Origin of the sequence: Alloprevotella sp. oral taxon 473 str. F0040 (assembly GCF_000318095.2) — a bacterium.
Classification (GTDB): Bacteria; Bacteroidota; Bacteroidia; order Bacteroidales; family Bacteroidaceae; genus Alloprevotella.
On sequence record NZ_KB290716.1, the window covers coordinates 204,679 to 262,349 of the forward strand.

The window sequence follows — 57,671 nt, forward strand, 5'->3', positions numbered from 1 at the left end:
AAACACGCGTAACTTATTGACATGCACGATATTGTATCACTTTGTAACAAAAACACCAGCAAAGCCCACAAAAAGCACTCCTAAACACGCGTAACTTATTGACATGCACGATATTGCATCACTTTTCAGTAAAAACACCAGCAAAACTCACAAAAAGCACTCCTAAACCCGCGTAACTTATTGACATGCACGATATTGCAGCACTTTGGAGCAAAAACACCAGCAAAACCTACAAAAAGCACTCCAAAACACACGTAACTTATTGACATGCACGATATTGCAGCACTTTGCAGCAAAAATATCAGCAAAGCCCACAAAAAGCACTCCAAAACATGTGCAAGTTCCTGCAAATGAAGATATTGCAGCAAGTTGCACAAAACGCTAAAAAGTCCTGTTTTTGAATCTGCAAGAAACGCACTTGCAAGTTCTTCATTTGCAGGAACTTGCAACACTTTCCCTCGCGTACGTACGCGCGCGATAACAAACAAACAAACGAACAAACAAACGAACGAACAAACGAAAATAGAAAAAGAGAATAAAAAGAAAAGATGGAACATTACCCAAGACATCCTTTCTCCTTCTTCAACTCTCACTCACCGCTCGAGAGATAAACACAAACAAATCTTAATTCGTCTAATTCCCCGAAACATGGGTTTCAAGGAGGAAGTAGAGAACAAAGTCTGTCGGAGAGGCAGTGCCTGAACCCATGGTAAGAGCATTCTTGCTAAAATAGCCAAGAAATAGCGAGATATCGCAGAAAAATGTAGCCTACTTACTGAATTATTTGTAACTTTGTCGCAGCGACCCTCTGTGAAGCAAATCTAGAAAAAGGCAGGAGATACGGCCAAAAACACAACCTTTTGCTATCATATATCGCGCAGCACCTATCAGAATCATCTAAATCATCCATAAATGAAACGAATACTGCTACTCTTTGTCGCCCTCTTTGCATTGGGGGCATCGGCTTGTACCAACCTACTCGTGGGCAAGAAGGCTTCCAAGAATGGTGAAGCCTACCTCACCTATAGTGCCGACTCCTACGGCATGTATGGCCGCTTGCTCCACTTCCCTGCTGGCACGCATGCTCCTGGCACGATGCGCCGTATTGTCGATGGCGACACACAAAAATATCTAGGTGAAATCCCCGAAGCTCCTGTGACCTACAACGTGGTGGGTAACATCAACGAACACCAAGTGGCCATCACCGAAACCACCTTCGGCGGACGTCATGAACTTGCTCCCAAGAACCCGATGGGAGGCATCGACTATGTGTCGCTCATGGCACTCGGTTTGCAGCGTGCTAAGACCGCTCGCGAAGCCATCAAGGTGATGACCGATCTCGTGGCTCGTCATGGCTATTCATCTGAAGGCGAATCTTTCTCCATCGCTGACCCCAATGAGGTGTGGATCATGGAGATGATCGGTAAAGGCGACGAAAAGAAAGGTGCAGTGTGGGTGGCAGTACGCATCCCCGACGACTGCATCAGTGCACACGCCAACCAAAGCCGCATCCACAAGTTTGACTTGAAAGACAAGAAGAATGTGATGTACGCCAAAGACGTGATCAAGTTTGCTCGCGAAAAGGGATATTTCTCTGGCAAAGATGCTGACTTCTCCTTCTCTGCAGCCTACTCTCCTGCCGACTTCGGTAGCCAGCGTTTCTGCGATGCTCGTGCTTGGTCGCTCTTCAACCGCTTCGTGGACGGTATGGACAAATATGTGGACTTCGTAGACGGTAAACACATCGGCACCAGCGAAGTGATGCCCCTTTATTTCAAGCCCAAAGCTCCTTTGGCACTCACGGATGTGATGGAAGCTATGCGCGACCACTACGAAGGTACGCCTTTCGACATCACCACCAACGCGGGTGCTGGCACCAATGGAGCACCTTATCGCCCTTCTCCTTTGACTTGGGAATACCAAGGCAAGAAGTATTTCAACGAACGTCCTGTCTCTACCCACCAAGCTAGTTTCGTGATTGTAGCACAGCTGCGTGGCCATCTGCCCAACCCCGTGGGTGGTGTGCTGTGGTTTGCCAACGACGAAGCCAACACCACTCCATTTGTGCCCATCTACTGCTCATTGACCAAGGTGCCTGAATGCTTCGATGATGCCACAGCCAACGACCACACCTTCTCGTGGAAGAGTGCTTTCTGGCTCTGCAACTGGGTGTCTAACATGGTGTATCCACGCTACGACCAACTCTACCCTACCGTGGCAAAGCGACGCGACAACATGGAAGAATATATGCTCAATGCTCAGAAGGCAGCGGATGCTTCTTTGCTCCGCACCTTCCAGCAAAATCCTAGCGATTTCTCGGCTGAAGTGAATGGCTATGCACAAGAATGGGCCAATATCCTGATGACCGACTGGAAGGCCTTGGGAGAATATCTCGTGATGAAATTCAACGACCAAGTGGTGAAAAAAGAAACACGTGATGGCAAATGGGAGCTTACGCCCGATGGCATCTGCGTGTCGCCCGAACGTCCTGGTTATCCCGAACAATATCGTGGCATCCTCATTCGCGAAACGGGAGATAAATACCTCGTTCCCGAAAAGAATTAGTCGCTCTATGCAGCAGGAATATCGGGATATTCCCTGCTGCATGTAGACCAACAATGAGGGGGGTATGTCAAAAGCCGAAAGGTGATTTCCTAACGAATGTTTTGGCATAGCCCCCTATTGTTCCACCTCATCATCCACAAGAACTTATGAATGCTTTTGCTCCACACCATTTTACCGACAAAAGACTCATCGCAGAGTTTGGATTTGATGCACAAGAAATCGCACAAGCTACGCTCGATTTGGCAGCCAACGAGATTGGTCTGAAAGACTGGACTCCCTCGGCCGAAGACATTATGGCCTTTGAACGCGTGCACGAACTGGAATCGCTCAACGAAGAGATGTTGAAGACGGACAACTTTCGCAACTTGCTCGTTTCGCAGGCGGCGGATATGCGCGTGGTGCTGTTGCTCATAGCAGGATGTGTGGTGATGATGCGCCGCGTCAAAGACACGGAAGCTAAAGCGGCACAACGCAGACTCGCCATAGAAGCCGCTCATATCTATGCACCTTTGGCGCACAAACTCGGACTCTACAAACTGAAGTCGGAGCTGGAAGACCTTTCGCTCAAATATCTGGAGACGGAAGCCTACTACATGATCAAAGAGGCACTCAATGCCACCAAGAAATCGCGCGATGCCTACATTGAAAACTTCCTCGCACCTATCCATACCATGCTGCAAGAAGCTGGACTGCGCTACCACATGAAAGGGCGCACGAAGAGCATCCACTCCATTTGGCAGAAGATGAAGAAGCAGAAGTGCGGATTTGAGAAAGTGTATGACCTCTTTGCCATCCGCATCATCTTAGACTCAGCTCCCAACAAAGAGGTGGCGGAGTGCTGGAAGGTCTTTTCGCTCATCACCAACAAATATGAGTCGAACCTCAAACGCCTGCGCGACTGGGTGACCGTGCCCAAGAGCAATGGGTATGAGAGTTTGCACGTCACAGTACTAGGCCCTGAAAATAAGTGGGTGGAAGTGCAGATCCGCACGGAGCGCATGGACGAAGTGGCAGAGCGTGGTCTTGCCGCACACTGGAGATACAAGGGCGTGAAGAGCAGCGAAGGTGGTGTGGACTCGTGGTTGGCTGGCATCCGCACAGCTCTCGAGGAAGGGCGCGACCCACACGTGGACGACAATGAGGGATTGAAAGAAAACTCCATCTATGTGTTCACCCCTAAAGGCGACTTATTCAAACTGCCCGTGGGCAGCACCGTACTTGACTTTGCCTACCTCATCCACTCTAAAGTGGGCAACCGTTGCGTGGGAGGCATCGTAGACGGCAAGAACGTGTCTCTTCGCCAAGTGTTGGCCAGTGGACAGCGCGTGGAGGTGCTCGTGTCGAACAATCAACAACCGCGCCTCGAATGGCTCAACCTTGTGGTGTCGGGGCATGCAAAGTCGAAGATTCGCCAATCGCTCCGCGAAATCAAGAGCCGCGATAGTGCGATGGGCAAGGAGGTGCTGGAGCGCAAACTGAAGAATCGCAAGTTGGAATGGGATGAAAGCATACTCAACCAGCTCATCAAGAAATTGAACTACAAGGAAGCGGGCGATTTCTTTGCAGACATCCTGGACAATAAGATTGACCTCAACGCAACGCTCGACACGTATGTGGAATTGCAGAAGCGCGATGCGGGTGTGGGTGAACGGGCTGAGGTGAAGAGTGCCGAAGAGTTCAACTTCCGCGAGGTGGTAGAACCCATATCTGGAGCTTCAGACGATGTGCTCGTGATCGACCGCAACCTCAAAGGTGTGGAATTTCAAATGGCACGCTGCTGTCACCCTGTCTACGGAGACGACGTCTTTGGCTTTGTGTCGGTGTCGGGCGGGATTAAGATTCACCGCGAAACGTGTCCCAATGCGCACGACATGCGTACCCGCTTCCCCTATCGCATCGTCAAGGCACGATGGGCAGGCAAAGGGGGCAGCACGTATCCCATCACTCTGCACGTGGTGGGGCAAGATGACTTGGGCATCGTGAACAATATCACCTCCATCATCGCTAAAGAAGAACACATCATGCTCCGCAACATCTCGATAGAAAGCAATGAGGGATTGTTCTATGGCGAACTGACGGTGATGGTAGACGACACCACTCAGCTCAATGGACTCATCAAAAAAATCCGCACCGTGCGGGGAGTGAAAGCAGTGAGCCGATGATTCGCTCAGTCTTCAACTATAAAGAAAAAGAGCGTTCTCTGCTCTAAAAGGCTTTCAAGCTTTGTCTTATGCGATATTTTCGAGGTAGAATGACTGATTCTTCCTCGAAATTTCGTATCTTCGCAAGCACGTTTTTCAAGCCCAAATGAAATACTTATAAAATCATCAACTCAACATAGCAAAAACGACCAAAAAAGTTTGGAGAATTGCTGAAGTTGAGTTATATTTGCAGCAACGAAATATAATTAAATATCACAAGCAATATGGAACAAGTAAAAAGAGTGTACACTTTCGGTAACGGACAGGCTGAAGGTGATGCTACTATGCGAGATCTCCTCGGTGGTAAAGGTGCCAACCTTGCAGAAATGAACAAGATTGGTGTGCCTGTACCTCCTGGATTCACCATCACCACCGACACCTGTAACGACTATTATAAAGTAGGTCAAGAAGAGATTATCCGTCAGCTCACCGACCAAGTGAATGCGGCTATCGCTACAACTGAACAAAGCATGAACAGCAAGTTTGGCGATCCCACCAATCCTCTCTTGCTTTCTGTACGTTCGGGTGCTCGTGCTTCAATGCCTGGTATGATGGACACCATCCTCAACCTCGGTTTGAACGACACTGTAGCCGAAGGTCTTGTGGCTAAAACTGGTAATCCTCACTTCGTTTACGACTCTTATCGTCGTTTCGTGCAAATGTACGGTGACGTCGTGCTTGGCATGAAGCCCGAAAACAAGGAAGATATCGACCCATTTGAAGCTATCATCGAAGAGGTGAAGGCTATCCGTAGCATCCACCTCGACAAGGATCTCACCGTAGAAGAACTCAAAGATCTCGTAGAGCGCTTCAAGAAGGCTATTAAAGACAACACTGGTCACGACTTCCCCACAGATCCTAAAGAACAACTTTGGGGTGCTGTGTGCGCTGTGTTCCGCAGCTGGATGAACGAACGCGCTATCCTCTATCGTAAGATGGAAAGCATCCCCGACGAATGGGGTACGGCTGTGAACGTGCAAGCCATGGTGTTCGGTAACATGGGCGAAACTTCAGCTACTGGTGTTTGCTTCAGCCGCGATGCTGGTAATGGTGAAAACCTCTTCAATGGTGAATACCTCGTTAATGCACAAGGTGAAGACGTGGTGGCTGGTATCCGCACTCCACAACAAATCACCAAGATTGGTGCTCAACGCTGGGCTGAACGCGCTGGTATTAGCGAAGAAGAACGCGTAGCTAAGTATCCTTCTATGGAAGAAGCTATGCCCGAAATCTACGCTGAACTCGATGCCCTCCAAAACAAGCTCGAACAGCACTACCGCGACATGCAAGACATGGAATTTACCGTACAAGAAGGTAAACTTTGGTTCTTGCAAACTCGTAACGGTAAGCGCACGGGTACGGCTATGGTGAAGATCGCTATAGACCTCCTCCACGAAGGTATGATCGATGAGAAGACGGTCATCAAGCGTTGCGAACCCAACAAGCTCGATGAGCTCCTCCACCCTGTCTTCAACAAGAAGGCACTCGCTGGTGCACACGAGATCACTCGCGGTCTTCCCGCTTCTCCTGGTGCAGCTTGCGGTCAAATCGTCTTCCACGCTGACGATGCTGAAGCTTGGCACGAAGCTGGTAAGAAGGTGATCATGGTGCGCATCGAAACTTCTCCCGAAGACCTCGCTGGTATGGCAGCCGCAGAAGGTATCCTCACCGCTCGTGGTGGTATGACTTCGCACGCAGCTGTTGTGGCACGCGGTATGGGTAAGTGCTGCGTGTCTGGTGCTGGCGGCATCGTGGTAGACTACAAGGCTCGCACGATGACCGTTGATGGTCTTACTTTGAAAGAAGGTGACTTCATCTCATTGAACGGTACCACTGGTTGCGTATACGCTGGTGAAATCCAAACTGAAGCTGCTGAACTCAGCGGTGACTTCGCAGAATTGATGGAACTCTGCAGCAAGTATGCTAAGCTCCAAGTGCGCACAAACGCTGACACTCCTCAAGATGCGAAAGTGGCTCGTGACTTCGGTGCTGTAGGGATCGGTCTTTGCCGCACAGAGCACATGTTCTTCGAAGCAGAGAAGATCGTGGCTATGCGCGAAATGATTTTGAGCGAAACTGCAGAAGGTCGCGAAAAGGCTTTGGCGAAGATTCTTCCTTACCAAAAGGCTGACTTCCTCGGCATCTTCCGCGCTATGGATGGTTGCCCCGTGAATGTTCGTCTCCTCGATCCTCCTCTCCATGAATTTGTGCCTCACAACCAAGCAGGTCAAGAAGAAATGGCGAAAGCAATGGGTGTGACTGTGGAATACATCCACCAACGCGTGAACAGTCTTGTTGAAGCGAATCCAATGCTCGGTCACCGTGGTTGCCGTTTGGGTAACACTTACCCCGAAATCACCGCTATGCAGACTCGCGCTATCCTCGGTGCAGCTGTGGAATTGAAGAAGGAAGGTCTTGATCCTCACCCCGAAATCATGGTGCCTCTCACGGGTATCCTCTATGAGTTTGAAAACCAAGAGAAGGTGATTCGCGACACTGCTGCTGCTCTCTTCGCAGAAGAAGGTGTGAGCGTAGACTTCAAGGTGGGTACGATGATCGAAATCCCCCGTGCTGCTTTGACTGCTAACCGCATTGCAACTCGCGCTGAATACTTCTCATTCGGTACCAACGACCTCACGCAGATGACCTTCGGTTACTCTCGTGACGACATCGCTAGCTTCCTCCCCGTATATCTCGAGAAGAAGATTTTGAAGGTAGACCCCTTCCAAGTGCTCGACCAAAACGGCGTAGGTCAGCTCGTAGAGATGGCAGTAGAGAAGGGTCGCGCTGTACGTCCCGAACTCAAGTGCGGTATCTGCGGTGAACATGGTGGTGAACCAAGCTCTGTGAAGTTCTGCCACCGCGTAGGCCTCAACTATGTGAGCTGCTCACCTTTCCGTGTGCCTATCGCTCGCCTCGCTGCTGCCCAAGCTGCTGTCGAAGAACTCTAGTCGAAAAAGGCTAGACAAAGAAGGCTAGTCCAAAATGTCTAGAAGACCGTCTTACCTCAAAGCATTCCCTCGAATGTCTTTGATTAAGACCATAACATCACTTCATCCACCTCTTTCGAGGTGGATGAAGTTTTTTGTTGCTGTCAAGAAATCGGATGAAGAGGATTGTGTCTACCAAGAAAAAGTAGATGAAGACTTCTTTGTCTGTATGGAGAGCTAGTGTATAATAGAAAGAGATACAACATAACCCATCATAACTATCCGAGCATCACTGCATTATATTCAGCAACGGAGCATGCTACAAAGCGGCTTTGAGAGAAAATATAGCTTTGTAGCTACTGACCAATCAGTATATTCCTGTTTTTGACTCCAAACACACTGAATCCTACTACTGAATACCACAAATTCTTTCCAATATTTGCAAGATTGGAAAGAATAGGATAACTTTGTACTAAACTCATAAGTTATGGTAATAGAACAACCTCCTCATATCGAAGACAAGGATTTACTTTCTGCAATGATTCTGCCTGAAAATTCTCAAGTTAGTGAGATAATAGACAAAATCAATGAAACCTTTGAATACTGGGATTCTATAAAATATAGGAAGTGTCCATTAGGTTGCACTTCACATCAGTTGTGGACTCTAGTTAAGGCTTCAAGAATAAAAAACTCAATAAGAATATGGAATAAATATGGTGTAAAATTGAGTTTGACAAATTCAATGCAGAGAATATGCCATCTTTTTGATATGAGTTGGGGCGGTAGCTGGGGGCATAGTTCAACTATTGACTCTAACAACAAAGAACAATACTTGATTAGTTCTTTGATGGAAGAGGCCATTTATTCTAGCCAAATGGAAGGTGCAGCAACCACAAGAAAAGTGGCAAAAGACATGCTCCGAAAAAAGATGACTCCCAAGGACAAGTCTCAACAAATGATTCATAATAACTTTCAAACCATACAATATATTGTAGAACATAAGAATGAACCTTTGTCTGAAGAGTTATTGCTACAAGTGCACTGGCTTATGACCGATAAAACGATGCAGCATCCAGAAGATGCTGGGCGCATCAGAAACAATAATGATGTTGTTGTAGAGAATGGCATTACTCACGAAACCGTACATGTCCTACCTTCTTATGAAGAGATTCCGCAATTCATAGAAGAACTCTGCAGTTTTTTCAACGAACAAAACCCTCGCCAATTCATACACCCAATCATTCGTGGTATAGTAATCCACTTCATGATTTCATATATTCACCCTTTTGTTGATGGTAATGGTCGAACAGCCAGAGCTATGTTCTATTGGTATATGCTAAAACAAGGATATTGGCTCACTGAATACCTATCAATTTCACGAGTCATAGCTAAGTCAAAAAAAGCATACGAAAAAGCCTTCCTATCTACAGAGGCTGACGAGATGGATATAGGCTACTTCGTCGCATACAACTTGAAAGTTTTGGAACAGTCTTTTCAGCAACTACAAAATTATATCAAAAGAAAGCAGGAAGAGAAAAAGGCAGCAAGCATAATTTTGCGTATGGGAAACTTCAATGAGCGTCAGGCACAAATCATTAAAATGTTTGATGATGATCCTAATACATTAGTTACCATCAAAGACTTGCAGGTGAAATTTGGCATAAGCCCAACAACTGCAAAGACAGATATCATCGGCTTATTGGAAAAAGAGCTGATTTCAGAAATTGCATTGAACAGAGTCAAGAGAGCCTATATTAAAGGCAATAAGCTAGACGAACTGCTATCCTCAAAGTAAAAACTACAATACAATTCTTTCCAATCTTGCCAATATTGGAAAGAATTCTCAGAATACAAGAGAAAAAACTGACCTATGGAATCCTAGAATTGTAGGACTTACAGCCTATTATTTGTCGTTCTGTGGGGAGGGTAATAACTGTATGTTCGAGCGATTAGATAGAAGTTATATCGCTATCATCAAGCCGCTAAATTAAAATCTAGATAACTAAAATGATGGCTGACAAAGGTTCAGCTCAGAAAAGAAAGCAAGCCTCAAGGTTCTTGTTGTGGTCAATCGCACACAAACAAGAACAATGGGGCTTACTGTGAAACATAGTATAGAAAGTATAGAGATGACGCTCATGGCCTACCTCCAAAAAGGCAGAGAGGAGCGTTGAGAGAATGGTATTACACGGAAGTCTTAGTCCGGCTGCGCAACATAGAGTAAGAAAGTGCCCTTGGCATGCACGGCAATGTCGGGACGAGTCGCCACATTCAGCGTGCCTTGCCAGAGTTTGGTGAAGTCATAGAGCGGATACTGCAATCCCTCGGCTGAAAAATAGCTTGCGCCAAAATTCCAGATGGAGATTTCTTGCCCCACCCCCACCGTCAAACGCTTCGTATCGCGGCAAGGATAGAAGGTGCCAAAGTCACTCACCATGATTACCTCGCGGTGCTCCTCGGCATAGTCCATGAGTAACGCCAGATTCGCCAAGGCATGATCTTCACGCCTACCCGTAGCACCGAGAATCACATACTCATCGCGACGCCCCAACTTGAGACAGTGGTGAAAAGTCTTGGAGAGATCATTAGTTTCTTGTTCGGAGATGCGCACGATGCGATCGGCAAAAGTAGCGGCCACCTCGGGAGCTATCGAATCGCCGTCGCCCACGATGACATCAGGATGGAAGCCCGCAGCCACACAAGCATTGGCCGCTCCATCGCAACAAGCGATGAAGTCTGCCTCACGCAAGTATTGCAAGGCATGCAAAGTCGTAGGGAAAAGCCCAGAAGCAAGAATAACGGTCATAACTAGTCAACGCTAGAAGGTGAGAAAAAGGATATAGAGGATAGCAGCTAGCAAACGCGCTACGCTACAGCCTGCTGTTGATGGTGGAGCTTGCGCCATTCTGCCCAACCCACAAACGACATCACGAGATAGAGCATGAAGAGGGCAGCCCAAAAGAAGTTGGCTTGCGCCACATACATGGCCACATAGCCCACATTGACGACTATCCAAACAATCCAGTTTTCCATATACTTTCGTGAAATCAACCACATTCCCGTGCAGCTCAAGGCAGTTGCGGCTGCATCGATAAGCGGATTTTGTGGCGTGGCTACAGAAATACCCAACCAACTACTGCCCAGCAAAGCGTGGATGTTGGTGAGAAACACATAGATCATCAGGAAGATGAGGGCGGAGATTAGCAACAGGGGAAGAAGTTTTCGGTGGGGTGTACGATAGATCACGAACACTCCCTCATCGGTCACCTCCTCTTTTTTGAAGAAAATGGCCTGAAGTGCCACGACAAGATAATAGAAAAACAAGGCAGCCGTAGCAAAATTTCCTTGCACAAAATTCACATACACAAACGGCAACGCATTGAGTGCCGAGGCAATCCAAAACTTAGGATTGGCCTTATATTGCAGATACACATAAGGCAAACCGAGCAAGGTGCCCAAGAGAACCAACGCTCCATTCACTGCATTGTCGGAAGAGAAAAAGAGTAAAAAATCAGTGAGTGTAGTCATGATGTTAAGGAGTTATGCGAAGAAGGCGAGGAATCGAAAATGATAGTTTTTATATTCTTCGAGAAAGCTAAGGAGTTCTTCCCTGAAGGGCCATCACTGCTCCAATGCAGCTGCCACTTGTCACTATCATCGACAGCAACAAGTGGCAGGGCAATGATGGCATTAATCTCGCGCGAGTGCGTTTGTCCCCCAAAAACAAAGGACAAATACCTGGCACAAGCACGAAATACTAGAACTTCAAGGAGAGATTGACCATGAAGTTGCGATCCGCCATGGGATAGAAACGAGGATCGCTCATGATTTCGTTGGTAGCACTCAAATATGATTGCGAGTATCCGTTGGTCTCATACATCGTGTCGAGGAGGTTATACACGGTGCCTCCCACAGTGATTTCCTTGAAACCACGAAGTTTGAAGGTGTAGCTCGCATTGAGGTGCGACACAAAGTAGGCATCGAGCGAGTTTTCCTTCATTTCCAGGTTGTCGAGATATTGACGTCCCACATATTGTGAGGTCAAACTAGCGGCAAATCCTTTGTAGTTGTAGGCAAGAATGCTATTCGCCACGACAGCTGGAGAGAAAGAAATCGTGGTACTGCTCTTGGTGGGTAGGGCAACAGACTTTTCCCAGTTAGCATCGGGGAGGTAAGGGGTGTAGTCCTTGATCTTATTTTCGCTCAACGACACATTGATGTCCCAGCGGAAGTGCTGACTGGGCTTCCAAGCACCAGCCAACTCCACACCCATGCGGTAGCTCTTCGCTACATTTTCAGACACCGCTTCGCCAATGTCGTTCAAACGTCCATTGAGCACAAACTGGTTCTTGTAGTCCATGAAGTAACCACCCACAGAGGCTTCCCAAGTGCGGTTAGCGATGCGATAGCCCACCTCATAGTCCATGAGACGCTCCGCCAGAGGAGAGTGCGCATTGTCAAACTCCTTCTCGTAGTTGTTGCGCGTTGGTTCGCGATGCGCCACACTCAGCGAAGCATAAGCCTGCTGGTTGCGAGCGATGAGCCAAGTGGCACCCACTTTGGGATTGAAGAAGTGGAACTGCTCGTTGGTGTCGTGCACCGCCTTCTTGTCGGACGTGCCGTCGATGCGGTAGTCGATGTTGCGATATTGGAGATCGGCAAAGAGGTTGAGCTGATTGAACAATTTATAATTGGCACGTGCAAAGATGTTGTAGTCCAACTTCTTACCCGTGTTGTCGTAATATCTGCGTTTCGTGTCGAGCGTACCCACATAGTCCTTCACCCAATGCACTTCACCAAAGTGGTCATTGTTGAAGTAGTTGAGCGCTTGTCCGAAAGTGAAATCAAAACCACCATCCTTGTATTCCAAAGAAGTGATGGCACCGCCGAAGTTACCTTCAAGGTTCTTGCGGCGCACGATGTCAGTTTTTGCGATTTCCTTTCCATTGAGCATGAAAGGCTTCAGCCCGAAACTCTTCAGTTTCTTGTTGTTTTTGTATTCTTCATAGTAACCAAAGCCATAGGTGTAGTGCAAAGCTGCATTGAAATTCCAATGCTCGTCGATGCGCTGCGTGAGCAGAGCTTGAGCGTGCTGTTGGAAATAGTAGTCAATCTGATTATCATAGAAAGACTTTGTGGCCTTGATGTATCCGTTAGGGTTGTAGGTGCGGTTGGTTTTGAGCTGCTCACGGCTGATACCGTCCCACGCATGGTAGGTGCGCTCCTTACCGCCAAAGGCGATGAGCTTCAAAGTCGTTCCTTCGTTGATATAAGCCAACTGGGCGAAATAGGAACCCAGGCGAGCAGAACTGCGGTCGCGATAGCCCTCGGAAGAGAGATAAGACAGACGGGCATCAAAAGTCCAGTGGTTGGCGAACAATCCCGTACCAGCCTTCACCGTGTTTTTGGTGGTAGTGAACGAGCCAAACGAACCAGCATACAAGGCATAAGGCGAAGCACTCAAGCGGTCGGTGGTCATGTTCACACTCGCGCCAAAAGCAGCAGCACCATTGGTGGAGGTGCCCACACCGCGTTGGAGCTGAATGTCATTGACCGACGACACCAAGTCGGGCGTGTCCACCCAGTAGAAGGTGTGTGCCTCAGGGTCGTTGAGAGGAATGCCGTTGTTGGTCACATTGATGCGCTCTCCCACGGTGCCACGCACGCGCATGCTGGTGTAGCCAATGCCAGTGCCGGCATCGGATGTAGTCACCACATTGGGAAGCGTGGAAAGAAGGAAGGGAATATCTTGCCCGAAATTCACCTTTTCAATCGCTTTCTTGTCGAGGTTAGAAAAGGCCAGAGGGGTCTTGTTGGTGGCACGATTGGTCACTACTTGAGCTTCGCCCAAATGTTTCGTGCGAGTGGTATCCGCCTTTTGGGCAGATGCCACCAAAGCTGCAGCAAAGCAGCTCAGGAGAATGGTTTTTCTCATTAGAAACTATTTTAATTACTACGCCGGCATTATCCGGATCAGTTCATAAGGGTGTATTCTCAGCTCCGTAGTTATCGGGGCACCCCCTTAAAATCGGCTGCAAAGGTAGCGATTTATTTCGAGATGACATGATTATCAATGTACATTCTATCTTTTTATCGGATTTATAGGATTAAGATGCGCCACGCATGCCAGAAAATTGTAATTTTGTAAAACTGAACATCACGTCTTTTCCATTTTTCCTCTGCTTGTCTTTGTGTCCTCCACAAGAACATCGCAGAAGCCTCCCTTCTTCCTATGAAAAAGAAAACACCTCGTTCTTCACATCCACATCAAGGAGTCTTGGCACTCGCCATCGCCCTTGTAGTGATTGTTGTGGTCAAAATCTTCCTCCTCCCCTTGCTCTCTCCCTCTTCTACGGAAAAGTCTGTGACCACTTCGGCTGCCGACCAACAAGAGATACTGGCCTTTGAGCGACAAAGGCTGCGCGACTCTTTGGCACGTGTGGAGAGATGGGCTGCAGAACGCAAAGCCCGACAGTGGGCACGCGAGGAACGACAACGCGCCTATGATGCACAACGCGCCATTTGGGCTGCTGAGAAGGCCGAACGTGCAGCTCTTCGCGCTGCTCAACAAGCACGCTATGACAGCCTTGTGCGTAGCCGTCCGCAAAAGCTCGCCAAAGGGGCACAGGTGGATGCCAATGCTGCCGACACCACACAGTGGCAGCGCGTGCCTGGTGTGGGACATGCCTACGCACAAGCCATTGTGCGTTATCGCGAACGGCTGGGAGGCTTCGTTTCGACAGCGCAGCTTCATGACATCGAGTCATTGCCTCACGACATCACCCGATATGTCTCCATTGCTCCGCATCCTACGGTGCATCGCATTGCGGTGAATCGTGCCACCTTCAAAGAGCTGCTTCGACATCCTTATCTCAACTACGATCAGGTGAAAGCCATCATGCATCATCGACAACGCATCGGCCCATTGCGCGATTGGGAAGACTTGCGTGGGAATGCGGCTTTTAACGAAAAGGATTGGGAGCGACTACAGCCATATTTTTCATTTTAAGAGCTTCTTGACAGGGCCGAACCTCACCTTCTGCGCAGGCTTCACCCTTAAAGCTCGCAGCTGTGTCCCAAAAAGGCAGCTGTGTCCCAAAAAGTCGGAGAGTTCTTGGAATATCTCCGACTTTTTTCTGTATCTCTCCGAGATTTCACCTCATCTCTCCGAGCATTTAGTTCATATCTCCGAGCGTTTCACTCATCTCTCCGAAATATATTGGAGCATCATAGAGCTTGAGCTTCTGTAGAGCTTATTATTGTACAAACAAATTCGGCATATTTTTATAAATAAGGAAATTGAGAAAATAAACGAGTTGAGAGGAAATATAACAATCTGCACCTCTCTACCATTTTTCTCGTCCGGTAGCCTCGTTGAGAAGCGCAAGTTTTATCTTGACAAGTGGCTAGAATGCCCTCATTCAGGGTCTTTTCGATGAGCCAACAAAGCCACAGGCTATTTCTAAAATCACGTGCATACGCGTGAGGATCACACAAATCCTCTACAACAGTGATTGCTCACCCTAAAAAATGAGCAAATAGAGACAAAGTTTTCAATAATTTGATACCCAAATTGAGATACTTTACTGCATAGAGCAACAAGCAAAACTAGGAATTTATGTTAAATATCTTGACTCCCTAGGATTCATAGATAAACAAATATGCTTCTGTCTCAAAATTGTTTATTTTTGCAATATGAAGAAGAGAACCATTTGGAGCATTGCCATTGCCATGGGGATAGCACTCGCTGCACTCATCGGCACGCAGTTCTACTATCTCAACGAGGTGGTGGAAACGCGCCGCAAGCAGTTTGACGAGAATGTCAAGCGTGCCCTCTACCAGGCAGCTCGCAATTTGGAACTCCGTGAGGTGGAAGCCAACCTCGAAAAGGAATTGCTCGCCAATGAGTCCATGCACCGCCAGCAAATGACTGCCGAGAAAGCCACAGAGGCTCTCAAACAAGCTGATGCAGACACGAGCGTTGCCATCAAAGGAATGGCCTACCCCACCCCTATTCGGCTATCAGACAGCGCAGCTCTCTCTTCGGTGATGACCGAAAAAATGCGACAGCGACTGCTTCACCAAAAAGATTTACTCAATGAGGTGATCTACGAGAGCCTGTACATGCCTGATGATCGACCTCTAGAACAGCGCATCCGGCGCACTGATGTGGATAACGCGCTCAAAACTGAACTCCAACACAATGGCATAGACTTGCGCCAAGTGGGCTATCATTTCCAAGTGCTCACCGTGGATGGCCGAGAAGTGGTGCGATGCCCAGACTTCAGCACTGCGTTCAACGAAGCGGTCTACCGCGAACCGATTTTCGAGCATGGCTCTCCTGCTCACATGGGTTTCCTCTTGGTACGCTTCCCTGGTGCTAACGAGTATATCCTGAGTTCCACGAAATTCGTTCTGCCTTCCATCGGATTCAGTTTTTTGGTGCTGGGCATCTTTGTATTCACCATCTACAGCATCTTCCGCCAAAAGAAACTCTCGCAGATGAAGACGGACTTCATCAACAACATGACCCACGAACTGAAGACACCCATCGCTTCGATTTCACTGGTGTCACAAATGTTATCGGACGAAAGCATGCACTTCAGCGAAGAGTCCCTGCGACGAAACTATAAGGTAATTGCTGACGAAACGAAACGACTGCGCCTGCTTGTCGAGAAAGTGCTGCAACTCTCGATGTTTGACAACACACAAGCAGCTAACTTTAAGTTTGACGAGCTCGATGCAGATGCAGTGGTGGCCGAAGTGGCATCGACCTTCCAGCTCAAAGTAGAAGCTGCTGGGGGTAAACTAGAGACAATGCTCGATGCAGAAGATCCCATCATATTGGCCGACTCGATGCACTTCACCAACTTGATCAACAATCTCCTCGAGAATGCTCTCAAATATAGCCGGCCTGACGTTCCTCCACACCTTGTAGTGAGCACACGCAACGAAGGAAAAGCTCTCAAAATTAGCATCTCGGACAATGGATTGGGCATCAAGAAAGAAAATCTCAAACGCATCTTTGAACGCTTCTACCGTGTGCACACGGGCAATGTGCACAATGTGCGCGGCGTGGGCATTGGACTGGCCTATGTGGCAGGCGTGGTGAAAGCCCATAATGGAACGATAGTTGCGGAAAGCGAATATGGCAAAGGCACTACGTTCACCATCTCCATTCCTTTGCTCTCTCCCTAACTCAAGAGAAAACTGCAGGCGCAAGCTAGGGCCAGCTTATGAACTAAGCCATTAAAGACCAAGCCTTGCTGCCTCAACAATAGAAAGAAAGTGGACAAGCTGTTCCACCAACGTGGCTCAAATGCCACACAACAAATCGATTTATTCACCTATAAAACCCATACAATTATGACACTGGACGGAAAAATGAGAATCCTGCTTTGCGAGGATGACGAAAACCTCGGTATGCTTCTCCGCGAATATCTTCAAGCCAAGGGCTATGACACCGTGCTGTGCAGCGACGGTGAAGAAGGCTATCGCGAATTCTTGCGTAGCAAATATAATCTTTGCGTCTTTGACGTGATGATGCCTAAGAAAGATGGCTTCACCTTGGCCAAGGAAATCCGCATGACCAACTCTGAAGTGCCCATCGTGTTCTTGACTGCAAAGACATTGAAGGAAGATGTGTTTGAAGGCTTCAAGATTGGTGCAGATGACTATCTCACTAAGCCTTTCTCTATGGAAGAATTGACCTTCCGCATTGAAGCTATCTTGCGCCGTGTGCGTGGCAAGCGCAATCGCGAACGCACACAATACCAAATTGGCTCTTTCTTCTTCGATGCTCAAAAGCAAACCCTTTCTCAAAATGGTGAAACCAAGAAGCTCACCACCAAAGAAAGCGAACTCCTCGGTCTGCTTTGCGCTCACATGAACGAAATCCTTCAACGCGATTTCGCTCTCAAGAAGATTTGGATTGACGACAACTACTTCAACGCTCGCTCTATGGACGTGTACATCACAAAGCTCCGCAAACACCTCACTGGTGATCCTGATGTACAAATCATCAACATCCATGGTAAGGGCTACAAACTCATTGCACCTGAAGTGGAAGAAGAAAACTAAACAGAGGCAATGATGCACGCTAACTTTGAATATTTGCGTGCCTATGGCTTTACAAACGGAAGTCCCTCAACGGGACTTCCGTTTTATTTATGCACCAAAATCTACAACATAACGCCCTTAAAGCATAAAATTTCATTTGCACTACTAAAAATGTCATCTCCACTTGCTTAAATCAAGGATAATCATTACTTTTGCCTTTCGTATTGCTGGGGCGCGTAATGATGCGCGCAGCAGCTTCTTAGCAAGAAACAGTCTTTCTCTTGATTCTTATCACCTTAATATGAAATTTTCTGCTCAATTACTCCTCTCCGCTCTCCTTCTTTCAGGAGCGGCGGTGCCGGCTTCGACCTTTGCTAGCAAAGCAGAAGTCAATGAACTCCTCAAAAAAGGAGGGATTTTTCGTTTGAAAAATCGCCGCTCGGGCAACTATGCAACGGTGAATGCCACATCTAGCGCAATTACAGGTAGTGCTAAGCGCACTGGTAATAGCATTTACAGCCAGCTTTGGATTATCACTCCTATGGGTGACAAGCATTTTACTCTCCGCAGTGCACTCAATCTCAACTACCTCACGGACAAGCCTCAAAAGACCATGAACGTGATGTTGCCATTGAGCATCTTTTATAGCGGTGGCAATACCAATGATAATGCTTCTACGAACTATGTTACCATCACTTGGTCGCAAGATGCAGATAAATATAATGATGCGAACTTCAGCAACGCCAACGATAAAACAAGCCTGAACGAAAGTCCAGACCACAGTATGGCTGGGTGGCATGCGAACCGCAAGAATACGCCTGATACTGGTTCTGACTGGGTGCTTGAACCTGAAACAAGCATTACTAATGCTCAAATCCGTGAAAACGTGGGTAAGAGCTTAGGGGCATCAGATCCCAAAGAAGGTTGGTTCTTCCTTCGCAACGTGGGACTCAATTTGAATGCTGCCGCCAGTGTCACCACACCAAGAATCTCTGGTGTACCTCACGACAACAAAGACTTTTCACAAATTTGGTATCTCACCAATGTGAATGGAAAGTATAAATTCCAAAACGCACTCAATCAACGCTATATCATCAGTGTGGGAAGTTCAGCCAGTCAGAACTACCAGACTGGAAGCACTCAGTCTACTTTCACCGCAAAATCTACTGGCGAAGTTTACGTTCCCTCTTATAATATCATGGATCAAGGTAGCGTGGGCTTCAACATCAACGGTGGCAGCAAAACTATGCTTAGCTGGTATGAGGGAGATCCCGCATCAGAGTGGTATTTCATCCCTGCTAAAGTGGATGAGGCTGCGCTAGCTGCTGCGCGCAGTGAAGGACTTGAAACTAAAGCACTCAACCAGTATCGCGCAAACTATACGAATGTTCTCAAACAATTCTTCAACGATCTTGCTTTCGTGGAGTTGAAGGAGGAGTATAAATCACTCACCGATGAGAAACTTCGTGAGGAACTCAACAAAGCTACGGCTACTGAACTTGCGAATAAAGCAGATGCTCCCAAAGAGTTTCCTGCTGGACTCGCCAACATGGTGCTCAAGGTGAAGAACGACTCTTGGTCTTACCGCGAAAAAGAGTTCCGTTTTTATGATTATAAACCTTACTCTGATCCTGTCATTTGGGCAGGAGACAATTACGTCGGCACTGGCCATCAGTTTAGCCCACAAACAGGTCCCACTGGAGTTAGCGTGAAACGTGGCGAACAGCTCATTGTTTTCGTTGGAACAGCTCAGCTCAAGAGTGGCACTAGTTTGAGAGCCATGGTCTGCAATGAAATGGAAGTAGTGGGCACCTACTACGATTTGAAGCCTGGTTTTAACTTAATCATTTCAGATGCCGAAGGTCATCTCTTTATCGACTATCGCATCACCAATGCCAATATCAAATTGGCTAGCATTCCAGCACTTCCTATCCACATCGAAGGTGGCCGCGTCAATGGATACTTCGACATCACTCGCGGACATACCAACAAGGATTTTGAAGAAATGTCTAGAAAACTCTTCAAAGATCCTATCCTCCACATGAAGAACCAATACTATCAGTTCAACATGCACTTGGATGGCGTGAAGCAACAACACAGCGAGAGCATACGTGGTTTGAAGGGTGGTTCAAGTTTTGTCTATGCTGATGGTGTAGCTGCTGGTATCCAAGGTGTACTCCAACGATGGGATTCTCTCGTGAAAGTGGAACATGATTTGATGGGTATCGATCAATATCTCGATCGCTTCAACTGCATGCTCTCGGCTTCTGCCTCTTCTAAAGGCAATCCCTATGCCACCAACTATGGTACTTACTATCCTGGCACTGGCGACTACCTCAACCAGGCCAAGTTCACCAAGGGTTGGGAAAACGACGAAGGTGCCCCCATCTGGGTGGTGGCTCACGAAACTGGTCACATCCACCAAAAGGCCATCAACATGGCGGGTGACACAGAAATGTCTGTGAACTTCTTCTCACAAGTGTACTCATGGTTCCGTGGTAGCAACGTGGGTCGTGGTCGCCCTCTCTCCAACCCTATTGAGTCTTTCCACAAAAATCAATTCCGTGATGAGTTTAACATCTGGACTCGCTCACGTCTCTATTTCCAACTTTGGTTGCACTACCAGCTCCAAGGTCATCACCCCAACTTCTTCCCCGAAGTTTTCGCTCGTCTTCGCAAGACTCCTATGCGCTACTCCACTGATGCAAGAAATCCTCTCAGTGGCCTAGAAAACTACCTACGCTTTGCGATGGTTTGCTCTGATGTGGCACAAGAAGACCTCAGTGAATTCTTCCAATTCTACGGTTTCTTTAAGCCTGTGAAGAACCACAACACGGGTGACTATCACGACAATTGGTTTACCACCACTCAAGCTGACATCAACAAAGCCATCGCCCACATGAAGAAATACCCCAAGGCTCACCCTGGTATCATCTTCATCGACGAACGCATCGAAAGACTTCCTGCTATCTACCCTGGTGCTCCTCAAGGTGCATTGCGCGTAGCCACATCTGACGATGCTACTCCTGGCGATGCTAAAGAAGTAGGTGACGTAGGTTTCGTGCTCCATTTCACCAAGGACAACGAAGCTAAGGTCTACGAGACCAAGATCAGTGGTAACCGCATTACCGTAGATCGCAAGAGCGGTAAGGGAGCAGTAGGTTTCAAGATCTATGACCTCAATGGTAAATTAGTGCGTGTGTCTAACACTTACACCTTCACCATTCCTTCTGAAATCGTAAAAGCAGGTTACTTCATGACCATTGCCCATGGTAACGGAAAGGAATCTATTGCGCTTGACCCTAACGATGTAGCCAAGAACTTCGTACAAGGAGAACGCTTGCTCACGGGGGTAACCACAGTTGCTGCCGACAAGGCTGAAAAGACTGGAGAAGTTTACGACCTATCTGGCCGCAAAGCTGAAAAGACTCAACATGGTGTCCTCATCCAAAATGGTAAGATTGTGATGAAATAATCGCATCTTTCCAGCATACTCTACTCAAACGTCCTCACGACACAACGATCGTGAGGACGTTTTTTGTGTATTTGTGCAGCTACGATATAGAGAAGGTGAAAAAAAATCTCTCCGGACAATTCATAAATTCGTTGTTCGGAGAGATAAAGTCAAAAACAGAAGAAGGGACTAGTCAAAGGCTAGAAGGGACGAACCATAATCTCTAAAGGGAATAAGCCCATCTCACAAAAGAGCTAAGCCAGTCCCTCGAAGGAATAGGTCAGATGCAAGGAGGCTCTACCGTTAGTTCTTCCTTCTTTGCAAAGATATTACCGCAGACTATCCGCAATGGAAGAATTGCTCAACGAGGCGAGCCATTTCTCTAGGCTTACCTTGGAGATCGGCACGCAGAGTAAGGTCATCGAAGTCGCGAAGTTCTTTGGCGATGCCGTCAATCATGGCAGGCGAGAACACGCCTTGCGCTTCGTAGACTGCGCGTTGAGCAAGCAAACGGTCGGCAGAGGCCACGCAGCTATCGGGCAAGGTGGCAAGCCCTTGCAGACGATCGGCATGCTCAGCTGCGTGGATATTGACATCAACATAGGTGCGCTCTGCCACTTCAAGGGCATCGGGCATCTCAAATCCATGGCGAGCAGCCACACAAATACCAGCAAGCAACTGATAAACGTCGGCAGAACCATCACCATTGCGGATTTCCACGGTCTGCTTAAGCGAAGTGTCTAGACGTTGCTCTGCCTCGAGAGGATTGGCGAGATGGCACATATCGGTCTGCGAGGTCCATCCAAGTGGCACGCGAATGAGCACAGAGCGGTTGCGATCGCCCCAGCACACATTGGTGGGTGCTTCTTGATGAGGCACAAGACGGAAGTAGGACGTTGGATTCTTGTTGCCAAAAGCCGTGAGACTCGGAGCAAGATCTATGAGACCTGCGATCATGCGACGTGCATCATTGCTCAACTTGCTATCGCTGCCCAACATCTTATTCTGGCCATCTTGCATAATGCGCATGTGGATGTGAAGTCCTGAACCAGCCTTTCCCGTAGTAATCTTCGGAGCAAAGGTGACATTGAGTCCCTCTTGGTAAGCCAGATTACGAATAATCCATTTTGCCACCACCAACTGGTCGGCTGCTTGACACACAGGTACAGGGAGGAATTCGATTTCTCCTTGTTCGTAGACCAAATCGTCTTGCACGAAGTTGCCCACCTCTGAGTGACCATATTTGATTTGTCCACCAGCGCGCGCAATATAGTCCATGCACTTCACGCGGAAATCATTGGTTTTTGCAAAGGGAGCCGACTCATGATAGGCACGCTGGTCAACGGCAGGATAGCGTTCTTCGTCAGGCTTGATGACGTAATACTCAAGTTCTCCCATGGCTTCGAATTCAAAGCCAGTGGCCTCTGTGAAAGCTCGAGCCGCTTTGACCAAAGTTTGTTCAGGAGAAGAAGAAAGGGGTTGGCCATCTTTGTCAAAATAAGAACAAAGCAGGCATAGTGTAGGGATTTCGGCAAAGGGATCTACAAAAGCAGTGGAGAAACGAGGCACCACATAGAGGTCGCTGCTGCCCGCTTCAATGAAGCGGAAAAGACTAGAACCATCGACACGCTCTCCACAAGTGAGGACAGTGTCCAGATAAGCGTAGTCAGTGATGACAAAGTTGAGTGTTTTCAAGCGACCATCTCCTCCAGGATAGAGGAAATTGACCATTCTGATGCCATTCTCGGCAACAAAGCGTAGGATGTCAGCCTTGGTAAATGCAGTAGTGGGCTTCTGCAGATAAGCCACCAAAGCATTGGCGTGATAGAAGGTTGTTTGTGACATGGTAATGATATTTGAGGATGAGGTTCTGCGCTGCGCTGATAAGAGCGTAAGTTTCTAACCACGAATATAGGGATAAAATCTGAAAAGACAACATCTTCTCTAAAATTTTCGCACAAAAAACGAGATACACGGGATGTGTACCTCGCTAAGAAAGAAAATCATGTCTAAGATTTAGGACTGAGCAGTAGGACTCACAATGTGACCAAGCACCTTCACCGCAGCCTCAACACTGGGCACCTGCTTGATGCGAAGGAAACGCTTACCTTTCTTCTCGCCAAGTTCGCAGCGGCGCATTTGTGCTGGATGAAGGGCAAAGTCAAGCACTCGCTGGAACACTTGGCTTTTGTAGAAAGGACTCTCGGCATTGGCCACAAAATAGAGGGTCATATTGCCAGCTTTCAGCACCAAACGCTCTGCACCGCAACGACGACCTAAGCGACGTAGAGGAACCACACGAAGGAGTTCCTCAGCTTCTGCAGGAAGTGCCCCAAAGCGATCGAGCAAACGCTGGCGGAAGGCTGCAATTTCTTCATCACTCGAAAGCCCATCCAACTCACGATAGAGCAACATTCTCTCACTTGCTCCAGGCACATAAGTTTCGGGGAAGTAGGCGCGAAGGTCACAATCCACATTGCACTCAGCCACATAGCTATCGCCTAACTCCGCAGTGTTCTGCTGCGCAAGTTCTTCTGCAAAGAGATCACCAAACTCTTCGTTCTTGAGTTCTGCCACGGCTTCTGCCAGAATCTTCTGATAAGTTTCATAACCAAGGTCGGCTACAAAACCACTCTGCTCTGCTCCAAGGAGATTGCCTGCCCCTCGGATGTCAAGATCTTGCATCGCAATGTGAATGCCACTGCCCAAATCGGAGAAGTTCTCGATGGCTTGCAAACGACGTCGGCTATCATCGGGCAACAAGCTTAGAGGTGGTGCCATGAGATAGCAAAAGGCCTTGCGACTTCCTCGGCCTACACGGCCACGCATCTGGTGAAGGTCTGAAAGACCGAAATGGTGCGCATTGTCAATGAGAATGGTGTTGGCGTTAGGTACGTCGATACCATTCTCTATGATAGTAGTAGAAAGCAGCACATCATACTCGTGATTCACGAAGTCGACAATCACTTTTTCTAACTTTGAGGGCTCCATCTGACCATGTCCCACCACTACTCTAGCATCGGGAACGTGCTTGCGAATCAAGGACTCTATGTTGCTCAACGAGGAAATGCGGTGCGTCACGATATACACTTGCCCATTGCGGCTTAGCTCAAAGTTGATGGCATCAGCAATAATCTCGTGACCAAAGGTGTGAATCTCCGTCTGGATGGGGTGACGGCTGGGTGGTGGTGTGTTGATTACGCTCAAATCGCGTGCGCCCATGAGTGAAAACTGGAGCGTGCGCGGAATGGGCGTGGCCGACATGGTGAGGGTGTCCACATTGACCTTGAGCTGGCGCAGCTTTTCTTTGACACTGACTCCAAACTTCTGTTCTTCGTCGATAATGAGGAGGCCGAGATCTTTGAATTTCACGGATTTTCCGATGAGTTTGTGCGTACCCACCACGATATCTATCTTTCCTTCTGCCAAATCCTTGAGCAGAGCTTTGGTTTGCGCTGGGGTGCGCGCTCGAGAAAGATAGTCCACTCTCACAGGAAAATCCTTCAATCGCTTGAGGAAGGTCTTGTAGTGCTGGGGTGCCAACATGGTGGTGGGCACCATCACCGCCACTTGCTTGCTGTCGGCAGCGGCTTTGAAGGCTGCACGAACGGCAATCTCTGTCTTGCCGAATCCCACATCGCCACACACCAAACGGTCCATAGGACGAGGACGCTCCATGTCGGCCTTCACTTGCTGGGTCACTTTGAGTTGGTCGGGCGTATCTTCATAAGGGAAAGAGCCCTCTAGCTCATGCTGCATAAAGCCATCGGGCGAGAAAGCATAGCCTTGTTCTTGACGACGACGGCTATAAAGCAGAATCAAGTCGCGCGCTATGTCTTTGAGTTTTTCCTTGGTGCGACCTTTGAGTTTCTCCCAAGCTCCTGTGCCAAGGCTAGACAGACGAGGAGGTTCTCCCTCCTTACCTTTGTATTTCGACACCTTATGCAGGGCATGAATCGAAACAAAGATGGCATCTCCCTTTTGATAGGTAATCTTGATTACCTCTTGCATCGCGCCATCTGCCCCAGGGATACGCACCAAACCGGCAAATTGTCCTACACCATGATCCACATGCACCACATAATCTCCTGGTTCAAAGAGCATGATTTCCTTAAGGGTCAAGGCTATCTTGGCATTGCGCGCATGGTCAGAGCGAAGGGCATACTTGTGGAAGCGATCAAATATCTGGTGATCGGTGAATAGTGCAATCTTGCCTGTGAGGTCTTCAAAGCCAGCATGGAGGGTGAGATGGACGGGCGTGAAGAGACGAGGCAGATGATCAGCATGGTTGTCCACAGATGTGCCTTTGCGAGTGATCTCATTCATTTGCGTTGCTTGGTCACTCTGGTCTGTGTTTGTGCGCAGCTGGAGTTCGCTAAGAATGTCGTGCAAACGCTCGTTTTGCTTCTCGCTGTCGGCCAATACATAAGTGCGTATTCCTTCGGCAGCATGTCTCTGAAATTGCTCCAGCACGAGCTGGAAGTTCTTATGGAAAAGTGGCTGAGCACGAGTGTGAAAACCTATACGCACCACCTTCTTGGCTAAATCTTCATCCGTAGCTTTGTGGGTTGCCCCTGAGACTATCCATTGCGAGAAACCACTCATCGCGCGCAGCAAAGCATCTCCCTTCACCAGTTGGTGAGCAGCGGAGAAACGTTCATGTACTTCGGCAAGTTCCATCTCTGAAGTGGCGGCCTGCTCTACCACCGCTTGTTGGGCGAAGCCTTCCTCAAAGATGCGATTAATAACATCTCCGACAAACGTCAGGTCTTTAGCCACTATCGTGGTGTGCTGTGGCCAATAGTCTGTGATGGGGACTAAGCTGCCCACAGCGGTCTCCGACTCCACATCAGGCACGATGCTTATGGTGCTACAAACCTCTTGTGACAACTGGGTTTGCACCTCAAAGGTGCGGATGCTCTCTATATCATCTCCAAAAAAATCTACGCGATAGGGATATTCAGAAGCAAAACTAAAGATATCGAGAATCGAACCACGGAGGGCATACTCCCCAGGTTCGTAAACGTAGTCGCGACGTTTGAATCCTAATTCTTCCAAAGCCTTGACAAAAACAGTGACATCTTGTTCTTGCCCCACGCTCAAGGTGAGGGTTTGCTCGTCCATCGCTTTGGGGGAAGCCACTTTCTCTGCAAGCGCAGCAGGAAAAGACACCACAAAGAGGCCCTTACTAGCTCCTTGCTGCGCCTGAGATGTGACAGAAAGGGAGCTCTGGCGAGGCACCTCATTAGGCTTCTCAGACAGTCGTGTGAGCTTTGACAACACATCTGTGCGAAGTATCTCGTTGGCAGCATCGCGATGTCCATACTTCACTGCTCTACGATACGACGAAGGGAAGAAGAGCACCCGGTCGTCTCCCAAGAGTTGGCGCAAATCATTGTAGAAATATCCGGCTTCTTCCTCATCGTTCATCACCACCATATAGAGACCTTGGGCAGCATGCGCGGCCGTGGCGAGCATGACAGGGGCGGCAGAACCTTGCAATCCATCGAGAAAGACGAGAGGGTTCTGCTCCTTCCAACAGCGTTCGAGGGCTTTCACCCCAGGATGATGCTGAAAAAGCTGAATGAGTTCAGAGAGTTGCATAATGAAAATGGCATAAAGCGCAACGGAGTCGAGAGGTTATCACTCCCAACTCCGTTAAATCAAATAATAAGTCTGTGGTTACAACACAGCACAAGGTTTAGAACTTGTAGCGATTGTCTTCTACCTTAGCATTGTGACGGAGCACTTCAAAAGTGGCTTGTCCCAATTGCTGCATCATGGCCTGCTGTTGTTGTTGCATCACGGCCTTTGCATCAAACTTCTCCGTAGAGATGTTCTTGCGGTCGATGACACGAGCAATGTAAGCTCCAGCAGCACCCACTACCAAAGGAGTAGTAGCTCCCTTCTTAGCAGCAGCGATGGCACCAGTGAGAACTGGCTCAGGCACACCTACAGCAGCTACTGTAGTTTGTCCTGCAAAAGTGACATTCTCAAGGTTGTCTACGATAGCACCCTTGGCTTTTGCTTCTGCGATAGACTTCACACCAGCATATTTTTGTGCTGCAATTTCAGCTTTCTTCTCACTCTTCACAATGGCTGTGAGATACTCCTTTACTTGCTTGCTGTCCCAAGCGTAATAACCTTCGTCATTCACCTTAGACAAACCGACAACAAGGAGGTGGTTGTTGGCTTCACCTACTTGGTAGAGGGGAGAGACCTCACCTTCATTAGCCACGTCAAACACCCACTTCACAGCTTCTTTTGAACCACGAACACCTGGGTTGTACATGCCTTCAGCACCAATGTTTCGATCAGAAGTCATGAAGTTGTCTTGATCTACCACGCGATAGCCTTCCTTAGCAGCATTCTTGACGAGTGCTTCGAGGGTTTGGTTAGCAGCAAGGAAGCGATTCATCTTGCTCACTGCTGCATCGTAAGTAGCCTTAGAGAAGTTGACAGGCACCTTCACCACAGCAGCGGTGTACTTGGTCTTCATTGCCTTGCGATCAAGCACTTGGACGAGCACCTTCATACCTTGCATATCCACCGTAGTAAATTGCTTGAGAGGAGCATTGAGAAGGGTTTGCACAAACTTGAGGTTGTCGCCTGCAAGCTGGGGAGTCTCAAACTGCTGAGCAGTCATCCACACAGAGTCAGTGGGAACGCCGAGCTTCTTAGCCAGTTCTGCCACGCTAGCACCACCATTAAGTGCCTTGAGCATGGAGTCAGCACGAGTGGCAGAAGCAGCGGCATCTGCAGCTTGTGCAGGAAGGGCACGATACAAGATAGAGTCGGGTGACTGAGTCTTTGCCACAAGTTTCACGATGTTCATCGTGTTGTCTTGTGCATTGTATTGAGGAGCGGTCAATTGACCAGGAGCCATCTTGTCCAACTCAGCCTTAATATCGGCAGGGAAAAGGTTGTCAGAGAGGGGAAGATTCACATAGTGCATCACACTCTTTGAGCTGTTGACGATAGCAGCGAGGTCACCACCTTCTTGCAGCTTCTGATAGGTAGCTTGCATCTGCTCTTCGAGCGCCTTGCGGTCAGCATCGCTGGCAGTAACTTCTACGTCGATGTACTTAATGTCACGAGTTTCGCCATCCAAACGGAAGAGCTCTTTGCGTGCCTTATAAGCAGTCTTCAAATCATCATCAGAAATCTTCACATCCTTGTCGGAGATTGCTGCGAAAGGCAAAGCAGCAACTTCAGCACTTGAAGCCATGGTGGCAGCTTCATATTGCATCTTTGCAGCAACGGGATTGGTGGTGAAAGAAGTCATGAAGAGAGTTTGATACTTCGTCATCAACAATTCGCGGCGCAATTGCTTTTCGGTATAAGCCCAGAGCTTATTGATCATTGCCACTTGCTCAGCTACTTCAGGAGAAGTCTGCTGGCTTTGCATGGTCTTAGCTTGCTTCAAAAACTCTTGCAAAGCGGTATAATCAAAACGTCCGCTTTGTCCCATGAACATGGGGACATTTTGAAAAGCTTGAGCAGTACCGTCTTTGATGGCTTGCTCCATTTCTTTTTCCGTAACTTTAAGACCGAGCTTCTCAGCTTCGTGCTTCACGAGTTCAAATTGGACATATTGCTGCCAAACCATCTCGCGCACTTGATCCGTTTGTTCATCGGTGAGATTACCACCATTGCGGAGCTTGGCTACTTCTGAGGCTTCATTGACCATCTCGTAAAACTCTTGTTGCGAGAGGCTGTTGCCATACACAGAACCAGCGTTGTTGCTGGAATTTCTCAGCACAGACAAGGTGTTTTGGTCAAGCACCATGGTGAGGATGAAGAGAAACAAGCCCACACCCATCAGACCGATGATCCATGAACTGCTTCTGATTTTTTGTAATGCTGCCATTATCTATTGTATTTATTGTTTTTATTCTCAACTTATTAGCACCACTTCTAAAGAAAAGGGTACACATTTGGCGACAAAGTTACACAAAAAACCTCAAATAGCGGAAGGTTCTCCCTAAAAATAATGTTGCTACTTAGAGATTTTGCGCATTCTCCTCTGCAATGCAACAAGCACATACAGAAGGACATCGCCAAAATTTGCGGTCTAGCGCAACTCCATCAATTCGGAAGGCACCGTGCGACGCAGCACCTCCACCAAAGGTTTTGGAGAGAAAGTAAGGGCATCAATGGCTTCCTGCACGGTGGCTGCGGCCTTCTCGGGATGATTGTTTTCGGCACTGAGGTGACAGAGCCAGATGCGCCGAGTAGTGGGGGTCAAGTGCGTGCGCAAAGCCGCAGCAGTGAGCACATTGGCCAAGTGTCCGCGACCACTCGAAATGCGATCTTGAAGATACTTCGGATAGGGCCCATGCTCCAACATCTCAGCATCGTAGTTGGCCTCAATCACCAAGTACTTGGCACGCTGCACAAAGGGAATCATCTCGTCGGTGAATTGGCCCGCATCGGTGATGAGACAGAAAGTGGGCAACTCCGCTGACTGATGCTGCATCTCATCTCCTTGTTTCTGGAAATCACCTCCAACTATTCCTGAAGAATCTCCGACGTTTTTGGAAGAATCTCCGAGATTTCCTTGAGCAACTCCGAGATTTTCCGGAGAAGTGTTCACGTTATCGAACAGACTGCCGAAGAGATTCTCCTCCACTGGTTCCGCTTGTATCAGTTCAATGAAGTATCCGTTGTTGTCATTAGAGTCGTGCGGCACAGTAAAGGGGGTGATGCGGAAATTTCCCACTTCAAAAGGGGTGTGCAGTTCGGTGTAATGTTTAAGCTCAGCCGGAATCTTTTTGGTCATAAAACGATTGCGGTCTATGCCTTCATGCACACGCTGAGAAGCATAGACAGGCGTGCGATAGGTTATCGCCATAGGGCCAACGGCCTTGATGTGATCCGTGTGGTCATGAGTGACAATGATGGCAGCAATCTTGGGAATGGTGAGCCCATAATTGCTCATATAGCGTTTGAAAGCACGAATCCCGATGCCCAGATCAATGAGAATCGCTGTGCCACGTGACTCAAGGTAATAGCAATTGCCGGAGCTTCCGCTACCGAAGCTAATAAACTTCATAGATTATATATGTACAAGATGTTTTGATGTAATGACACGTTTTGCCGAATATCATAGTCGTGCCCCACCTCTTGGGATTGGGGCATCACTACTGTCTAACGAAACGCTTTCAATGATATCTTCTTTCTCCTCTATTGCACTAAATTAACGCAGAAGGATGAAGAAGGTATTTAGGGGGATATGGGGAAATCGCAACTTAAAATGGAAGTCCTACGGCAAAGTGTAAGGCCAAATCGCGCGACAAGCTGGGAGAGAATATGGGGTAATGCCCACGGCCACTCATCACGGATGGATTGATGGCTTTCATGCCTCCATCTAATCGAATGATGAAGTAGTTGAGATTTAATCTCAATCCCAAGCCATAAGCGACAGCGATTTGACGGTAGAAATTGTTGAACTGGAATTGTCCATTGGACAAATCGGCATGATTGCGGGTGTTCCACACATTGCCAGCATCTACAAAGGCCGCTCCTTCAAATTTCCAGAAGAGAGCAGCACGATACTCCACCGAGAGGTCCAACTTCAAGTTGCCCGTTTGATTGATGAAGTCGATATTGCCATCGCGGCCTACATAGCCACCAGGGCCGAGTGTGCGCACATTCCATCCTCGCACAGAGTTGGCACCACCAGCAAAATAGCGTTTCTCATACGGAATGATTTCGGAATTGCCATAAGGTATAGCTAGTCCAAAGGCAGCATGCACGGCGAGTGAACTGGCTTCTGTGAAGCGAAACGACTTAGAATAGTCGAAGTCGAACTTCACATATTGGGAGAAGGGGATGTTTAAGATGGCATAAGCATTGTTGAGATTGCGACGTATTTGCAGCATCTTGGCCACACCATAGAGCACATTGCCTGCCGTTTCTACATTCGCCTTGATTTGATAGCCATTGGTTTGGTTGAGCGAACCGCCATTGCGCCCACGCAATGAATTGTAGACTATGCCATAAGCAGAGCGCATGATGAAGAGATTCTCATAGGAATTGCGCAGCACGGCATAGCGCGGATTATCTCCTTCTAAATATTCTCGGCGGAAGGTGGAGGAAATCCAAGGCATAAACACATAGTTGAGCGAAACGATGTCAAACCTGTGCTGAAGATTGGGCTTGCGGTGCGCATTCCAGGTGGTAGACCATGTGCCTGTGAGCAAGCGACGATAGAACTCGGGACGATTTTGAGAGTTATAAAGGAGGGAGAACTCTGTGATGCCTCGATAGGATCTAAACATGCGCTCACCAAAAGAGAGGGGCAACGAAGGGAATCTCAGTGCTGCTTCCGCGCCATACTCGATATAGTTTTGGTTGGCATAGCCTTGCAAACGACTGATCGTTTCGTAAGCACCGCGCAGTTTCAGCGAGAAATTCTCGGCTCCTTTGAAAAGATTGCGGTGTGTGTAGGTGAATGAAGCTGCTCCGCCCAAGTCACCTGCCGTATTGGTGCCTTCGATGTCAAAACTGATGCCATGAGGTTTGGCCAACTGCACCGCCACATTGACATCAAGCGTGCTATCTCCCAGCTCAGGAGTGGCATAGTGGATGGTCGAAAAATTGATGGCTCCCAGACTATTCAAGTTTTGGTAGGAGTATTGTGTCGCCACATCTCGGTAAAGACTATCTGGTTCGATAAAAAGATGTCGCGCATAAACTCTACGATTGATGCGCTGACCACCATGCGACACGAAATAGAGTTTTCGATAATAGGTGGTGTCGGCTTGTGCTTCTTCCATTGCATTTTCTTGCACAGTCACTTTACCGATGCGATAACGCTGATAGCCCAATCTGGATTCAACCTTGGGGGGAAGCAGAATGCGCAAAGTGAGATTCACAGCATGGCTATGTGCAGTGGTGTCGGCCGTGAAGGTGACGAACTCATTGTTGATGTTCATGAAACCCGCATTCTGCAAACGATGCACAATGCGGCTTCTTTCTTCGTTGAGTAAGCCCAAATCTAGTGGCATCCCTTTGTAGAGCAACGAAGAGGCTGAGTCGCGCTCAACGACTTGACGCACTGCTTCGTTGTCAAACTCGCGATAGACATTGACCACATAAGATCTCTGACGAGGGTGCATCGTATAGCGCAAATACACTCGTCGGCCTTTCAAAGTGGAATCCACCGATACCGTAGCCTGCAAATAACCTTTGGCACGAAGTGCTGAGGCAAGAGAGGCTTGAGAGTACTGCATCAACGCTGGATCATACACCACAGGAGCTTCGCCTACGCGGTGCATCACGCGATTGATGAGCAATTTTTCATTCGTCCCTGACAAACAATAGATGCCCAAAGGCACTTTTACGGTGCTCAACCAGCGAGAGTTGGCTTCTTGACGCACATAAGTTCGATAGTCAGATGGGAGCACTTCTGGCTGCTCACTGCGCAAACGCACACTCGAAAGGAGATATTGACCTTCTGGCACAAACCTTGTGGCCGAACAAGAAGACAATATCACCCCGATGCTGAGCAAAAGAAAGAGCTGATACGCTCGATTTCGCGCATAGCACCTATATATATGTGTGATTATAGGGAAGAACTTCACTAAGATGGTCTTTTTTTGATTTGCAAAGATAGTTCTTTTCAGAAAAAGCGCGTACTTTTGCAACATCTTTTTCACCTAAATTCCGACGCAACAACATGATTGGCAAAAATCGCATCAAACACATTCGACAATTGGCGCAAAAAAAGCATCGCGACACTGAAGGACTCTTCCTTGCCGAAGGGGCGAAAGTGCTGCGCGAACTCTTGCCCTTGCTCAGATGTAGCTTGTTGTGCGCCACTCCTGACTTTCTCGACTCTTGCCCTTCGGAATGGCTAGAACCCGTGGAGGAGGTTATCGTCATCACGCAACGCGAATTGGAGCAAATGTCGCAGCTCAAAACCCCACGACACGGCTTAGCCTTGTTTCACATGCCCCTAGCTGTTGAAACAAAATCTCTGACTGCAGCCACCGAGCAACAGTTGGTGCTGGCGCTAGATGGGGTGCAAGATCCAGGGAATTTGGGCACAATCATTCGCATTGCCGACTGGTGGGGCATAGACCATGTGGTTTGCTCGCACGACACGGCCGATGTGTTTGCCCCAAAAGTGGTGCAAGCCACCATGGGAGCCATAGCACGAGTCCAAGTGTCGTATGTGGATTTGCCACAATGGCTCTCCGTTTTGCCCAACAAAGTGGCGGTGTGTGGCACTTTCCTTGATGGCGACAACATCTATGCGGCTCCTCTTCCACACTCTGGGGTTTTGGTGATGGGCAATGAGGGAAAAGGCATCAGTGCTGCCGTGGAAGCTACGGTGAATCATCGTTTGCTCATCCCGAGTTTCCCAGCTCATCGCCCCACCAGCGAGAGTCTCAACGTGGCCATTGCCACTGCTGTTGCCGTTGCTGAGTTTCGCCGACAGGCCTAAGCCTAGAGTATCGTAGATTTTACGCTTGTCTACTGCCGATAACAGCAGTTTTCCTTAGGCTATTGCCTATTTTCCTCTTATATATAGATGTTCATTATGCTGCAAATCATATTTTCCGCCACGCTTTCTCTGCTACTCATTGGTTGTGGTTTGACCTATGGTCTGTGTCGTACTTGGAGTTTTCGCAAACTCTCTCGCCTGATGCGCAGACAAGCCAAGGAGGCTCTCCCTTTTGTGGTTCCCACAGCAGGAATAGTAAACTCCCCCATAGCTCCTCGCGCCATCCGTCCTGAACTATCTGTAGTCATAGCGACTGAGAACGATGATTGGTGGATTGAACGCCATCTTCCGCTGTGGCTGCAGCAACAGACCACCTTCCCTTTTGAAATCGTGGTAGCCGATGCTTCCGACCATGAGGATGAAACGCGCAACATCGTGCAACGCCTACAAAACGAACACCCGAACCTGCGCTACACCTTTGTGCCGCAAACGCATCGCAACCTCCATCCGCGCAAACTAGCTCTCACACTCGGTGTGCGTTCGGCGCGTGCTCCATGGGCAGTCATCGTGACTCCTCAAAGCACTCCAGCATCGCCTCACTGGCTTCAACGCATGCACCAACAATGCACTGAGGAGTGCGACCTCGTGCTAGGCTATGTAGAAGCGACCAGCGACTGGGAACAACCCAAAGCTCAACTAAAATCCATGGAATGGCAAGCCTCCAATTTTCGTCTTTGGCTGAAAAAACATCCAGCAGGCTGCGAGGCTTCCAATGTGGCACTGCGCAAATCATGGGCCATCCAACAAGGACTTTTCACCGATAGTTTGGACATTCCTTTTGGTGAATGCGCGCTCTTAGTCAGTCATGCTTCAACCGAGCGAGTGGGTTTTGCCTTACATCCAGAAGCCTTTGTGCAACAACCACTTCCTGACGAACCATTGGCCGGAGCAGCTCTACGTTGTGAAGAACGAACACTCCGACGTCGCCTATCACAAAGAGGCATCCATCCGCTCCGTTGTAAGAAAGTAGCTTCAACAGTTTTGTACTTTGGCCTTGTCCTATTCTTAGGCACTGTTGGTTTTCGCACTTTTCAAAGTTGGCCAGAAGCGAATGCTTGGTTCAACGATACCATAACCCCGTTACCCTTCGTGCCTTACGAGCATTGGCAAATCCTTTGGGATATTCTTCCCACCCTATCTTTCTTATTGCTCATCATCCAACCGTGGTGTAGTCGTCGGAGAATCCGTCGTCTCTTCACAGATAGTCCGGCTTAATAAAAACGAGCGCGCTCAAACAAAATGTTTTAAGCGCGCTCGTTTTTAGAGCTATACACTCCCCCGCTTAAGACGAGGAAAGTAAATACACAAAAAAACCAGCAGGAACTTGCGTTCCAACTGGTTTCAATTCTCTCAGTTGCCCAATCTGGGCGTGTAATCCGAAGATTACGTGTTGTAGCTTCAGCTAATTACTTAACGCTGTCAGCAGCAACAGAGTCAGTAGCTACGCTATCCATAGAAGCAGAGTCATTAGCTGCACTATCCATAGTAGTAGAATCAGTTGTTGCAGGAGCTTCAGCCTTGTTACCGCAAGAAGCGAAAGAGATAGCTGCGAGAGCTACGAACATGAAAACTAACTTTTTCATTGTCTTTTGAGTTTAGAGTGAAACAATCAATTGCTATTAAAACAATGCAAAGGTACGGACTATTTTGAAGCTAGCAAGTCTTCGGCCTTTTTTTTTGAAGAAAAATCGACTAATACCTACTTTTTCCACTAAAATGCACCTATTTTCACATCTTCACATTACATTTTGGGTATAAACATTCTCACTTTCTAGTCAAACTCAGCGCGTGATATCTCCGTATTCAAAACTAAATCGTATCTTATTCTCACCAATTTAGGACATTCTTCCTCGTCTTTCTCTATAGGTTGTGACAGAGACTAGCTAATTACAATGCGTTTCCTTAAAGAATAGCATATATATTAGTTGTAACTTTATATTGGTTGTGTCCTATGGCGTTCATTCTTCCGCATCACCCAAAACTATTCCATCAAAACTCAGAGAGTTGCACCTAAAAACTCGGAGAGTTTGAAAAAGTTCTCGGAGAAAATTCAAAAACTCTCGGAGTTTTTTTTGAAAGAAGTCGGACATATTCGGAAAGAGCCTTTGAGATTTCGCTTCTCAGCCTGTTTGAGAGCGAATCAGCCATGGCTGCTCTTGCAGCAAAAACAGCGAGATTAAAGCCCCTCCTTCCCCCTTGTCGCGACAGAAATGCAGTCCTTACGGCAAGATGATGAAGAATGACAGCTAGAAATAACCTTTGGCACGGATGTTGCAAACCACATAGCCAAATAAAAAGTCATTAACTCATCATTAAAACGCTGACAACATGGCCACACAAAAAGGACATATCGGCATCACGACCGAAAACATATTCCCCGTTATCAAGAAGTTCTTGTATAGCGACCACGAAATTTTCCTCCGCGAAATCGTAGCTAACGCAGTGGATGCTACCCAAAAGCTCCGCACCCTTGCGAGCAAAGGCGAATTCAAAGGCGACACCACAGACGTGAAAGTGTCGGTGAGCATTGACAAAGAGGCAGGAACGCTTACCATCAGCGACCAAGGTATTGGTATGACGGCAGAAGAGATTGACCGCTACATCAACCAAATCGCTTTCTCTGGTGCCACGGACTTCCTCGAAAAATACAAAGACGATGCTGCCACCATCATTGGTCACTTCGGTCTTGGCTTCTATTCTTCGTTCATGGTGTCTAGTCGCGTAGACATCGTGACCAAGAGCTATCGCGAAGATGCAGAAGCGGTGAAATGGAGCTGCGATGGCACTCCCGAGTTTACGCTCGAACCAGTCGAAAAGGCAGAACGCGGCACAGACATTGTGCTACACATCGACGAGGAAAACAAGGAGTTCCTCGAAGAAGGTCGCATCCAAACTTTGCTCAACAAATACTGCCGTTTCCTCCCCATCCCCGTTGCCTTCGGCAAAAAGAAGGAGTGGAAGGACGGCCAACAGGTGGATACCGCAGAGGACAACGTGATCAACGACACGCACCCTCTATGGACGAAGACACCTTCTACACTCACCGATGAGGATTATCGCAATTTCTATCGCGATCTCTATCCCATGCAAGATGAACCCCTCTTCTGGATTCACCTCAATGTGGAATATCCCTTCAATCTCACGGGTGTTTTGTACTTCCCCAAGATTAAGAATAACATCGAAATCCATCGCAATAAGATTCAACTCTATTGCAACCAAGTGTTTGTCACAGACTCTGTGGAAAACATTGTACCCGACTTCTTGACGCTCTTGCATGGTGTCATCGACAGTCCCGACATTCCGCTCAACGTGAGCCGTTCTTATCTCCAGAGCGACCGGAATGTGAAGAAGATTTCGCAATATATCACGAAGAAGGTGGCAGACCGCCTCTCTTCTCTTTTCAAGAGCGACCGCGCTCAGTTTGAAGAAAAGTGGGACGACCTCAAACTCTTCATCCACTACGGCATTCTCTCTGAACCCGACTTCTACGATAAGGCGAAGAACTTCGCACTTCTCAAAGATATTGACGGAAAGGCTTACACTTACGAGGAATATCGCGAGGCCATCAAGGAGAACCAAACCGACAAAGATGACCAACTGGTGTGTCTCTACACCAACGACCGTGAAGCACAATTCTCTTATATCGAGGCTGCGAAGGCTAAGGGCTACAATGTACTCTTGCTCGATGGCCAACTCGATGCACCTCTGGTGAGCCAGCTCGAACAAAAGTGGGAAAAGACTCGCTTTGTGCGCGTGGATGGTGACACTCCCGAACGCCTCATCCCCAAGAAGGATGAATCGGTAAACGAGGCGGACAAGGCTGCGAACGAGAATTTGACCTCGGTGTTCAATGCCGGGTTGCCTCAAGTGGAGAAGGCACAATTCCATGTCGAAACTTCTGCTATGGGTGCGGCTTCTGCTCCTGTGCTCATCACACAAAGCGAATACATGCGCCGCATGAAAGAGACTGCACGCTTGCAACCTGGCATGTCGTTCTATGGCGAAATGCCCGACATGTACAGTTTGGTGCTCAACACGGATCACCCTCTCGTGAAACAAGTGGGAGAAGGTGTGGTGTCGGCTACGGGCGAAAAACTTGCGCCCATCGATGCTGAACTCCGCGGTCTGCAAGCTCGTCGCACCGCACTCGAAGCTGCACAAAAGGATCTCAAACCCGAGGACGTGACTCCCGAAGAGAAGGCTGAACTCGAACAAGTGAACAATGACATCGCTGCTCAGTACAATCAGCGCAATGAGGCTCTCGCTGGCTATGCTCGCGAAAATCAGGTGGTATCACAGCTCATCGACCTCGCACTCTTGCAAAATGGCTTGCTGCGCGGCGAAGCACTCAATGCGTTTGTGAAGCGTTCGGTGGATCTCATCCGATAAATAGTTCTTCGTTCTACATAAATCTGGTAGTGGAGTGGGCTTCGGTCTGCACTCCACTGCCTTCTTTGCTTTTTTATCCTTCCTTGAAATTATGCCCTTACTGAGTCTTTTTAGCCTACTCTTTTCGTTGTGGACGTGTCTGCCTTGGATGCAAACCGCAGCAGTGGCGCAAACTTCTGCTGTATCCTCTTCTCTTGCACCAGCGCAGTCGGACAAGGTGCTGCAAGGCGTGGTATGTGCTGCTACAGATGCGGCGGAGGTCCAACGACTGCTTTCGGACAAGTCGCTCAAGACTCCACTAGATTTTGCCCGCAAATTCCTGGGTCGCCCCTACGTGGCTGCGACGTTGGAAGTGGCAGATCCCGAACAGGTGGTGGTGAATCTCCAAGGATTGGACTGCGCCACTTTGGTAGAAACAAGCCAAGCACTGGCGATGACGCGTCGCGAAGGCAAAACGGATGTGGCGAGCTACACAAGAAATCTGGAGAAAATCCGTTATTTCGATGGAAAAAATCGAGGTTATACCTCACGCTTGCACTATCTCTCGTTTTGGATGGCTGATTTGACGAAGCGCAAAGTGGCAAAAGAAGTGGTGCTCCCCCAAACGCTCACACTGCCCTTAGAGATTCGCCTCAACTATATGAGTACGCACGCGAATGCTTACCCTTTTCTCAAAAATCATCCCGAACGCGTGAGCGAGATGGCACGATTAGAGCGCAAATACTCCGGCAAAGTGGGTCGATATCTCCCCAAGTCTAATGCCGGTCTGTCGCGCAAACAACTTGGAGCTATCCAAGATGGTGACATCATCACGGTGGTGACACAAAAAGCGGGACTGGATTATTCTCACCAAGGTATTGCTTTTTGGGGCAATGATGGGAAACTCCACATGCTCCACGCCTCGAGCGAGCGCAAACGTGTGATTGCCGACGAGCGCACTCTGGAGGATTATCTGAAAAGGATTTCCCATGCTAAGGGTATCCGCGTGTTTAGAATCATCAACAAGGGATAAATAGGCTGCGAAAGACGGAGAAGACTCGAAAATCTAATTTCTAACGTCTAATCTCTAAAGTCTAAGGTCTATGCCCCCTCTAACGTCTAATCTCTAAAGTCTAACGTCTAAATAAGATGTCTACTCATACTATCTGTGCAGTTTCTACCGCTACGGGTGGGGCTATCGGTGTGGTTCGTGTGTCAGGGCCACAAGCCATTGCCGCCACAGAGCGCATATTTCGGGCTGCCAACGGCAAACCGCTGAGTGAACGCAAAGCCAGTTCACTCACCTTTGGTCATATCGTCGATGAAAACGACAAAGTGGTCGATGAAGTCTTGGTGAGCCTTTTCCGCGCGCCCCATTCTTACACGGGAGAAGATGCCACGGAGATTTCGTGTCACGGCTCTTCCTATATCCTTCAACGCGTGGTGCAGCTGCTCCTTGCCGCAGGTTGTGAAGCAGCCGCCCCAGGTGAGTTCACGCAGCGCGCTTTTCTCAACGGCAAGATGGACTTGTCGCAAGCGGAAGCCGTTGCAGACGTCATCGCCTCCACCACTGCCGCTAGTCACCAAGTCGCGATGAGCCAAATGCGCGGTGATTTCAGTAAGCAACTTGGAGTGTTGCGCGAACAATTGGTGCATCTCACCTCGTTGCTCGAACTTGAGTTGGATTTCTCCGACCATGAGGATTTAGAATTTGCCGACCGCTCGGCACTCGATGCCATTGCATCGCAAATCGAAAGCGTGACTCAACGTCTTGCCGACTCTTTTGCCACAGGAAATGTGCTGAAAAACGGACTTCCCGTTGCCATTGTAGGCAGCACCAATTCGGGAAAATCTACACTCCTCAACGCATTGCTCCACGACGATCGCGCGATTGTGAGCGATGTACACGGAACTACGCGCGATGTCATCGAAGATACCTTCACGCTCGGTGGCACGCTCTTCCGATTTATCGACACAGCAGGCCTCCGCTCCACGGATGATGTGGTGGAACAAATGGGCATTGCACGCAGCCGTCAAAAGTTGGAAGAGGCTAAAATTGTGCTTTTCGTAGTGGATTCTACGCAAGTGGCTTCGCAGATGGAGGCACTCGGCACGGAGATTCTCGAAGCGATGAATGGCCGTCCGCTCGTGGTACTTTTCAATAAGTCTGATTTGATTGAGGAACAAGCCATGAACGAGTTGCTCGCTCAACCACTGAAACATTGGATTTCCAGTACTTCTCTCTGTGAAAATGCCGAAACCACAGGGGATTCCGCCGACCTTCCCTCCAACGCACAAGCCGTGACGCTCCCTTCACAACAAGGGCAACAGGTCGTAAAATTGGCAATCAGTGCGAAAAATGCCATCGGATTGGATGCCCTCACCGACACCCTCGTCCGTTTGGCACAAGAAAACACCACTTCTGCTGGTGACATCATCGTGACCAATGCCCGTCACTATGCTGCACTCACCGCAGCTCTTGCCGACATTCGCCGCGTGCGCCAAGGACTTTCCACCCACCTCTCTGGTGACTTTGTGGCACAAGATCTCCGTGAGTGTCTCTTCCATCTCGCCGAAATCACTGGCGGTGCTGTCACCACCGACGAGGTGCTAGGTACCATCTTCAAAAACTTCTGCGTGGGCAAATGATTTCTGATTACAACCGATAATCAAGCATCACCAAATATCGAAAAGGCGTTCATTATGAGCGCCTTTCTTTTGTCCTTTTTCCTCGTTAGGCATTATTCGAAGCCTTTCTTTCGCTCATTCTTGTACCTTATTTGTACCGCACGCTTCTCGCCAACCCTTCAGCCCCTCGCGTATATACCGAGATGCTGGACAAATGAGACATGGTGCTACACCAATAGGCAGTACAAAACTAAATATGGCGAAATGAAAGTGAGCAAAATTCTAATAAAAAATCTGCCAGCATTGCAAATATGAGTTTATAGCTTTGAAAACGACTACCAAGTACTGCTCACATAGATATAATAGCAGAGCCTACAAAGCTCAAAAGAGAAAAAGGATACGCAGAACAGAACATTCTGAACAAGAGAAAAATGTCAGTGATATTATAGATAAACCTTATCTCTCCATCTCAGAAACTAGGCGATTACTTTGTATTAGCCCCTATTTGGGTTAAGGAGCAAAGTTAAAACATAGATGAGTAAAATATTCCCGTAAACCCATAAGGAAGAGAATGGAGAGATAGGGATCTTTCATGCTTACTTTTTGAGCAATAAAGCAAGGATTATACTCATTTTCCTATGTAATAATATTTCTTATTATAGGTTGGGATATAGTTCGATAATATAGACAGCGATGTGTCATAAGGTGCAAACGACATGTTGTTATCGACATTTGGGCTTGGTGACATACGGTATAAGCACCCTGTGCTATCAAGTCTCAGTGTCTTGCATTTTATGCATTCTGTTGCACCTATACAGGGCTGTGACACAAATCAGATTTTAGTACAGCCATATAGACACAACACACACTCAGTCCTATAATCACTCCCTATTGATCAGTTCCCTAAAGACTCATAAACAAGAGAATTGTATAGTTTATATTACAAGTTAATCTCAAGCTTACTACCTATGAAACAATTGTTAGAAAAATATCAATTCGGAAATTCTATCTTACAACCCCATCCTTGTCAATATTTTATCCCTTCTGATGGTGATTGCTTGCCTAGCCCCTCCTTTTTTAATTAGGCTTACAATATCGTAATCTTGATGAGCCTTAACAGTGTTCTTATTAATGTTCACCTCGTGGTCATATATCTTCTGTAATGCATCATCTAGGCATTCATAGCAAAATTGATCATATATTTGCATTTTGTGGTTCGGAGCGAAAGGCTCCAACGGACTACCATTCTTGAGTCCTGTCATATATATCATCTTGCACCCACCTCCTGTAATATGGGAATTCCCTGCTAAATCCTTATATATCCAAATGTTATCCTCTAAAAGTACAGAATAATATGCTTGATATGAACCATCAGCAGTCTTGTACTCTATATCTAACTGATTTCCTCGTGCTGTTAACAGATTACATCTTTGCGCTAAGCTTTCAATCTGTATCTTTAATCCAGAAATAGCCTCTTCCACCTCTACTAATTCATTTCGATAGATTTGTACCTCTTCCTCATAATGAGATAGTGGATGGATTAAGGAATGAAGATATGATTCTAAGAAAGAGATATTCTTCGTACACTCCTCTATCTTTGAGAAAAAGATCTTTACAGCCTTTACTCGCTGTGTCAACTTAAAACCTGGCACAATCGTATAATCATCATTCATAAATAACTCTTTAGGTAGACGAGAAAGCAACTCCTCAAGTGCTTTCCTGAAATAGTTTGCCGAAGCAGGTAGGTCTATATCCCTGTGACCATGTAAGTATTCTTTGGCACGGTCCAAAGATGAGACTCCATCAACCATAACCGGTACGGAGAAAGACTTACCGTCTTCTTTCTTTATCACAGAAAATAGATTAGTATACTTCCATCTACCTTTGGCGTGTGCTTCAAGATAATTTTTTGCCATATGATACCATGAACGATCATAAGTAGCTATTACTATCTGGAAGTGCTTGAACTCGTTATTAAGTATTTCCAATATAGGTTTCCGATTGACCGAGTCTATGCCTATGAAGATATCATCTAGAAACATGAAGTGCAATTCTTTACCAGGAGTTGCCTGCAGAGCTGCCAAGTATAGACAGATAGCAATAGCGGAAAGTCTAGCCTCGTTCAACCCTTCTGCATAGTTGTCAATATGAATATTATCTAAATCTATATTCAATCGTAAATCTTGCTGGATAGCCCATTCCCGCTTATTATTCCCATACGAGAATTTCATAGGCTTTAGATCAAAGCTTATCGCCAATCTAAAGTAAGGAAAGTAGCTTTGCAGATAGTAATTCACTTGAGTAAATAAATTATCAAGGACTGATCTTAACACTTTCTCAAAACTAAGAAGGTCTTTCTTACCTTTTTTGTGTTTATTCTCCTGTCTATTGTGAACCTCAAAAATATCTTTTTTGATCGATTTCCATTCCTTTGCCAACGGACTGTTTCTTCCCTGTCCTACAGGTATATGATTACCAAGTAGTTGTGTAATAAAAAAATGAAATAGATTAGGACTCCCTTCATCATACAGATAAACTTTTAGCAGGTCTCGATAGCTCAGAAACCCCTTGGTAAGAGCCAAGGCTTTAAGGTATCCAGTATTTTGAATATTTGTATTATCAATCCCACACCCAAATTTATGCTCCTCTATTTGAGAGAATTGTCTTGTAGATTCATCAAAGTCTCCAATACTTAGGACAATCTCTCCAGTCGCTCCAGCAGGCTTGTGCCTGTTGCTAACGTATAGAACAGAAGAACGAAAACTATGGATAAAATCACTCAAGGATTTGAATAGTGAACTCTTGCCGCTCCCATTTTCTCCATATAGAAGAAGATTCTCTCCATTCTCAAAGGAAAATGTCAGCCGATCGTAATAGGCTCGAGAATTTTCTATTTCAATTTGCTTTATTCTCTTCATATACATTATAAGAATCTATTATACCTGTAGCAGCGGATAGTTCTGCATAAACGCCATCTTTATCAGAGATAATAGCATAATAAACACTCTTTATCTGCTCATACTGCTGTGACGGCTCTAGATTTGTCAAGTCTATCAACTCTTTATCTATGCCTAATAGAGAAACATCATAGAACTCAAATAACTTACGGAGATATACTTCTTCCACCATTTTGTCTACCATATTTGTAAAAAAACTTCGATGTATATACTCTTGTGCTTGGGTATAGGGCATAATTTTATCAAACGTCTTCTGGAGCTTTAGTGGTAGTATCGGAATCTTGATAAGTTTAAGAATGCTAGTGGTCAGATTTCTCTTGGCTAGGTCGTGCTCCCGGAATACATAACTACTCTGTAATATTGCAGCAAGATATCCATTAGTAAACCCTTTTCTCTTAATTTTTAGTCCGATATAATTTTCATTCTTCTCGGGTTTATTAAAGAGAACTTCTAGCCTATTCTCGATTTTATTATCTCTTTTTATATAGATATCGCAGAGAACCTCCTCTTCTAATTTCTCAGAAGTAAGATAGTATAGTGTGGTGATGTCTCCAATTTTCCCCCACAGTCTCGTATTATTTCCGGTGTTCTCATATTCATGTCGGAACGCTTCAACCTTCTGCTTAAACTCATTAATACTGATATCTGATGACATTCTTTCGAACAGCCATCTAACTTCTTTTCGGACCTTTTCCTGATTCTCCTTTAGGCTATTCCGATTAAGGTTCTTCAAGAAATACCAAAGAGCATAGAAACTTTGCTGAGTACGCTTATTATTTTCTGCTCCAAGCATCTCATCCAAGTTTCTAGTTAGTACTTTATCGCTGTCATCATCTCTATTAGCTAATAGAACCCTCAGATTGCTGATAAATGAAAATTCGAAATTATTCACTGCCTCAATAAAGTCATCTTTCTTCTCTACATTTTCTAAAATTTTGGATATCTCTCCTTTTGAACGTAAACGAAAAGCTATGCGAGAGCCCACTTTATAGATATCAAGTGGACCTTTGTCTATAGCGTCTTGCTGATTTCCCTCAAGGTAAGAAAAGTATGAGAGTACAGTATAATTGTTCTCATTCTCCATGCGGTTACTCGTTTTCCGCATGAAGAACCAGTTTGAGCAGTTATTGTAAGATGACTTAATTGTATCTATTATCCCCCGATCTAGATATGAGTTCCACATTTCAAAAGTATCAGACTTTATAGGATAAGGCTTATTATTCAAACGAATAAACAGATCTAAAGGATCAAATTCAGGATTGTTTCTTTGGCTAATTTCTATGACCCACAAATCAAAACTTGTTATCTTTTCTTGCATATCCTCAGCTAATTGACTGAAATGTTTTCCCTGAAGATTGGTAAGAATACTATCTTTTAATTGGAGGGAAAAGCCATCTTTCTTCGACTTTGTGTCCTCTCCCATCTCATTCATATAGCCCCTTCCTAAGAAAGCAAGAATAGATAGAATACGCTGTTGACCATCGATTACCTCCGAAATTCCATTTTCTTTTTTGAATATGAAAATAGGAGGTAATTTAATACCCAATAATAGACTTTCTATGATTTCCGATGATTTTTTCTTGTTTATAACCTCTTCACGCTGATAGGGTGGACGAACCAAGAAACGTTGTCGTTTCATTAAACGACAGATGTCGTCAATTGTATATGTTGTCGGCTCAGGTTTATTGATGCGTAATTCTTGGTAGTTTGTGGTCGTGGTCTCCTTACCTTGACTCAACTCACGATTCTTCTGTTTAAATGTGTTGTCTGTTTCAATGTATAACTCCCTGTTAATATTATATACATCATCCAAATAATCAGCTATGATTCCATAGCGATTCGTTATCTGACTGTAGAATGAACTTCGATCCATCTCAAATGCATTGATATTTTCCACTATATGCATAGAGATTTTTTTTAAATCAGAAGAATTCTTCTTTGGTAAGCTGATATCGTTATTTTCCAAAATTGACAATGCCCAAAACATTACTTCGGATATTAGACGATTATAGGAGATTCCTTCTCTACTTACCATCTTCTTTAGCTCATCTAATAACTCCAGCTTTCTCTTGAATGAGTCAAATAGTTCTTCAAATTCTTCATTCGTAATTTGAGCAGACAATAAGTCATAGTATTTGTCTGTAATCCTCTGTTTAGCAATTGAATAGTACTTGATTGGAATTTGATGAATAACCAACAATTGACGAATCTTTTGCAACGACAACTCTACCTTCTTGTCTTCATACTTAAAAAGTCTGTCAAATTGCTCTTGAAAGTCCTTGTCTTGGAACTTTTCTCTGAAAAAGCTATTTAGATCGTCATCAAAATATATCGCTTGATCTATCTCGATGCTCTTCAGAGGTGTGATCCCCGAATTATAGCGTTTGAAAATTTCCTGTTTTACGGAATCCTCTTCCACTTGCGTGATGCCATCGAAAGATGCAAAACTAAACTCTATTATTCGGAGCTTAGTATCCCAAAAATCATTTTTTAATTCAGTAGGGAGTGACTCGAAGGTCTTTTTGTAAATTTTTAAGCCATCCAATTTCTTTAGACCAGACTTACTAAGCCGAAGCTCACCTCGCAAAAACCTCAAAATTGTTTCATAGCGCTGCCTGCCATCAATGATTTCCAAACTTCCTCTACTACGAAAAAATATAAGTGGAGGGATTTCAGTTCCTATTAGTATACTTTCTATGAAGTAGGTGGCTTTTTCTCCATCCCACACATAGTTACGCTGATAAGGAGGTGCATACTGAGTCTTTTTCACCTTTCCATCATCAAATAAACTGTCTATAGTAACAACTTTAGACTCAATCTTTAGTTTGTCTACAAATATTTCTCTTAGATTCATCGATACTGTACCTTATACTGTTTTCCCTTATTATAATTAATTCGCAAAACGGAATTCAATTGGTTGCTTCTCACAAACAACAGCTTGCTTTATACTTGATTTCTGTCTCTTTTGACCCGTACGGGGCCACACTCTGAGCCAAAGAATTCGAATACATTGTTGACTTTATCAAGGAGAAGCGGGGGCTTGCCATGCTCCGATTCACGAACGAAGCGCAGTCCCACTCCTGCTTTCTCAGAGAGGTCTACTTGTATCAGCTTATATTTCTTGCGCACCTCTTTCACGAATTGCCCTGTGGTTGTCTTTGCTACCATGTTACATCAATTACTTTGTACAAGCTCTACAAACGTGTATACGAAATGCCTTCTCTGGGTACATATTCAAGGCATATCATTGTACACAGCCACTTCTCTTCAAAGTCATTTTACCTTATCAGTAGCAAATATAGGGAATAAAAGTCATTATCCCCCTTTTCGGAGATACATTTTTAATGAGAAATCGTTAGATTATGCCTCCATATTCTCAACAATTTTGGATCCAATTCTGAGCTCATCTTCAATTTTGAGCAGAAACAGAATCAGTAGCATAAGAAAGATGTAATAGTTCTTGGTATGGATTTGTACATTGTCACCCACAGGTATTGCTCCATGTGCATATTGGTTCCGGATAGCAGGGCCATTGGTGTATTTCTCATTATTGAGATAGTAAGAAAACAGATTACGCTCAGATTCACAAAATAGATGATCGTCAATCTCTAACAAATCTTCGTCTTTCCATTTGTCTAGCATTTCACGAACAGACTTGTCATGATGCCAATACGACACTATACGATTGCGCCAAAGACAACCTAGTATTTCAATTGCAGATTTGTTGTCTGGTCTTAGTATCCCTTGCTCATCGATCTTGATGTATCCTCCGGTAATCAATTTATCTATCATATTCTTACGGTAATCCTTATAAACAGAATAAGGGACTTCACAACTTGTGATAAAATCATAGAAGTTATGAATCCTTGTAGTATCAACCTCTTCAACAACATGAAGGATTTTTGCTGTTTGGAACAAAAGCCTCATCGGTTCTAAAATTTCCTTAGAATGTCCCTTAATCACATAATACTTATTGCAGAAAAGGCTTTTAGTCTCTGTTATCAGCAACGGTTTCTCAAATGAAAATAGTCTAGGCTCTATATCTCCCTCTTCTACAAACAAATTGTATTGCTTTGAAACCGAATCCAACTCGGGCATTATAGTTCGACATTTAGCCACCCAATCGACATCTTCTGCTGGCAATGTTAATTGTAAAGTTGGATAGCCATAGTCTTCCTTAAAATGTTTCTCATAGAAGTTTTTCACCAAGGATTCCAATCTTTTTCCTATTGTGGGAAGCATTATCGAATAGAGGTTTATATTGGCTAGTGCAAGATTATTCCTAATCTGACAACTTTGATTCATGAAATAGGCATCTTTTCCATGGCCCATAAAAGCCCATTCCAAACTACTTGTTTCAGAATCTTTATTGACAAGATCTATCAGACAATCCTCACCTATCAGATTAAAAAGATATCCAAAAACGTGAATCATCTCCACTTCATTCAAGCTCTCTATGTATTTCAAACTATGAACTTGTATAAACCCATCTTCTCGTTGCTCTATTCTGGTTGGTGGAATATTATCACTTTTATCATACTCTACACCATAATCAAAATGAATCACATTTGCCTTTTCAAAGAACTTTTCATTCAATTGCTTTTCCACATCTTGTGCAAGAAGTCTTGTCTTTGGAGTAAGAATCATCTGATTAGCATTGTCCTTTACTTGCATCACCAGCCTCACGTAGTTGAGGTTTGGCTCGCTCTGGTTCAAGAAATCTACAATAATCTGCTCCTTGTCTGCAGATGTCAATGATGACGGGAAGAAGTACGTCCTATTATTATCATTTAAGCTACTGCGTGCATATTGGTCCAAGAGGATATGAGCAGATAGACTATTACTCATCATCTTGCTCTTGAGATATTTCGCGAACTTATTTACGATCCGTTCCTGTTGCAGAATCAGACGCAAATTTCCATCTTCAGTAAGGACCTTGTCCAAAAAAGACTCATCAAGCAAACCTAAAAGATTATAATTGGCGACCACCTCCCAGAATGATTCTTTATAGCTCCAGTCTATCGACTGGTAATAATCATATAGTGTATCTTTGGGTATAGCTCGTAGATATTTCACAATAATCCCTGAGAAACTCTTGACCCTTGATTTCAGACTATCAATATAATCCTCTTTCCAAGTTGATAGATGGTTGTCACGATCTATATGTTTTTTGATGTGATAGAGTTCCAGAACATCATTGATATCCTTGACGAATTTTGAGGTATCAAAATTCATCAATAGGTCCTCTATTTGCTGTAAACTCCAACCTATGCTCAAATCATGTTGGGAATAGTATTGTACTCTATGTCTTTCTATATTTATATCCATGAAATTATAATAGGTGGATTTCCTTTATCTACTGTACTATAATTATCTTCGTTAGCATATAAAACAACTTATACCCCATCAGTAGCAAATGTAAGGAATGGAAATCTATTATACAACCCCTCGGGGTTATTCATTTTGTTCTAATGACTTGCCGAAAATTCCCAGCGATCAGCAAAGAGGGCTATTTCTCTCTTGGTAATTCCCTGTCGAGTAGCCAAGGATAGCCAATCTTTCAGGGCATTACACACTTCCCCAATAATGGTATCGGCAATCTCCTTGCTCAGCATATATTCCTCTGAAGCATCTCTGAGAAGTGAGAGGTCTGCCTCGTTGGACGTAGAAGTAACCAGTAAACTCTGATGTTTACTTAATGTTGGGTTTATGTCGTAAGCAGGAGATAGTGTCCAGCCTTTGGGTGTAAGTAAGAATCCGTGATTTCGGAAGTGATCATCACTATTGCCAATGCAGATATTGAAAACAACACGACGATATAGTTCCCTTAGGTTACTCTCCACATCTGTACAGTGGCGAATGATAAAATCCACAATATCTAAGTAACCGTAACCATTCATGGCATTATCTCCATCATGCAATCCAAGAAGCGTCATAGCCGAGGCAAAGTGGATACGTTTCCCTTGCTCTGTTCTATCAAAACGCTTGGAGATTAGGGTGTGATGGGTCTCTGATGTTTGTAATACCCTTGTTTCAGCTACAGTAATCCCAGCCCTTTTCGCAAGCAAATGACAAAGATGTTCCCACAATTCCGCATCGTAGTCATCGTTACGAGAGGGGAATTTAGCAATCCATAGCGCACCATTAACATCGGAAACACTGGCTTTGGGACGTGCCCCTCCAAGAGAAGAACCAGGCTGAACCAATTGTGCTATCCATTTTTTGCCAGGAAGTTCGTTTCTGTCCTCACTATATTCTAATTCCTTACTGGCTTCTTGCAGTGCACGAATCTCAGTTAGAGGGGGAATCCTTAAAGTGGGGGTGCAATTGATAAAGTCAGCATCTGCACTTTCTTTAAAACGGAAACCTCCCATTCGGGAATAATCATCAATCCCCAAGAGGTAATCAAAGGAGGTAAGACGACGAAGAGGGCGTTTCTCCTCTTGTGCTAAAATCTGCTCTCTGCGATTAAGTAGTGTTCGCCCCCATCTATCGGGCAATGCATCCGAAAAGCATCCAAAAATATCACCACCTCCTGTTGTATATTGTACGCCCGAGTAATTGTTAAGATCTGCACTTAGGAATAATCCTCCCTGTGTTCGTAGCCATTCTTCATTGAGGCAGAAGCCATAGCTGTCTGTCCCCCGCAGAGACTCGTAGCTCAATTCCCCAACAAGTGTCGGTTCTTTCAGCCAATAAAAATCAGCATATACAAGTAGTTTCTGCATAGTTTATTCTTTCTTGGAGGCACGGCGGCGATTGATGAGAGAAAGGTCTTGGAGGCGCCGTCCCAGTTCATCGTCTTTAGCAAGGTGGAGAATGTCGTCCTCAAGTTGAAGGGCATAGAGTACTCGCAAGTAAATTCCGATTGACACAGTAGGGACTCCCTTCTCCACACGAGAGACAGTCAAAGGGGAACAAGTAGCACGCTCAGCAATCTGTGCCAAACTAAGATTACGACGCAGTCGGGCTAACTTGATTTGCTCTCCTACAATCTGCATCTTCTGCTCTAATTTTCGGGGCAACTTAGTCCCCATTGTATTCTTTGCCATATCTTCAACATATCATATAATATGCAAATATACGATTTTAATCTCACTATAATGATTGTTGGAAGAAAAATAAGTATCTCAAGTGTTTTTCCTGCACCACATTTCCTTAATATGCTCCGAAATGGGTACTTTTGCAGTGAGCAAGCGTGCTAAGTACAAATAGGAGGTGTTTTAATCTATTGATTTATAGAGTAAAACACCCAAAAGAAGATTGAAAGACTGAGAACTAAGCTATGCGGTACAAATATGTAAATTCCTATAAAACAATGAGATAAAGCTGTTTTCCTATTTATTTAAGGGGTATTTGTACCGATTAAAAGGCTAATCGCCTAATTGATAGATAGGTAAATATATTGCATCGGCAAATGATTTGTTGAGGCAGATACCCCTCAATTGCAGAAAATCACCCTCAGCAATTCGTAAAATCAATAAAGGCGTTCGTATTGAACGCCTTTATTTTTGTCTAAACTAAGCTTTAGGTTACTCGAGAAATCATTCATTATCCATTGCATCCCAGAAGTCCATGTCCATTTTCATGACTTTAAGCACCTTTTCGGTTTGCAAGCCAAAACCATAATCATAAATATATTCTGTCAACTGCTGACCATTTATCAAAATAATGGTAGGTGTTCCATTCAGACTTTCCACAAAGTCTATTGCTCCTTTACTGAAGTCCGAGGTAGTAATGAACACTCCTTTCTTAGAGGGTGTCCCTGCAACAGCCCCCACAAAACTTTGAACTTCATTACGACCAACCTTATTGTCTAAAGCATATCGCTTAGCTTGTATGGAAATATGATTGAAGCCAAATATATCTTCTTTGATAACCCCATCAATACCACCATCATTTGATAGTTTCGTAACGATACCAGAGTTCTTGACCTCACCACCATATCCCAATGTTTGAAGCAATTGAACCACTAATCGCTCAAACTCTTGTGGCTTTTTACTCAATATTGTCGTTAGAATCTGAGATTGTATATTCTTCTTTATTCTATCATAGGAATCTAACAAGCCCTCTTCTGGGGTTTGTTCATCTTCTTCCTTCATTTCTGATGAACTGTTGGTTTGCTTGTGAGATGTAGCCTTCTGCGATCTTCTTGCGCTGACTTTTCCTTTGACAAACTCTATAATTTCCTCATCAGTACATGAAGAAAGCATAGACAACCCTTTCTCACTGATTTTGTAATCCCCTCTTTGAGGCTTTTCTACAAGCCCTGCAATAAAGAGATAGGATAAAGCCCACAAAATACGGTCTAAGAATATTTCTATATTTCCAGAAGGATGCCTAGCTAGGAGCTCTTCCTCGGTCAACTGAAAGTACTTTGCCAAAGGTTCTCGCAAGTCTTTAGCACGCATTACTTTCCCGTTTTGCAATTCTTTTAGTACCGGTATTTCTATTTCGTTATATTTAGGTATCATAGTTAGACTTCTAATATTAAATCTCAATCGGAAAGGGTCGGAATTCTCATGAAGAGTACGTTATTCTCCCACTCCTCTGCTCAATGTGTCAAGAAAAATTCGTCCCTGTTGCGTTATTGTCAAATCATAAACGCATTAAATGAAATGCAAATATACTATTTTAGTCCTACAAGTATGAGTATTGGGCACTGAAACATCATTCTCTGCGCTATATTTCTTCAAAGTCCTTTGAAATAGGTACTTTTGCAGTGAGGACTGATACTTTATTCTAGGATCACAAACGCTTTATTCGCAAGAGAGATAAGAGCAATCGAAGGCTATCTGATAGAGAGTAAGCAGCAGAAATTTAGAAACTATTTAACACACAACTAACAATGTCAGAAGAACGAAAGAGCATCGAAGTTGTAGCAGCCGTGATTATCGATCAACAACGGGTATTTGCTACACAACGAGGATATGGAGAATGGCAAGGATGGTGGGAATTTCCTGGTGGAAAATTAGAAACTGGAGAAAGTCCCGAAGCAGCTTTGCGCAGAGAAATTCTGGAAGAACTAGCTACCCACGTGGATGTAGGGGAACGGTTGTGCACAGTGTCGCATGATTATCAGAATTTTCACCTCACGATGCACTGCTATCTGTGTCGAGTGGTGGCAGGAACTCTGTCACTTTTGGAGCACAATGCCGCTCGATGGTTGAGCCGCTCGGAATTGGAAGAAGTGCAATGGTTGCCCGCTGACGTAGAAGTGGTGGAATTATTGAAGGAAATGCTCTAGAAAGCTGACTTGCAGCAGCAAAGAAATCGCACGAAACACGCTCAAAATTTGGCATTCCCACCAGATAGCCGTAATTTTGCAGTTGAATATGAATACAAACGACTTGACTACTCATAACAAGAACAATACTAAAGCCGCAGAAGCCCCAACAACACAGGAGCAACATGCGGCTTCTACTGCGCATTCTTCCTCCATCATCTCCAACAAAAAGGCAACTTTCGTGACGCTGGGTTGTAAACTCAACTATGCCGAAACGTCTACGCTGCGCGACCGCTTGACCGCGCGCGGATGTTTGCCTGCCGAAGAGAAGGAAACTGCCGACATCTGCATCGTCAATACGTGTAGTGTCACGGGAGAAGCCGATGCCAAGTGCCGACACGCCATCCGCAGTCTACACCGTGAGCACCCCAACGCCTTTATTGCCGTGATGGGATGCTACGCGCAACTTTCGGGCGAAGACATAGCCAAGATTGAAGGTGTGGACCTCGTGGTGGGACAAGAACAAAAGGGGCGCATCATTGAGCTCATCGAGGAGCACTACGAAGCTCACTCCATGGGCGTGAAAGCCGAGACCGAATCGCATGGCGGCATCTTCTACACCACTCCACTAAAGGACATCAAGACTTTCGTGCCTTCTTGTTCCAGAGGTGAGCGCACACGCTATTTCCTCAAGGTGCAAGATGGTTGCAACTACTTTTGCACCTATTGCACCATTCCCGCAGCCCGCGGTTTGTCACGCAATGGCACCATAGCAGAAGTTGTGGCACAAGCGGAAGAAGCTGCGGCTGCTGGCGGACGTGAGATTGTGCTCACCGGCGTGAACATCGGTGACTTTGGCCGCTCCACGGGCGAGAACTTCTTTCAACTGGTGCAAGCTCTCGATCAAGTGCAAGGCATAGCGCGCTATCGCATCTCGAGCATCGAGCCCAATCTTCTCACGGATGAAATTGTGGAATACTGTAGCAAAAGCCGCGCCTTCATGCCGCACTTTCACATTCCCCTACAAAGCGGAAGCGATGGGGTGTTGAAACTGATGAAACGTCATTACGACACGGCACTTTTTCGCTCTAAAGTGGAACTCATTCGTCGCATTATGCCTGATGCCTTCATTGGCGTAGACGTAATCGTGGGCACGCGTGGCGAAACAGACGAATTCTTTGAGGAAGCCTACGAATTTATCGCTTCACTTCCCATTTCTCAACTCCACGTTTTTAGTTATTCCGAACGTCCTGGCACGGCAGCGTTGCGCATTCCTCACGTGGTGGATGCTCCCACCAAGCGCGAACGCAGCAAACGCCTCCTTGCCCTCTCTGAAGAAAAGCGCAAAGCACACTATCGCCAATTCATCGGTGCTGAAAGAACCGTGCTTTGGGAACACCTGCGCGAAGGAAAACCCCTCATGGGATGGACCGACAATTACATCCGCGTACAGTTGGCTGAGGGCGCAACAACCACTCCCGACGAACTCGAACGCGTGCGCCTAGGCAATTTCACGGAAAATGAGGAAGCATTGATTGCCACTCCCGTGGAATAATCGCATCGCCCTCCGCGCTGCACCCGATTTTGCGCGTGAGGGTAGCTCTTTGTTTTCGTTCTGAAACGACTTTTCTTTTATGAAGAAGAGCAAAAGCCATTAAATATAACCAAGCATTCATGATAGCTGTCGTCATACTCAACTGGAACGGAGCCGAGATGTTACGCCGCTTTCTCCCTTCGGTGGTGGAGCATTCCCACCACTTGGGGGAAGTCATCGTGGCGGACAATGGTTCAACCGACAACTCTTTGGAAATCCTGCAACAAGAGTTTCCTGAAGTGCGCCCCCTCGTGCTAGACCACAACTACGGTTTTGCCGAAGGCTACAACGAGGCTTTCCGCCGCTTGGAAGAAATCGCTCCTCATCACTACGACTACTACCTACTACTCAATAGCGATGTGCGCGTTACCGCCCAGTGGCTCCGTCCGCTGCACACCTATATGGAGCAACACCCCGAGGTAGCAGCAGCGCAACCCAAGATACGTGCCGAATGGGCGCATGACACGCTGGAATACGCAGGAGCATCGGGAGGTTTTATCGACCGATATGGGTATCCTTTCTGCCGTGGCCGTCTGCTCTCTGTGGTGGAGACAGACCACGGGCAATACGACGACATCGCCTCTATCTTTTGGGCAACGGGTGCGGCACTTCTCATTCGTCAGGCAGACTGGTGGGATGTGGGCGGACTAGATGGCCGCTTCTTTGCGCACAACGAGGAGATTGACCTCTGTTGGCGTCTGCGCGCTCGTGGTCGTGGCATCGTGTGCATCCCAGAGAGTGTGGTTTATCATGTGGGCGGTGGCACACTGCCGCAGGAACATCCGCGCAAAACCTACCTGAACTTCCGCAACAATCTCACGATGCTCTTCAAGAATCTCCCCGAAGCGGAGTTGAAGCCCGTGATGCGTGTGCGCTGTTTGCTAGATTTTGTGGCCTTTGTTCAGTTCTTGCTCAAAGGTGACCTCGCGAATGCCAAAGCCGTGCGCAAAGCGCGTCGCGACTTCCACCAATGGCGCAAAGATTTTGTGAAAGATCGCCAAGAGAATCTCGCCCTCACAGTGGAACATCCCATCGCAGAGCGCATACAGCGCAGCTTAATTGTCGGCTTTTTCCTCAAAGGTCAAAAGACTTTCTCTGCTTTTATGAAGCGTAAGCAAGGAACTAATATATAGAATCCGCGACATGCTAACGTCTACTTTCTAACGTCTAAAATCTAGCGTCTAATCAACGTCTAGCTAATGCCCAAGCCACGCTTGTCGTGGCGAGCTGAAAGGGGTCTGTGACCCTCTAATGTCTAATTTAAGTCTAGCTCATGTCTAGTCTCTATCTCATCCCAGTCACCTTGGGCGATACGCCCCACGAACGCGTGCTTCCTGCTCACAATGCAGCGATAGTGCGTGGCATCCGTCATTTCATTGTCGAAGAAATCCGCACAGCACGTCGATTTCTCAAAGCTGTCGATCGCAACATCGACATCGATAGCCTCACCTTCTATGAAATGGGAAAGCATGCCGACCGCGCTCGTTTCAGCGAATACCTCAATCCCCTGCGCAAGGGCGAGGATGTAGGCGTAATCAGCGAAGCCGGTTGTCCTGCGGTGGCAGACCCAGGAGCAGACCTCGTGGCCATCGCCCAACAAGAAGGATTGAAAGTCGTGCCACTCGTAGGGCCATCCAGCATCCTTTTGGCAGTGATGGCTTCGGGTTTCAATGGCCAGAGCTTCGCTTTCCATGGATATCTCCCCATTGATGGCGGAGCGCGCAGCAAACGCTTGAAGCAACTAGAAAGCCGTTCGCGCGAAGAGCACCAGACGCAGTTGTTTATCGAGACCCCCTATCGCAATGCAAAACTCTTTGCAGACATCCTCTCCGCTTGTTCTCCCAAGACCCGCCTTTGCGTTGCTGCTGGCATCACCACAGATCAAGAATGGATTTGCACGCGCTCTCTCAAAGCTTGGAAACAAACAGGCTTCCCCGACTTAGGTAAGACTCCTGCCATCTTCTTGATTTACGCTGGATAACATTTAACATCTAGGGATGATTAACAGATAGCACTAGGGCAACCAACGTACGATGGAAAGCCGCGCAACACACTAATCTCAAAGTCTACCTGCGCAGCCTCTAACGTCTATCCCCTAACATCAAAACTGCCCAAGGCCTGCGAAGTAGAAGTCGACTAGAAAGATTTCGTGCAGCCCCCTAAGCTCTAAAGTCCATCTGCGCAGCCTCTAACATCTAACGTCTATTCTCTAATGTCTAACTTCTTATCTGTTGGTTTAGGTTGCTTCTTGGGTGGTTGCCTTCGTTATCTCCTCAGTCTGTGGTTAGGCGCGCCCAACTTCCAACACTTTCCGTGGGCTACATTGGCAGCCAACCTCCTCGGTTGCCTACTCCTCGGGCTTTTCAATGGATGGATGTTGCAACATTCCTCCTCCACTGCCCTACGACTCTTTCTCACCGTTGGACTTTGTGGAGGTTTTACTACCTTTTCCACCTTCACCAACGACCTCTTCCTTCTCGCACGCGGAACGCAATGGGGCACTACCCTCGCTTACACCTTGGTCAGCCTCATCGGTGGCGTAGCACTCTTGATTGTAGGCTACAAACTGACCACGTAAGCAGAAGAAGAATTTCACAAATACACTCCTAATTTCAGAGTTTTCTCAGAAATTTACACTATAGTTTCTACTGAAGAATGAACTCGTCAATCTTAACTTTGCTACTATAATAAGCACGCTCTCATGACCTATCGTCCCGACATAGACGGACTGCGCGCAATTGCCGTATTAGCCGTCATTCTCTTCCATCTAAACTCCTCGTGGTTGCCTGGAGGCTTCCTCGGAGTGGACATCTTTTTCGTCATTTCTGGCTACCTCATTGGCGGCATCCTCTATCGCGAGCTTTCCACTAACACCTTTTCTCTCAAACGATTCTATCTCCGAAGAATGCGCCGCATCCTGCCCGCCTTCTTCGCGGTGGTTATTATTAGTGTTCTCGTTGGAATGTTCTTAATAATTCCAGGTAGTAATGAATCTATAGCCTTAAAGAGAACTGCACTTGCTAGTGTCTTTTTTGCCGGAAACCTCTTCTGCGCTCTAAATGCTGGCTATTTCACAGCCTATGCGGAAATGCAACCACTAAACCATTTATGGTCCTTAGCTGTAGAAGAACAATTCTATCTGATTTACCCTCTTATACTATGGGCATTATAGAGA

At 46.4% G+C, this 57,671-nt stretch carries 34 protein-coding genes, 1 pseudogene and 1 riboswitch (1 of these 36 running past the window's edge); of the genes and pseudogenes, 19 read left to right on the plus strand and 16 right to left on the minus strand.

Going from position 1 to position 57,671, the window contains the following annotated elements:
• The first annotated feature begins 912 nt into the window (after positions 1-912).
• The 4 genes from HMPREF9999_RS05030 to HMPREF9999_RS05045 all read left to right on the plus strand — a co-directional run bounded on the left by HMPREF9999_RS05030 (position 913) and on the right by HMPREF9999_RS05045 (position 9,491).
• Entirely contained in the window at positions 913-2,565 is a 1,653-nt protein-coding gene (locus tag HMPREF9999_RS05030; RefSeq protein WP_009437364.1) for a dipeptidase, read from the plus strand.
• Positions 2,566-2,711: 146 nt separating this feature from the next.
• On the plus strand, positions 2,712-4,727 hold the full coding sequence (locus HMPREF9999_RS05035) for a RelA/SpoT family protein (RefSeq protein ID WP_009437365.1): 2,016 nt from the start codon (positions 2,712-2,714) through the stop codon (positions 4,725-4,727).
• A 263-nt stretch (positions 4,728-4,990) separates the two neighbouring features.
• Positions 4,991-7,717, plus strand: coding sequence for a pyruvate, phosphate dikinase (gene ppdK / locus HMPREF9999_RS05040; protein ID WP_009437366.1), 2,727 nt, complete (start codon positions 4,991-4,993; stop codon positions 7,715-7,717).
• Between the two features lie 466 nt (positions 7,718-8,183).
• Entirely contained in the window at positions 8,184-9,491 is a 1,308-nt protein-coding gene (locus HMPREF9999_RS05045; RefSeq protein WP_009437367.1) for a Fic family protein, read from the plus strand.
• Between the two features lie 402 nt (positions 9,492-9,893).
• Here the strand turns inward: HMPREF9999_RS05045 and HMPREF9999_RS05050 are convergent, their stop codons facing one another.
• The 3 genes from HMPREF9999_RS05050 to HMPREF9999_RS05060 all read right to left on the minus strand — a co-directional run bounded on the left by HMPREF9999_RS05050 (position 9,894) and on the right by HMPREF9999_RS05060 (position 13,631).
• Positions 9,894-10,502 carry a thiamine diphosphokinase gene (locus HMPREF9999_RS05050; RefSeq protein ID WP_009437368.1) on the minus strand — a complete coding sequence of 203 codons (609 nt, stop codon included), beginning with the start codon at positions 10,500-10,502 and terminating at the stop codon, positions 9,894-9,896.
• 59 nt (positions 10,503-10,561) lie between these two features.
• Positions 10,562-11,224 carry a nicotinamide riboside transporter PnuC gene (pnuC, locus tag HMPREF9999_RS05055; protein ID WP_009437369.1) on the minus strand — a complete coding sequence of 221 codons (663 nt, stop codon included), beginning with the start codon at positions 11,222-11,224 and terminating at the stop codon, positions 10,562-10,564.
• A 229-nt stretch (positions 11,225-11,453) separates the two neighbouring features.
• On the minus strand, positions 11,454-13,631 hold the full coding sequence (locus HMPREF9999_RS05060) for a TonB-dependent receptor (RefSeq protein WP_009437371.1): 2,178 nt from the start codon (positions 13,629-13,631) through the stop codon (positions 11,454-11,456).
• Positions 13,630-13,728, minus strand: a riboswitch (TPP riboswitch). Its footprint overlaps the gene before it by 2 nt.
• Before the next feature lie 200 nt (positions 13,729-13,928).
• Here HMPREF9999_RS05060 and HMPREF9999_RS09945 point away from each other — a divergent pair.
• The 4 genes from HMPREF9999_RS09945 to HMPREF9999_RS05080 all read left to right on the plus strand — a co-directional run bounded on the left by HMPREF9999_RS09945 (position 13,929) and on the right by HMPREF9999_RS05080 (position 21,230).
• Positions 13,929-14,705, plus strand: coding sequence for a helix-hairpin-helix domain-containing protein (locus HMPREF9999_RS09945; protein ID WP_009437372.1), 777 nt, complete (start codon positions 13,929-13,931; stop codon positions 14,703-14,705).
• A gap of 686 nt (positions 14,706-15,391) precedes the next feature.
• Positions 15,392-16,894 (plus strand): sensor histidine kinase, encoded by a 1,503-nt coding sequence (locus tag HMPREF9999_RS05070; RefSeq protein ID WP_009437374.1) that lies wholly within the window; start codon positions 15,392-15,394, stop codon positions 16,892-16,894.
• A gap of 174 nt (positions 16,895-17,068) precedes the next feature.
• Positions 17,069-17,776 carry a response regulator transcription factor gene (locus HMPREF9999_RS05075; RefSeq protein WP_044063187.1) on the plus strand — a complete coding sequence of 236 codons (708 nt, stop codon included), beginning with the start codon at positions 17,069-17,071 and terminating at the stop codon, positions 17,774-17,776.
• Between the two features lie 280 nt (positions 17,777-18,056).
• The gene (locus HMPREF9999_RS05080; protein ID WP_009437376.1) at positions 18,057-21,230 is read left to right on the plus strand and encodes a M60 family metallopeptidase; all 3,174 of its coding nucleotides are present in this window, start codon (positions 18,057-18,059) and stop codon (positions 21,228-21,230) included.
• Between the two features lie 318 nt (positions 21,231-21,548).
• On the opposite strand, the gene HMPREF9999_RS05085 is transcribed toward HMPREF9999_RS05080, so the two are convergent.
• From HMPREF9999_RS05085 to HMPREF9999_RS05105, 5 genes are all read right to left on the minus strand, one after another.
• Positions 21,549-23,054: a glutamine synthetase family protein gene (locus HMPREF9999_RS05085; RefSeq protein WP_009437378.1), complete on the minus strand. Its 1,506-nt coding sequence runs from the start codon at positions 23,052-23,054 to the stop codon at positions 21,549-21,551.
• Positions 23,055-23,225: 171 nt separating this feature from the next.
• A complete protein-coding gene (mfd, locus tag HMPREF9999_RS05090; RefSeq protein WP_009437379.1) occupies positions 23,226-26,813 on the minus strand; it encodes a transcription-repair coupling factor in 3,588 nt (1,195 codons plus the stop codon).
• 97 nt (positions 26,814-26,910) lie between these two features.
• The gene (locus HMPREF9999_RS05095; RefSeq protein WP_009437380.1) at positions 26,911-29,079 is read right to left on the minus strand and encodes a SurA N-terminal domain-containing protein; all 2,169 of its coding nucleotides are present in this window, start codon (positions 29,077-29,079) and stop codon (positions 26,911-26,913) included.
• Between the two features lie 204 nt (positions 29,080-29,283).
• The gene (locus HMPREF9999_RS05100; protein ID WP_009437381.1) at positions 29,284-30,264 is read right to left on the minus strand and encodes an MBL fold metallo-hydrolase; all 981 of its coding nucleotides are present in this window, start codon (positions 30,262-30,264) and stop codon (positions 29,284-29,286) included.
• A gap of 196 nt (positions 30,265-30,460) precedes the next feature.
• The gene (locus HMPREF9999_RS05105; RefSeq protein ID WP_232301278.1) at positions 30,461-32,710 is read right to left on the minus strand and encodes a BamA/TamA family outer membrane protein; all 2,250 of its coding nucleotides are present in this window, start codon (positions 32,708-32,710) and stop codon (positions 30,461-30,463) included.
• A gap of 182 nt (positions 32,711-32,892) precedes the next feature.
• Between HMPREF9999_RS05105 and HMPREF9999_RS05110 the strand changes: the two genes are divergently transcribed.
• Positions 32,893-33,663, plus strand: a complete 771-nt coding sequence (locus HMPREF9999_RS05110) for an RNA methyltransferase (RefSeq protein ID WP_009437383.1) — start codon at positions 32,893-32,895, stop codon at positions 33,661-33,663.
• Positions 33,664-33,759: 96 nt separating this feature from the next.
• Complete coding sequence (locus tag HMPREF9999_RS05115) at positions 33,760-34,938, plus strand: glycosyltransferase (RefSeq protein ID WP_198144624.1); 1,179 nt, start codon at positions 33,760-33,762, stop codon at positions 34,936-34,938.
• Positions 34,939-35,129: 191 nt separating this feature from the next.
• Here HMPREF9999_RS05115 and HMPREF9999_RS05120 read toward each other — a convergent pair whose 3' ends face one another.
• Positions 35,130-35,306, minus strand: coding sequence for a hypothetical protein (locus HMPREF9999_RS05120; protein WP_009437385.1), 177 nt, complete (start codon positions 35,304-35,306; stop codon positions 35,130-35,132).
• A 745-nt stretch (positions 35,307-36,051) separates the two neighbouring features.
• On the opposite strand from HMPREF9999_RS05120, the gene htpG reads away from it, so the two are divergent.
• From htpG to mnmE, 3 genes are all read left to right on the plus strand, one after another.
• Positions 36,052-38,112 (plus strand): molecular chaperone HtpG, encoded by a 2,061-nt coding sequence (gene htpG / locus HMPREF9999_RS05125; RefSeq protein WP_009437387.1) that lies wholly within the window; start codon positions 36,052-36,054, stop codon positions 38,110-38,112.
• Positions 38,113-38,203: 91 nt separating this feature from the next.
• Positions 38,204-39,124: an N-acetylmuramoyl-L-alanine amidase-like domain-containing protein gene (locus tag HMPREF9999_RS05130; RefSeq protein WP_083475824.1), complete on the plus strand. Its 921-nt coding sequence runs from the start codon at positions 38,204-38,206 to the stop codon at positions 39,122-39,124.
• 116 nt (positions 39,125-39,240) lie between these two features.
• The gene (mnmE, locus tag HMPREF9999_RS05135; protein ID WP_009437389.1) at positions 39,241-40,740 is read left to right on the plus strand and encodes a tRNA uridine-5-carboxymethylaminomethyl(34) synthesis GTPase MnmE; all 1,500 of its coding nucleotides are present in this window, start codon (positions 39,241-39,243) and stop codon (positions 40,738-40,740) included.
• Positions 40,741-41,729: 989 nt separating this feature from the next.
• On the opposite strand, the gene HMPREF9999_RS05140 is transcribed toward mnmE, so the two are convergent.
• From HMPREF9999_RS05140 to HMPREF9999_RS05170, 7 genes are all read right to left on the minus strand, one after another.
• Positions 41,730-43,637: an ATP-binding cassette domain-containing protein gene (locus HMPREF9999_RS05140; protein ID WP_157049613.1), complete on the minus strand. Its 1,908-nt coding sequence runs from the start codon at positions 43,635-43,637 to the stop codon at positions 41,730-41,732.
• Complete coding sequence (locus tag HMPREF9999_RS05145; protein ID WP_009437391.1) at positions 43,615-46,530, minus strand: DUF262 domain-containing protein; 2,916 nt, start codon at positions 46,528-46,530, stop codon at positions 43,615-43,617. The genes HMPREF9999_RS05140 and HMPREF9999_RS05145 overlap by 23 nt, the downstream gene beginning before the upstream one ends.
• An 89-nt stretch (positions 46,531-46,619) precedes the next feature.
• Positions 46,620-46,844, minus strand: coding sequence for a helix-turn-helix transcriptional regulator (locus HMPREF9999_RS05150; RefSeq protein WP_009437392.1), 225 nt, complete (start codon positions 46,842-46,844; stop codon positions 46,620-46,622).
• Between the two features lie 192 nt (positions 46,845-47,036).
• Complete coding sequence (locus tag HMPREF9999_RS05155) at positions 47,037-49,004, minus strand: hypothetical protein (RefSeq protein ID WP_009437393.1); 1,968 nt, start codon at positions 49,002-49,004, stop codon at positions 47,037-47,039.
• Positions 49,005-49,144: 140 nt separating this feature from the next.
• Positions 49,145-50,404, minus strand: coding sequence for a type II toxin-antitoxin system HipA family toxin (locus HMPREF9999_RS05160; protein ID WP_009437394.1), 1,260 nt, complete (start codon positions 50,402-50,404; stop codon positions 49,145-49,147).
• Between the two features lie 3 nt (positions 50,405-50,407).
• Complete coding sequence (locus HMPREF9999_RS05165; RefSeq protein WP_009437395.1) at positions 50,408-50,728, minus strand: helix-turn-helix domain-containing protein; 321 nt, start codon at positions 50,726-50,728, stop codon at positions 50,408-50,410.
• Positions 50,729-51,220: 492 nt separating this feature from the next.
• A complete protein-coding gene (locus HMPREF9999_RS05170) occupies positions 51,221-52,150 on the minus strand; it encodes a restriction endonuclease (protein ID WP_009437396.1) in 930 nt (309 codons plus the stop codon).
• Between the two features lie 374 nt (positions 52,151-52,524).
• Here HMPREF9999_RS05170 and HMPREF9999_RS05175 point away from each other — a divergent pair, with 374 nt between their 5' ends.
• The 6 genes and pseudogenes from HMPREF9999_RS05175 to HMPREF9999_RS10725 form a co-directional block, all read left to right on the plus strand.
• Positions 52,525-52,923 carry a (deoxy)nucleoside triphosphate pyrophosphohydrolase gene (locus tag HMPREF9999_RS05175; protein ID WP_009437397.1) on the plus strand — a complete coding sequence of 133 codons (399 nt, stop codon included), beginning with the start codon at positions 52,525-52,527 and terminating at the stop codon, positions 52,921-52,923.
• An 88-nt stretch (positions 52,924-53,011) separates the two neighbouring features.
• Positions 53,012-54,457, plus strand: a complete 1,446-nt coding sequence (mtaB, locus tag HMPREF9999_RS05180; RefSeq protein WP_009437398.1) for a tRNA (N(6)-L-threonylcarbamoyladenosine(37)-C(2))-methylthiotransferase MtaB — start codon at positions 53,012-53,014, stop codon at positions 54,455-54,457.
• A 119-nt stretch (positions 54,458-54,576) separates the two neighbouring features.
• Positions 54,577-55,629 carry a glycosyltransferase family 2 protein gene (locus HMPREF9999_RS05185; RefSeq protein ID WP_009437399.1) on the plus strand — a complete coding sequence of 351 codons (1,053 nt, stop codon included), beginning with the start codon at positions 54,577-54,579 and terminating at the stop codon, positions 55,627-55,629.
• 140 nt (positions 55,630-55,769) lie between these two features.
• The gene (locus HMPREF9999_RS05190; RefSeq protein ID WP_044063141.1) at positions 55,770-56,477 is read left to right on the plus strand and encodes an SAM-dependent methyltransferase; all 708 of its coding nucleotides are present in this window, start codon (positions 55,770-55,772) and stop codon (positions 56,475-56,477) included.
• 231 nt (positions 56,478-56,708) lie between these two features.
• The gene (gene crcB / locus HMPREF9999_RS05195; protein WP_009437402.1) at positions 56,709-57,074 is read left to right on the plus strand and encodes a fluoride efflux transporter CrcB; all 366 of its coding nucleotides are present in this window, start codon (positions 56,709-56,711) and stop codon (positions 57,072-57,074) included.
• A gap of 123 nt (positions 57,075-57,197) precedes the next feature.
• Positions 57,198-57,671 (plus strand): annotated as a pseudogene (locus HMPREF9999_RS10725) (acyltransferase family protein); its annotated part runs 585 nt beyond the window's last position; the annotation flags it as partial.

What these genes read in the sequence shown, in the direction of transcription:
- HMPREF9999_RS05150 (WP_009437392.1), bottom strand. Translation starts at nt 46,844, where the DNA reads ATGGTAGCAAAGACAACCACAGGGCAATTCGTGAAAGAGGTGCGCAAG.
- HMPREF9999_RS05120 (WP_009437385.1), bottom strand. Translation starts at nt 35,306, where the DNA reads ATGAAAAAGTTAGTTTTCATGTTCGTAGCTCTCGCAGCTATCTCTTTC.
- HMPREF9999_RS05110 (WP_009437383.1), top strand. Translation starts at nt 32,893, where the DNA reads ATGATTGGCAAAAATCGCATCAAACACATTCGACAATTGGCGCAAAAA.
- HMPREF9999_RS05095 (WP_009437380.1), bottom strand. Translation starts at nt 29,079, where the DNA reads ATGGCAGCATTACAAAAAATCAGAAGCAGTTCATGGATCATCGGTCTG.
- HMPREF9999_RS05165 (WP_009437395.1), bottom strand. Translation starts at nt 50,728, where the DNA reads ATGGCAAAGAATACAATGGGGACTAAGTTGCCCCGAAAATTAGAGCAG.
- HMPREF9999_RS05100 (WP_009437381.1), bottom strand. Translation starts at nt 30,264, where the DNA reads ATGAAGTTTATTAGCTTCGGTAGCGGAAGCTCCGGCAATTGCTATTAC.
- HMPREF9999_RS05060 (WP_009437371.1), bottom strand. Translation starts at nt 13,631, where the DNA reads ATGAGAAAAACCATTCTCCTGAGCTGCTTTGCTGCAGCTTTGGTGGCA.
- crcB (WP_009437402.1), top strand. Translation starts at nt 56,709, where the DNA reads ATGTCTAACTTCTTATCTGTTGGTTTAGGTTGCTTCTTGGGTGGTTGC.
- HMPREF9999_RS05170 (WP_009437396.1), bottom strand. Translation starts at nt 52,150, where the DNA reads ATGATACCTAAATATAACGAAATAGAAATACCGGTACTAAAAGAATTG.
- HMPREF9999_RS05115 (WP_198144624.1), top strand. Translation starts at nt 33,760, where the DNA reads ATGCTGCAAATCATATTTTCCGCCACGCTTTCTCTGCTACTCATTGGT.
- HMPREF9999_RS09945 (WP_009437372.1), top strand. Translation starts at nt 13,929, where the DNA reads ATGAAAAAGAAAACACCTCGTTCTTCACATCCACATCAAGGAGTCTTG.
- HMPREF9999_RS05155 (WP_009437393.1), bottom strand. Translation starts at nt 49,004, where the DNA reads ATGGATATAAATATAGAAAGACATAGAGTACAATACTATTCCCAACAT.
- mnmE (WP_009437389.1), top strand. Translation starts at nt 39,241, where the DNA reads ATGTCTACTCATACTATCTGTGCAGTTTCTACCGCTACGGGTGGGGCT.
- HMPREF9999_RS05185 (WP_009437399.1), top strand. Translation starts at nt 54,577, where the DNA reads ATGATAGCTGTCGTCATACTCAACTGGAACGGAGCCGAGATGTTACGC.
- HMPREF9999_RS05070 (WP_009437374.1), top strand. Translation starts at nt 15,392, where the DNA reads ATGAAGAAGAGAACCATTTGGAGCATTGCCATTGCCATGGGGATAGCA.
- HMPREF9999_RS05085 (WP_009437378.1), bottom strand. Translation starts at nt 23,054, where the DNA reads ATGTCACAAACAACCTTCTATCACGCCAATGCTTTGGTGGCTTATCTG.
- ppdK (WP_009437366.1), top strand. Translation starts at nt 4,991, where the DNA reads ATGGAACAAGTAAAAAGAGTGTACACTTTCGGTAACGGACAGGCTGAA.
- HMPREF9999_RS05045 (WP_009437367.1), top strand. Translation starts at nt 8,184, where the DNA reads ATGGTAATAGAACAACCTCCTCATATCGAAGACAAGGATTTACTTTCT.
- HMPREF9999_RS05030 (WP_009437364.1), top strand. Translation starts at nt 913, where the DNA reads ATGAAACGAATACTGCTACTCTTTGTCGCCCTCTTTGCATTGGGGGCA.
- HMPREF9999_RS05050 (WP_009437368.1), bottom strand. Translation starts at nt 10,502, where the DNA reads ATGACCGTTATTCTTGCTTCTGGGCTTTTCCCTACGACTTTGCATGCC.
- HMPREF9999_RS05145 (WP_009437391.1), bottom strand. Translation starts at nt 46,530, where the DNA reads ATGAATCTAAGAGAAATATTTGTAGACAAACTAAAGATTGAGTCTAAA.
- HMPREF9999_RS05175 (WP_009437397.1), top strand. Translation starts at nt 52,525, where the DNA reads ATGTCAGAAGAACGAAAGAGCATCGAAGTTGTAGCAGCCGTGATTATC.
- HMPREF9999_RS05140 (WP_157049613.1), bottom strand. Translation starts at nt 43,637, where the DNA reads ATGAAGAGAATAAAGCAAATTGAAATAGAAAATTCTCGAGCCTATTAC.
- mfd (WP_009437379.1), bottom strand. Translation starts at nt 26,813, where the DNA reads ATGCAACTCTCTGAACTCATTCAGCTTTTTCAGCATCATCCTGGGGTG.
- HMPREF9999_RS05130 (WP_083475824.1), top strand. Translation starts at nt 38,204, where the DNA reads ATGCCCTTACTGAGTCTTTTTAGCCTACTCTTTTCGTTGTGGACGTGT.
- HMPREF9999_RS05035 (WP_009437365.1), top strand. Translation starts at nt 2,712, where the DNA reads ATGAATGCTTTTGCTCCACACCATTTTACCGACAAAAGACTCATCGCA.
- HMPREF9999_RS05160 (WP_009437394.1), bottom strand. Translation starts at nt 50,404, where the DNA reads ATGCAGAAACTACTTGTATATGCTGATTTTTATTGGCTGAAAGAACCG.
- htpG (WP_009437387.1), top strand. Translation starts at nt 36,052, where the DNA reads ATGGCCACACAAAAAGGACATATCGGCATCACGACCGAAAACATATTC.
- mtaB (WP_009437398.1), top strand. Translation starts at nt 53,012, where the DNA reads ATGAATACAAACGACTTGACTACTCATAACAAGAACAATACTAAAGCC.
- pnuC (WP_009437369.1), bottom strand. Translation starts at nt 11,224, where the DNA reads ATGACTACACTCACTGATTTTTTACTCTTTTTCTCTTCCGACAATGCA.
- HMPREF9999_RS05190 (WP_044063141.1), top strand. Translation starts at nt 55,770, where the DNA reads ATGTCTAGTCTCTATCTCATCCCAGTCACCTTGGGCGATACGCCCCAC.
- HMPREF9999_RS05080 (WP_009437376.1), top strand. Translation starts at nt 18,057, where the DNA reads ATGAAATTTTCTGCTCAATTACTCCTCTCCGCTCTCCTTCTTTCAGGA.